The sequence below is a fragment of the Massilia luteola genome (genome assembly GCF_034420155.1).
In the GTDB taxonomy this organism is placed as follows: Bacteria; Pseudomonadota; Gammaproteobacteria; order Burkholderiales; family Burkholderiaceae_D; genus Telluria; species Telluria luteola.
Genome location: NZ_JAXOFN010000001.1, coordinates 565,747 through 623,417 on the forward strand (window position 1 = coordinate 565,747; position 57,671 = coordinate 623,417).

The window sequence follows — 57,671 nt, forward strand, 5'->3', positions numbered from 1 at the left end:
GCCGCGACCGGCCAGAGCGCGTTCGAGTTTTCGCTGGGGGTGGGCGGTACGCTCGCACTGCTCGGCAGCGATGCCGAGACCCGCATGGCCGGCCTGCTGTTCGAGCTGGCCATCGTGGAGCCGGGCGTGGCCGAGGCGCTCGAGGAGCGCTTCGGCAAGGAAGTGGCGGACATGGTGCGCGGCGTGCACCAGCTGATCCGCCTGCGCGACCTGACGGCGGCCCAGGCCCCCGTCGGGCGCGGCAAGAATGCGGCGCAGGAGGCGATGGCCCAGGTCGAGACCCTGCGCAAGATGCTGCTGGCGATGGCCAGCGACATGCGCGTGGTGCTGATCCGCCTCGCGTCGTGCGTGATCGCGCTGCGATTCTTCGCGGAGCACAAGCGCTTCGACGACGTCACGCGCAACTACGGCCGCGAAGTGCTGGACCTGTACGCGCCGCTCGCCAACCGGCTCGGCATCTTCCAGCTGAAATGGGAACTGGAAGACCTGTCGTTCCGGATGATGGAGCCGGACACCTATAAACGCATCGCCAAGATGCTCGAAGAGAAGCGCATGCTGCGCGAGAGCTTCGTGCAGTCGTCCATCGGGCGCCTGCAGAAGGAGCTCGCGGCCGCCGGCATCAAGGCCGAGGTCTTCGGCCGGCCCAAGCACATCTACAGCATCTGGAAGAAGATGCGCGGCAAGGAGCTCGACTTCTCCGAGCTGTACGACGTGCGCGCGTTCCGCGTGATCGTCGACGACATCAAGACCTGCTACACGGTGCTGGGCGTCGTCCACAACATCTGGACGCCGATCCCGAAAGAGTTCGACGACTACATCTCGCGCCCGAAGGCGAACGGCTACCAGTCGCTGCACACGGTCGTCACCGCCGAGGACGGGCGCCCGCTGGAAGTGCAGATCCGCACCCATGAGATGCACAACTTCGCCGAATACGGCGTGGCCGCGCACTGGCGCTACAAGGAAGAAGGCGGCTCCAATTTCAAGAGCCAGGAATACGACGCGAAGATCGCCTGGCTGCGCCAGCTGCTGGCGTGGAAGACGGAGGTCGCGAGCGCCGTCACGGGCCAGGAAGAGCTGCAGCGCGAGTGGGTCGAGAAACTGAAATCCACGACGCTGGACGACCGCATCTTCGTGCTGACGCCGCAGGCGCGCGTGCTCGAGCTGCCGGTCGGCGCGACCCCGATCGACTTCGCCTACCACCTGCACAGCGAGGTGGGACACCGCTGCCGCGGCGCCAAGGTCGACGGCGTGATGGTCCCGCTGAACACGCCGCTGAAGAACGGCCAGACGTGCGAAGTCATCACGGCGAAAGGCCCGGCCGGCAGCCAGGGACCGTCGCGCGACTGGCTCAGCCCCGGCTATACCGTCAGCAGCCGCACGCGCTCGAAGATCCGCGCCTGGTTCCACGCGCTGGAACTGGCCGAGACGCTCGGCCACGGCCGCGCGCTCGTCGAGAAATCGCTGCAGCGCGAAGGCAAGACGGCGGTCAACCTGGACGCGCTGGCGCACAAGCTGGGGTTCGCGAAGGTCGACGACCTGTTCATCGCCGTCGGCAAGGAAAAATTCAGCCTGCGCCACGTGGAAGCGGCGCTGCACGACACCGGCGCGCCGGCGGCGCCCCTCGCCGACGAGGCGGTCGTCAACAAGAGCCGCGCATCGAGCGTGGAGCAGGGCGCCAAGTCGGGCGTGCTGGTCGTCGGCACCGAAGGGCTGATGACGCAGCTGGCGCGCTGCTGCAAGCCGGCGCCGCCGGACCCGATCGTGGGCTTCGTCACGCGCGGCAAGGGCGTATCGATCCACCGCGCCAGCTGCAAGAACTTCGCCGAGATGGCGTCCCGCAACCCGGAACGCGTGCTCGAGACGGAATGGGGCGCGACCGGACAGGAGACGGTGTTCCCGGTCGATATCTTCATCCACGCGAGCGACCGCCAGGGCCTGTTGCGCGATATCTCGGAAGTGCTGGCCATCTCGAAGATCAACGTGATCGGCGTGAACACCCAGAGCAGCAAGGGGTTCGCGAAGATGGTGTTCACGGCGGAGATCAGCTCCACCGGCCAGTTGCAGAAAGCCCTCGCCGCGATCGGCGAGGTCAAGGGTGTGCACGAGGCCAGGAGGACGTAGGGTGGGCACCCCGTGCCCACGCGTGACGTATGGAATTCGTTCGCGTTGCGCGTGGGCGGAGGCCGCCCACCCAACAATGCAGACATGTCGATGACTTCGCTCTTGTACATCAAACCGCGCCTCTGGGGGCACCTCGCCGCGCGCTACGCCGCCAGCTGGTGGGCCATGCTGCACCTGGGCGCCGTGGCGCTCGTGATGGCGCTGACGCCATCCACCTACCACCGCGCGAACCGCCTGGCCACGTCGCGCTACATCCATGCGAGCACGTGGCAGGTGCTGCCCTGGTTCACGCTGCTGACGGCGCTCGTGAGCCTCGTCATCATCCGCATCGTGCTCGTCACGGCGCAGAGCTACGGCCTGTCGCGCTACGCGCTGGAGATGGTCGTGCGGGTGCTGGTGCTCGAACTGCTCCCGCTGTCGGCCGCGATGTTCGCCGCGCTGCGCGCCGGCATGGCGTTCGACGCCGGCGCCATGGGCCTCGCGCGCAGCGGCGTGCCGGCCGGCGAGGCGACGGCCGAGACGCTGCGCCGCCTGCGCCGCGACCTCGTGCCGCAGGTGATCGCCAATGCGTTTTCCGTGCTGAGCCTCGCGATGGTGTCGAGCACCATCGTCCTCGTGCTGGCCTACCTGAATGTGTACGGCCTGTCGCCGTGGGGCTTGCCGGACTATACGCGCACGGTCGGCCGCGTGTTCGACCCGACCGTGACCCTCGGCTTCGTGTTCAAGACGGTGCTGTTCGGGCTCGCGGTGGCCGTGATCCCGAGCGCCGCCATCCTGGAACTGCTGCGCCGCCCGCGGCGGCTGCGCACGAACGTGCAGCCGGGCGCGCTGCGGCTGCTGTTCGTGCTGCTGCTGATCGAGGCCAGTTCGCTGGCCGTGAAATACATCTGATGACGACCCATGACCGATAACGACAAGAACCGCATGGCGGATGGCCCGCCGGACGAACCGAAGCACGTGGAAGCCAAGGCCGTGATCCTGCTCGTCGTGATCGGCGCGCTGATCGCCGCCTTCTTCCTGTACGTGATGTACGCGCGCGGCGTGTTCGAACAGACGCAGGAACTGGTGCTGGTGGCCGACGATTCCGAGGGCGTGATCCCGGGCATGGACATGAGCTTCGCCGGCTTTCCGATCGGGCGCGTGCGCCAGGTCCGGCTGGGCCAGGACGGCAAGGTCGACGTCATCGTCGACATCCCGAAGGACGATGCGAAATGGCTGCGCACGACCAGCGTGTTCACGCTCGAGCGCAGCGTCGTCGGCGAGACCCGGCTGCGCGCCTACAGCGGCGTGCTGACCGATCCGCCGCTGCCCGACCACGCCCGCCGTCCCGTGCTGCGGGGCGACGCCGCGGCCGAGATCCCGCGCCTGCTGGCGACCGCGCGCACGCTGCTGGAAAACCTGGAGGCCATGACGCGCTCCGATTCCCACATCGGCAATGCGCTCGCCAACGTCGACGCGCTCTCCGGCCGCCTGACGGGCCGCTACGGCGTGCTGGGCACGGCGCTGGGCGGCGACGCCGAGGCGGAAAAATTGCTGCAGACCCTGCACCGCGTGGACACGCTGCTGGCCAAGACCGACCAGCGCGTGTTCGGCAAGAACGGCGTGATGGACGATACGCAGGGCGCCATCCGCGAACTGAACGGCCTGCTGGCGGACGCGCGCGGCACCTTGCAGAAGGCCGATGCCGTGCTGGCCGAGGCCCAGGCCGTCGGCAAGAACGCGCACGCCGCCACCGAGGACCTGGGCCGGCTGCGCGGCGAAGTCGATGCGAGCCTGCGCAAGGTGAACCGCCTCGTCGACGAGATCAACCGCAAATGGCCGTTCAAGCACGACACGGAGATCAAGCTGCCATGACCGCCAAGCCGCTCATCATGATGATCGCCGCCGCCGCGCTGGCCGGCTGCGCCAGCCAGCCGCAGCCGCCCGCGTGGCAAGGCGATGCCAGGAGTTCTCTCGACGGCTACACGGACGACTGGCTGCGCGGCGATTCGCAGGCGGCCGACGCCGAGTTCGCGCGCGCGCGCCGCGCGAGCGCCAGCACGGGGCGGTTCGACGTCGTCGCCCAGGCCGAGCTGGTGCGCTGCGGCGTGCGGGCCGCGGCGCTGGCCTACGATTGCTCGGGTTTCGCGGCGCTGGCGTCCGACGCCACGCCGGCCCAGCGCGCATATGCCGCCTACCTGGACGGCCGCTGGCAAGGCCTCGACGCGGCCCTGCTGCCGGAGCAGCACCGCGGCGTCGTGGCGAGCGGCTCGCTGGCCGGCGTCGCCGATCCGCTCGCGCGCCTCGTCGCGGCGGGCGCGCTGCTGAAGGCGGGCCGCATCACGCCGGCCGACATCGGGACGGCCGTGGACACGGCGTCGGGCCAGGGCTGGCGCCGGCCGCTGCTGGCCTGGCTGGGCGTGCAGGAACAGCGTGCCCGCGCGGCCGGCGACGCGGCCGCGGTGGAACGCATCCGGCGCCGCATCGAACTGGCGGGGCAGGGCTGATTCGCTGACGCGGACGACACGGGCCGCGTCGTCGTGCGACCCCGATATCGGGCGCGCGAGGGCGGGGTCTATCCGAGCGGTACGCGGTAACAAGCGCGATGTCGGCTCCATTTGGCGGGAACCGGATTTTGCGCGGGCGGGCTCTCGAACTTGGGTTCCCGCCTGCGCGGAAACGACGTAAAAACTCGATGCCGCTGGCCTTTGGTCGGTCATGGACCCTAGGCGCTGGTGCCCGGTGCCGCTTCCAGGTGGGGCCGGGGCGGCCGCAGCGCGGGCGGCAGCTGGTTGTGGATGCGCACGGCCGCGCGCGCGGCCTGGCCGGTCGCGACCGCGATCTGGTTCAGGCCCACGACCACGTCGCCGATCGCGTACAGGCCGGGCACCGTCGTTTCCTGGTGCTCGCCCACGACGATCTCGTCGCATTGCGCCGTGCGCGCGCCTAGCGTCGCGGCGAGGCCCGAGCGCGCCGTCTCGCCCAGCATCGGATAGAACACGTCGGCCTCGTGGGCCCGGCCGTCGCCGGTGTGCAGCACGGGCTTCATCGATGCGTCGAGCGTGACGGACAACAGCGGGGAATCGACGTAGCGCACGCCGGCAGCAACGAGGCGGCGGCGGTCGTCGTCGCCCAGCATCGACGGCGAACCGCGTTCGAACAAGGTCACGTCCGCGCTGAACGTGCGCATGAACAGCGCGTGGCCGACCGGATTCACGGCGGCCGTCGCGACGGCGATGTGCTTGTCGATCACGTCGAAGCCGTCGCACACGGGGCACAGGCGCACGGACCCGAACGCGACGGCCTCGCGCCAGTTCTCGATCGGCAGGCCGCCATCGGTGACGCCCGTCGCCAGCACCACCGTGTGGGCACGGATCGTGACGGCGTCTTGCGCGCCATCGGGCACGTAGTCCGCGGCGAACAGGCCGTCCTCGATGCGCAGGTCGTTCACCTCGCCCGGCATCACGCTGCCGCCGTAGCGTGCAAGCTGCGTCGTGAGGTTGGCGAGCAGGATGTGGCCGGGCACGCCGTCGGGAAAGCCGGGGTAGTTGTGCGAGACGGGGATCAGCCGCAGCCGGCTGTTGCCCTTGTCGACGAGCGCGACGTTGCGCGTGAAGCGGCGCAGGTAGATGGCGGCGGTGAGGCCGCCCGGGCCGCCGCCGACGATCAGGGTGTCGTACACGTGGGCGGTGGCGAGATCGGATGGGGTAGGCATGGACCGATTATCCGCAGGGTGAGCGCGGCTGGGCTATCGGCGTGTGCCCCGAGGCCGGGTCGGAAGTGGCTTACAGCATGTCGGATCAGTGTCGGGTTTCCGGTTGCAGCGTCACGTGGTCGATGCCATGCTTGTCGAGCAGCATCTCCTTCACGGCGTGCAGGACGTCGGGCCAGGCGTTCAGGTCGTCGATTTCCAGGTGGCCGATGAGCGCGGGCTCGCCGGGCGACATGTCCCACACGTGCAGGTCGTGCACGGAGCGCACGCCGGCAATGGCGGCCAGGTCGGCGCCGATCTGCAGGTAGTCGATGTGGTGCGGCACGCCCTCCATCAGGAAGTGGTAGGACTCGCGCAGGATGCCGACCGTCGACTTGAGGATCAGCAGCGACACGAAGATCGACAGGATCGGGTCGATGCGCACCCAGCCCGTGAAGTGGATGACGGCGCCGGCCGCGATGGCGGCGATGGAGCCCAGCAGGTCGCCCAGCACGTTGACGAGGGCGGCGCGGGTGTTGATGCTCTGCTCGTCGCGCGACAGCACCCACGCGACGGCCATATTGATGCAGGCGCCGATGCTGGCCACGATCAGCACGGTCTTGCCGGCGACGTATTCCGGATGCGCGAGGCGCTGCGCGGCCTCGTACACGATCCAGCCCACGAGCAGCAGCATGGCGAGGCTGTTGACGAAGGCGGCCAGCGCTTCCGCGCGCACGAAGCCGAACGAGTGGCGCGCGGACGGCGGCCGCCGCGCGATCACCTGGGCCAGCAGCGCGAGGCCGAGGGCGGCGGCGTCCGTCACCATGTGGCCGGCGTCCGAGATCAGCGCGAGCGAGTTCGACAGGAAACCGCTGACGACCTCGACCGCCGCATACAGCAAGGTCAGCCCGAGCGCGACGGCCATCGCTTTCTGGCTGCGGCCCTCGATCGTGTGGGCATGGCGGGCGTCGCCGTCGAGGTGGGCGTGGAGGTGGGCGGAGGAGCCGGACTGGTCGGACATGTAGGATGGAATAAAAAGAAACAGGCGAGAGTATACCGGCACGGCGCCCGCGCCGTCCCACCTTGCGTATATCCGGCCGACTCCTTATAATGGCGGCATACGGGCGGTTAGTTCAGCTGGTTAGAATACTTGGTCGACATCCAAGGGGTCGCAGATTCGAATTCTGCACCGCCCACCAGAACACAAAAGACAGTGCGGGGAACTTCGGTTTTCCGCTCTTGTCGTCAGTAAGAGCGAGAAAGGCACAAACGGTTATGACACCGCGAACTACAACGACGTTGTGGGGGAATCGCTAGACGCGGTAGGGTGTGCTTTTGTCCGGAAATCGACCGGAGCTCGACGACACTGAAAAAACGCGCCTGGTGCGCGTTTTTTTTCGTCCAGAATTTTCCAGTATCAAACTTAATAAACGCAACGGGCGCATGGCGCCGATGGAGCTCACAATGTTGAATGTTCGCCTCCCGGACGGCTCGAGCCGTCAATTCGAAGGTCCGGTGACGGTCGCCCAGGTGGCGTCCAGCATCGCCCCGAGCCTGGCCAAGGCCGCGCTGGCCGGCAAGGTCGACGGCAAGGTCGTCGACACCTCGTTCCTGATCGAGAACGATGCCGACCTGGCCATCGTCACGGACAAGGACCCGGAAGGCCTGGACGTCATCCGCCATTCGACCGCCCACCTGCTGGCCTATGCCGTCAAGGAGCTGTTTCCGGAAGCGCAGGTGACGATCGGCCCCGTGATCGACAACGGCTTCTACTACGACTTCGCGTACAAGCGCCCGTTCACCCCGGACGACCTGCAGGCCATCGAGAAGAAGATGGCCGAGCTCGCCAAGAAGGATGAGCCGGTGACGCGCAAGGTGCTGCCGCGCGACGAAGCCGTCGCCTATTTCAAATCGATCGGCGAGGACTACAAGGCCGAGATCATCGCGTCGATCCCGGCGAACGAGGACGTGTCGCTGTACACCGAAGGCAAGTTCACCGACCTGTGCCGCGGCCCGCACGTGCCGTCGACCGGCAAGCTGAAAGTCTTCAAGCTCATGAAGCTGGCCGGCGCGTACTGGCGCGGCGATTCGAAGAACGAGATGCTGCAGCGCGTCTACGGCACCGCCTGGACGAAGAAGGAAGACCAGGAGCAATACCTGCACATGCTGGAAGAGGCCGAGAAGCGCGATCACCGCAAGCTGGGCAAGCAGCTGGACTTCTTTCACTTCCAGGACGAGGCGCCGGGCCTGATCTTCTGGCACCCGAAAGGCTGGACCATCTGGCAGCAGATCGAGCAGTACATGCGCAAGACCTACCAAGTCACCGGCTACAACGAAGTCAAGGCGCCGCAGATCATCGACGTCACCCTGTGGCAGAAGACCGGTCACTGGGACAATTATCGTGAAAACATGTTCACGACCGAGTCGGAAAACCGCACCTATGCGCTGAAACCGATGAACTGCCCCGGCCACGTGCAGATCTACAACGCCGGCCTGCGTTCCTACCGCGACCTGCCGCTGCGCTACGGCGAGTTCGGCCAGTGCCACCGCAACGAATCGTCGGGCGCGCTGCACGGCCTGATGCGCGTGCGCGGCTTTACCCAGGACGACGGCCACGTATTCTGCACGGAAGAGCAGATTGCCCCGGAAGTGGTGGCCTTCCACGCCCAGGCGATGAAGGTGTACGAGGACTTCGGCTTCGCGAACATCGACGTCAAGATCGCGCTGCGTCCGGATAACCGCATCGGTTCCGACGAGGTGTGGGACCAGGCCGAAGCAGCGCTGCGTTCCGCCCTGCGCGGCTGCGGCGTGAGCTGGACCGAGCTGCCGGGCGAGGGTGCGTTCTACGGTCCCAAGATCGAATACCACCTGAAGGACAGCCTGGGCCGCCCGTGGCAGGTCGGCACGATGCAGGTCGACTTCTCGATGCCGGGCCGCCTCGGCGCCGAATATGTCGCGGAAGACAATTCCCGCAAGGTGCCCGTGATGCTGCACCGCGCGATCGTCGGCTCGATGGAGCGCTTCATCGGCATCCTGATCGAGAACTACGCGGGCGCGCTGCCGCTGTGGCTGGCGCCGGTCCAGGTTGCCATCCTGAACATCTCGGATGCGCAGGCCGACTACGTCAAACAGGTCGAGGCAAAGCTGAAGGCGGCCGGCCTGCGTGTTCACGCTGATTTGCGGAACGAGAAGATTACCTATAAAATTCGGGAGCATTCCGTCCAAAAACTGCCGTACATCCTAGTTGTCGGCGATAAAGAGCGGGATGCCAACACTGTGGCCGTTCGCGCTCGCGGCAATGTCGACCTTGGCGTCATGTCGGTCGATGCGCTGCTGGAACGCCTCCAAGGCGAGGTAGCATCCAAGGTGAAGTCATCCAGCTGACGCCTTGAGACGGCACTATCCATCTTACTTTCAAAGGAAACAACATAGCTACTGACAAGTCGGGACATCGCATCAATGGCGAAATCAACTATCCTGAAATGCGCTTGAACGGGATAGACAACGAACCGCTGGGCATCGTGAGCCTGGCCGACGCGTTTCGTCTGGCTGAAGAGGCGAACGTGGATCTGGTGGAAATCGCGCCGAACGCGGTTCCCCCGGTCTGCCGCCTGATGGACTATGGCAAGTTCAAGTATTCGGAGCAGAAGAAGGCGCACGAAGCGAAGCTGAAGCAGAAAATCATCCAGGTCAAGGAAATCAAGTTCCGTCCGGGTACGGACGAGGGTGACTACAGCATCAAGCTGCGTAACCTGATCAAGTTCCTGGAAGAAGGCGACAAGACCAAGATCACGCTGCGCTTCCGCGGCCGCGAGATGGCTCACCAGGATATCGGTGCGCGCATGCTGGAACGCCTGCGCGGCGACCTCGAGCCGTATGGCCAGATCGAACAGTTTCCGAAACTGGAAGGCCGCCAGATGATCATGGTGGTTGCGCCGAAGAAGAAGAAATAATTCTTCGCCGCTTCGCCGCGGGTTCGCTCTCGCCGTGACAGTCAAGACGGGCCAGGCCCGGGCCCCGGGTTCGCCCGCGGCCCGGGCCTGGCCTATTCCGTTTACGGTGCGGCCTGAAAAATGGTGGGCACGCGATGGGGCGGGCTCCCTGCGCCCGCCAAACTATTCCATTTTGACGTCGCCGCGGCATTGAAATTGCCGTAGGGTGGGCTCCCCGAGCCCACCAAGCCAATAAAACTGTGCTAGAATCTGCGGTTCCCATGCTCAACGGCACGGGAGGCAACACTGTAGTGGACCCGCTTCCGCTGCAGAGACAAGTGAAAGTAGGCATCCAAGAGCAGCGTTGCTGCCACCTGCAATCCTGTCACATATGAGGCTGCCTGTAAGAGGGCAGAAGACTATGCCGAAAATGAAAACCAAAAGCTCCGCGAAAAAGCGTTTTCGCGTGCGCCCGGGTGGTACCGTCAAATCGGGTATGGCGTTCAAGCGTCACATCCTGACCAAGAAGACCACCAAGAACAAGCGCCAGCTGCGTGGCACCCGCAACATCAATGCGTCCGACGTCCAGAGCGTCTACCGCATGATGCCGTCTGCTTAATCTCACATCACACTAAGGAGCTAATATGCCTCGAGTAAAACGTGGGGTTACTGCACGTGCCCGTCACAAGAAGGTTCTTGCGCTTGCCAAAGGCTATCGTGGCCGCCGCAGCAAAGTATTCCGTATTGCCAAGCAAGCCGTCATGCGTGCTGGCCAGTACGCATACCGTGACCGCCGCAACAAGAAGCGCGTTTTCCGCGCCCTGTGGATCACCCGTATCAACGCAGCTTCGCGTTCGCACGGCATGACCTACAGCGCATTCATGAACGGCCTGAAGAAAGCCGCGATTGAACTGGACCGTAAAGTCCTGGCCGACATGGCTGTCAACGACAAGCCGGCTTTTGCCGCTATCGTGAACACCGTCAAGGCAAAGCTGGCTGCTTAATTCAGACAGCGAACGCAAGACCAGCATCGCGCCGCCCCAGGGTGGCCGATGCGCAAAGGACGGGGCAAAGGTTTCACGACCGATGCCCTGTTTTTGTTTCTGGCGCCTCCCGCCATCAATAGGAAAAGAACACGCATGGATCTCGCAAACCTCGCGCTGGAACAACTCGTTACGTCGGCCCAGTCCGACTTTGGCGCCGCACAAGACGCTGCCGCGCTGGAAAACGCAAAAGCGAAATACCTGGGCAAGACCGGCCAGGTGACCGAACTGATGAAGGGCCTCGGCAAGCTCGACCCCGATCAGCGCAAGGCGCAAGGTGCCCTGATCAACGCCGCCAAAGAAAAAATCGAACAGGCGTTGACGGCCCGCCGCGAGGATCTCGCCAACGCGCAATTGCTCACCCGCTTGAATGCGGAAGCCATCGACGTCACCCTGCCGGGCCGCGGGCGGTCGACGGGCGGTATCCACCCCGTCATGCGGACCTGGGAACGGGTCGAACAGATCTTCCGCTCGATCGGTTTCGACGTGGCCGACGGCCCCGAGATCGAAACGGACTGGACCAATTTCACGGCGCTGAACAGCCCGGAAAACCACCCGGCGCGCTCGATGCAGGACACGTTCTACATCGAAGGCAACGACAGCACGGGCAAGCCGCTGCTGCTGCGTACCCATACGAGCCCGATGCAGGTGCGCTACGCGCGCACGCACACGCCGCCGATCAAGGTGATCGCGCCGGGCCGCACCTACCGCGTCGACAGCGACGCCACGCACTCGCCGATGTTCCATCAGGTCGAAGGCCTGTGGATCGGCGAAGACATCAGCTTCGCCGACCTGAAAGGCGTGTACCTGAACTTCGTGAAGGCATTCTTCGAGACGGACGACCTGCAGGTGCGTTTCCGTCCGTCGTATTTCCCGTTCACGGAACCGTCGGCCGAGATCGACATCGCCTTCGGTTCCGGTCCGCTCAAGGGCCGCTGGCTGGAAGTGTCGGGCGCCGGCCAGGTGCATCCGACGGTCGTCCGCAATTTTGGCCTGGATCCGGAAAAATTCATCGGTTTCGCGTTCGGTTCGGGCCTGGAGCGCCTGACCATGCTGCGCTACGGGATCAACGATTTGCGCCTGTTCTACGAAGGCGACCTCCGATTCCTCAAGCAATTTAATTAAGTATCGATCGGGGCGGGGTGGACGCCCCGTGCCCACCAACCGTATGCGTCGCGGTAGCGCGTGGTGGGCACAGGGTGCCCACCCTACGGGATACGTTCGATAAAAATGAAGGCAAACGAATATGCAATTCTCTGAAAACTGGCTCCGTTCCATGGTCGATCCGAAGATGAATTCGGACGAACTCGCGCACCTGCTCACGATGTCCGGCCTGGAAGTGGAAGAGGTCGAACCGGTCGCGCCGCCGTTCTCCAACGTCGTCGTCGCGGAAGTCAAGGAAGTGGCCAAGCACCCGAACGCGGACCGCCTGAACGTATGCCAGGTCGACGTGGGCACCGGCACCCTGCTGAACATCGTCTGCGGCGCACCGAACGTGCGCGCCGGCATGAAGGCGATCTGCGCCAAGGCCGGCGCCGTGCTGCCGCCGGGGGCGGACGGCAAGCCGTTCGAGATCAAGGTCGGCAAGCTGCGCGGCGTGGAATCGCAGGGCATGATGTGCTCGGCGAAGGAACTGCAGATCGCGGAAGAGAGCAGCGGCCTGATGGAGCTGCCGGAAGACGCGCCCGTCGGCCAGAACATCCGCGACTACCTCAGCCTGAACGACCTGAAATTCACGATCAAGCTCACGCCGAACAAGGCCGACTGCCTGTCCGTGCTGGGCGTGGCGCGCGAAGTGTCGGCCCTGACCGGCGTGCCGATGGTGCTGCCGCAATTCCGTCCCGCGCAAGTGAACACGGACGAAGTCCTGCCCGTGAAAATTTCCGCGCCGGACTTGTGCGGCCGATTCTCGGGCCGCGTCATCCGCGGCCTGAATGCGCGGGCGGCGACGCCCGAATGGATGAAGCGCCGCCTCGAGCGCAGCGGCCAGCGTTCGGTGTCGGCCCTCGTCGACATCTCGAACTATGTGATGCTGGAAGTCGGCCGTCCGTCGCACGTGTTTGACCTGGACAAGATCCACGGCGGCATGGACGTGCGCTGGGGCCGCAAGGGTGAATCCCTGAAGCTCTTGAACGGCAACACGGTCGACGTCGACGACTGGGTCGGCGTCATCTCGGACGACAAGGAAATCGAGTCGCTGGCCGGCATCATGGGCGGCGATTCGACGGCCGTTTCCCTCGACACGACGAACATCTACCTGGAAGCCGCATTCTGGTGGCCGAACGCCATCCAGGGCCGCGCCCGCCGCTACAACTTTTCGACGGATGCCGCGCACCGCTTCGAGCGCGGCGTCGATTATGCGACGACGGTCGAGCACATCGAACGCATCACGTCGCTGATCGTCGAGATCTGCGGCACGCCCGAAACGAAGGTCGGTCCGGTCGACGACCAGGCGCCGAACCTGCCGCAGCGCAAGCCGGTCACCCTGCGCACGGCGCGCGCCGCGAAAGTCATCGGCGTGCCCGTTACGGACGAGATGGTGGCCGACATCTTCACGCGCCTGCACCTGCCGTTCGAACGAGAGGACGGCCTGTTCCACGTGACGGCGCCGTCGTACCGCTTCGACATCGAGATCGAGGAAGACCTGATCGAGGAAGTGGCCCGCGTGTACGGCTTCGAAAACATCCCGACGCTGCCGCCCGTCGCGCCATCGGCGATGCTGATCGAGCCGGAAAACACCCGTTCGCTGTTCGCCATCCGCCACCAGCTGGCCGACCTCGGCTACCAGGAAGTGGTGAACATGAGTTTCGTCGAGCAGCAGTGGGAGACGGATTTCGCCAGCAACACCGATCCGATCCGCCTGCAGAACCCGATCGCGAGCCAGCTGAGCGTGATGCGCTCGACGCTGATCGGCAGCCTCGTCGCCAACGTGCGCTACAACCTGAACCGCAAGGCAGGCCGCGTGCGCGTGTTCGAAGTGGGCGGCGTATTCCTGCGCAACCCGCAGGCGCAGGACGGCCCGCTGGCCGTCGCCGGTTTCGACCAGCCCAAGCGCGTCGCCGCCATCGCCTACGGCCCGGCCGCGGACGAGCAGTGGGGGCAGGCGACCCGCGCCGTCGACTTCTTCGACGTCAAGGCCGACGTGGAAGCGCTGTTCGCGCCGCGCGCCGTGCGCTTCAGCAAGGCCGAGCACCCGGCCCTGCATCCGGGCCGCTGCGCGTCGGTCGCGGTGGACGGCAAGATCGTCGGCGTCGTCGGCGAGCTGCATCCGCGCTGGCTGCAGAAGTACGACCTGCCGCAGGCGCCCGTGCTGTTCGAGGTGGATGCCGACGCCTTGCGCGCGCGCGACGTGCCGCGCTATGCCGAAATCTCGAAGTTCCCGGGCGCCACGCGCGACCTGGCGCTGGTCGTCAGACAGGACGTGCCGGCCCAGGCGCTGCTCGATGCTTTCCAATCGGAACTGGCGTCGAACCCGCTCGGCAAACTCGTGCAAGCCGTTGTTTTATTTGATGAATACCGCGGCAAGGGTCTGGAACAAGATGAAAAAAGCCTTGCTTTCCGCTTTGGCTTGCAAGATACTCAATCGACGCTGCAGGACGATGCGGTCGAGGCCATCATGGCCGCGCTCGCAGCTGCGGCGCAACAAAAACACGGCGCAAAATTGCGTTCGTAATAAGGGCGACATGCCTGACAGGGGCATCGGGAAACCGCCTCGGCTTCCCGAGCCCCCATCACAAATCCAGAACAAGGTAGGGCTTAAAATTAACAACAACGACGTTGATTCCGCCGTGCTCCAGGAAGCGCTGGCCGCCGATCTGCATCGTGCGATGCAGGTGGCCCGGGTACGGCAGGAAGCGGAAAAGGCGTTGCCGACCCTGACCAAGGCGGAGCTGGCTGAACTGCTGTTCGAGCAGGTCGGCCTGAACAAGCGCGAGGCCAAGGACATGGTCGAGACGTTCTTTGACGAAATCCGCAATGCGCTCGAGCGCGGCGAGGCGGTCAAGCTGTCCGGTTTCGGCAACTTCCAGTTGCGCGACAAGCCGCAGCGCCCCGGCCGCAATCCGAAAACCGGGGAAGAAATCCCCATCACGGCGCGCCGCGTCGTGACGTTCCACGCCAGTCAGAAACTCAAGGGCATGGTCGAAGAGGCGAATCCGGGCAATCCGGGGAGCCCGGGTCGTCCTTCCCTGGCGCGGGCCGCCTGATAAAGCCGTCAAGGCTTGTGAGTCATGAACGACCGACCGAACAAGATGGACCCGACCGTGCTGCCGCCGATCCCGGCCAAGCGCTATTTCACGATTGGTGAAGTCAGCGAATTGTGCGGGGTCAAGCCGCACGTGCTCCGCTACTGGGAGCAGGAATTCACCCAGCTAAAACCGGTCAAACGCCGTGGAAACCGCCGCTATTACCAGCACCACGAAGTGCTGCTGATCCGGCGCATCCGCGAATTGCTGTACGAGCAGGGCTTCACCATCAGCGGTGCGCGCAATCGCCTGGACGGGCGGAGCCAGCACGACGCCGAAGCATTGCCGGAACCACCACCACCGGCCGTGCCGACCATCGAGCCGGAAGCGTTGCGTGCCGAGCTGCACGCGATTCTCTCCCTGCTCAAGCACGGTTCGCCGGCAGCCTGACCGACTCGCAGACGCGCAGCGGTCGACGCAGCCAGCTCAGGCGTGCGCTCCTATTGTTCTGCACCCCGGAGGTGCTAAAATGTCACTTGCGGTTTGCTGACTCAAACGCATGACCTGACCGGAGGCGTGAGGTGTCAGCCTCGGCTCTTTCCTGTATCGGGAAAACTTAAGGGAAGACAATGATACGCGTTGCCATTTGTGACGATCACCAGATAGTTCGAGCAGGTTTCAAACAGATTTTTTCGTCGTCGGGCGAGTTCGAAGTCGTTGCCGAAGGCGCGACGGGACGCGAAGCCCTCGATATCGCACGCCGCGAGATTTGCGACGTCCTCCTGCTGGATATCGCCATGCCCGACCAGAGCGGCATCGATATCCTGCGCACCATTCGCCAGGGCCAGCCCAATCTGCCGGTCCTGATCCTGTCCGGCTATCCAGCCCAGCAATATGCGCTGAACCTGTTCAAGATGGGGGCCAACGGCTACCTGAACAAGGAATGCGACGCCGACGAGCTCAAGACGGCCGTCCGTACCGTGTACCAGGGCCGCCGTTACGTCAGCTCGCAGGTCGGCGAACTGCTGGCCCAGAGTTTCGATCGCGATCCGAACACCGCGCTGCACACGGAATTGTCGGACCGCGAATTCCAGGTGTTCCTGCGCCTGGCGAAGGGGGCGACCGTGTCCGACATCGGCAATGCCCTGTCGCTGTCGATCAAGACGGTCTCGACTTACCGTACTCGCATCATGGAAAAGATGGGGCTGCAGTCGAACAGCGACCTGACGTACTACGCCATGAAAAACAACCTGCTCGACTGAGCAGGGCAGGCAGGCGGCCGCCGCGCGCCAACGCGTTGGCGTGGCTACCCATGCGCCTGCAACTGTATTAGCAGTTTGTCATTTGCTGTGCAGAATTGTTAATTGCGCGTCGTCATCCTGCCACATTTTCTCGTCCGCACGCCTAATCGAACTCCATGGCAACTTTTCCCGGTCTATAATGACTCGGACAGGCCAAGCTGCGCGAAAGGAACGACCGAGGATGTTTTTTACCACCGACCCCAAGTTCAGGCCGGTTCGCAGCCTTCCGTTGTACCAGACCCTGCTGTGTGTCGTGTGCGTCCTGATCCTGGTCCTCAACGGCGTCAGCCTGGTCCGCAACCTGGACGGGCTGAAGACTGCCAACGCGCGCCAGGCGCAGGCCGATCGCGTGACGGCCAAGCTGCAATACCTGAACCTGCTCGTGACCGATGCGGAAAGCGGTCTGCGCGGCTATTATCTTTCGGGGTCGGAAACCTATCTCGGTCCGCTGCGCACGGCCGAACGTGAGCTGGACGGCCAGTTCGACAGCCTCAAGGCCCAGTTGGCCGACAGCCCTTCGCAGCTGAAGAACCTGGCCCAGCTGCAAACACTCGTCATCCGCCGCATCAACCTGATGAACCAGGGCCTGGACGTGTATCGCCACGGCGGCCTGGGCGACATCGTCGCCATCGCCCAGACCCAGGAAGACAAGACCCACATGGACGAGATCCGCCTGCAGGTGGTGATCATGACGGGCGAACAGAATGAATTGCTGGCGGCCCGCAGCGCCGTGTTCTACGACCGCTACCGCCTGGCCGCGCTGCGGGGGCTCGGCATCAATGTGGCGGCGCTGGTCGTGCTCGTGCTCTTCTATAACCTGATCCGGCGCGGCTTCCGCGCACGCCTGAACGCCGAACGCGCCCTGCAGCAGACCAATGACCACCTCGAATCGCTGGTGGCGGAGCGCACGGAGCAGCTGTCCGTGCTGTCGCGCCACCTGATCCGCGTATCGGAAGAAGAAAAGGCGAAACTGGCGCGCGAACTGCACGACGAGATGGGCGCCAACCTGACGGCCATCGGCCTGCACCTGGCGACGGTGGGTGACCAGTTGAAGAGCACGCATCCGGAGCAGGCCGCGACGCTGGTCCGCGCCCGCGCCACGCTGATCGAGACGGTGGAGCTGAAACGCCGTATCGTCGAAGACCTGCGCCCGAGCCTGCTCGACAACCTCGGCCTTTCGGCCGCGCTGCAAAGTTATTGCGAGGATTTCGGCCGCACGACGGGTGTCGATTGCGAGGCGCTCATCGAGGGCGACGTCGACGGCGCCGGTCCCACGCAGGCGATCGCGCTGTTCCGCATCACGCAGGAATCGCTGAACAATGTCGCCAAATATGCGCAGGCCCGCCACGTCGTGGTGCACCTTGCGCGCGAAGGCGAGGCGTTCACGCTGGAGGTCAGCGACGATGGCGTCGGCATCCCGCCGGACGCGATGCGCCGTCCCAAGTCGCATGGTCTGCTGGGGATGCGTGAACGGGCGCTGCTGTTGGGAGGGACGCTGCGGGTGGATCGCGGCGTGAACGGGATCGGAACCGCTGTCCACGCTTGCGTTCCGGTGGTCGCGCCGGGTTTCGACGCCGGTGGGTCCGCGTCAGGCGGTGCCCTGGATATTTCGGCGTTGTCCGTCGCTCGATCGGAGGCGCCGGCAAGCGATACCGGGCCGGAACATACCGACGTGATCGACCATCAATTACATCAACACTTGCGGGCTGCCCAGGCCCATTCGCCGCTGGCGACGGCGGGCAGGGATGCCGCGACGCTCATGCGCGCGATACATCCATCAGCAGACGGTCGTACTCGCTTTTAGCGACCTTGTAGCACTCGCCCGCGTAGTCTTCCAGGCCCTGGCGGTTCAGCACGGTGATATTGCCGCGGCGGTACTGGATCAGGCCTTCGTCCTGCAGCTTGCCGGCAGCGGCCGTGATGCTTTCGCGGCGCACGCCCAGCATGATCGAGATGAGTTCCTGCGTGACCTTCAGTTCATTGCTCGGCGAGCGGTCTAGGCGGTCCAGCAGCCAGCGGCACAGTTTCTGTTCGATCGAGCTGTGGCGGCCGCCGACGGCGTTCTGGGCCATCTGGGCGAACAGGGCGTTCGTGTAGCGCATCAGGAGCTGGGGCAGGGCGCCGCCCTTGTTGAAGGCGTCGCGCAGGAATTGCGTTTTCAGGCGGTAGCCGTAGCCGGCGCTCTGGACGACGGCGCTGCACGTGGCGCGTTCGCCCATGAACAGCGACACGCCGACGGCGCCTTCATGGCCGACCACGGCGATTTCCGTCGTCGCGCCGTCTTCCATCACGTACAGCAGGGAGACGATGGCGGTGGTGGGGAAGTAGACGTATTCCAGCTTGCTGCCGTATTCGAACAGTTCCTTGCCGAAGGGCAGGGGAACGAGTTCCAGGTGCTCAAACAGGCTTTCCAGGTCTTGGCGCGGCAGGGCCGCGAGCAACTCGTTTTGTTGGGTGCCGCTGTAGCTCACAACCGGTCGGGCGGCCAGTTTGATTTCTTCGCTGGTCGAGGGGATCTGATTCACCGATTGCGCTTTCTTCTGAGCGGCGTTACCGAGTTGGGCGTTATTCATATTTTCCTCGTTATCTCTGACATACATCACTGGGGCGATTGCTTGGATGGGTTTCCTCATCGCGATGTGTGTACATTAATGCCATAGTCTCTTGCCGAACATAAGACTAGCTGTCGCCCCCATGTAGGTTCCATGCATGATGTTTTGTCAGTCCAGTCCTACTAGAGAGAAACTTTCGGTTGAGGCCTTTTTTTGTCACTTCACTAATGGTTTGGCGGCACTAAAACGTTTGACGGCCCGGCCGTATCGGCCATTTCGGCCACATGCCTACGTTTGACGAGGCCGTTGCGATTGCCTCCCATCCCGCCGAACTTGCCCAGCCGCACAATCCGCGCCCGAATGCTCCTACACGAAGGCCGCTCCGGTGCGCCGGGAATTGGTTCACACAAGGTACGCTGGACCCGGTAAAATCGAGAGTTTTGCAAGCGCCCCACGGCGAGACCATGTCCAACGAAATCGACGCAACCACCACCGACCTCCAGGACGGCCAAGACGCTGTTGCCACCAGCAAGCCGGCCGCCACGATCGCGCGCGAAGTCGCGCGCCGCCGCACCTTCGGCATCATTTCCCACCCCGACGCCGGCAAGACGACGCTGACCGAAAAGCTGCTGCTGTTCTCCGGCGCGATCCAGCTCGCCGGCACCGTCAAGGGCCGCAAGAGCGGCCGCCATGCGACATCGGACTGGATGGACATCGAAAAGCAGCGCGGCATCTCGGTGGCGTCGTCGGTGATGCAGTTCGAGTTCCGCGACCACGTGATCAACCTGCTCGACACCCCGGGCCACCAGGACTTTTCGGAAGACACGTACCGCGTGCTGACGGCCGTCGACTCCGCGCTGATGGTGATCGACGCGGCCAAGGGCGTGGAAGAACAGACGATCAAGCTGCTGGACGTCTGCCGCATGCGCGACACGCCGATCGTCACCTTCATGAACAAGCTCGACCGCGAAACCCGCGACCCGCTCGAACTGCTCGACGAGGTGGAATCCGTGCTCAAGATCGAGTGCGCGCCCGTCACGTGGCCGATCGGCATGGGCAAGAACTTCCGCGGCGTGTACCACCTGCTGAACGATGAAGTCATGCTGTTCAAGGCCGGCGAGGAAAAGGCCGACGGCGCCTACGAGATCATCAAGGGCATAGCCAATCCGCGCCTGGCCGAGATGTTCCCGCTCGAGATGGACCAGCTCAAGATGGAAGTGGAGCTGGTGCACGGCGCGTCGCATCCGTTCGACCTGGAGCGCTTCCTGGCGGGCGTGCAGACCCCCGTGTTCTTCGGCTCCGCCATCAACAACTTCGGCGTGCGCGAGATCCTGTCGGCGCTGATCGACTGGGCGCCGGCCCCGCGCGAGCGCGACGCCACCGTGCGCGCCGTGCGCCCGGACGAGCAGCCGTTCTCCGGCTTCGTCTTCAAGATCCAGGCCAATATGGACCCGGCCCACCGCGACCGCATCGCCTTCCTGCGCGTGTGCTCGGGCCGTTTCGAAAAGGGCATGAAGGTCAAGCACCTGCGCCTGGGCCGCGACGTCAAGCTGTCGTCCGTCGTGACGTTCATGGCATCGAGCCGCGAGCAGGTCGAAGAGGCCTATGCTGGCGACATCATCGGCCTGCCGAACCACGGCAACATGCAGATCGGCGACAGCTTCTCGGAAGGCGAGATGCTGACGTTCACCGGCATCCCGTACTTCGCGCCGGAGCTGTTCCGCACGGTGCGCATCCGCAATCCGCTGAAGACCAAGCAGCTCCACAAGGGCCTGCAGCAGCTGGGCGAAGAGGGCGCCGTGCAGGTGTTCAAGCCCGTGATGGGCAGCGACCTGATTCTCGGTGCCGTCGGCGTGCTGCAGTTCGAAGTCGTGGCGAGCCGCCTGCTCAACGAATACGGCGTCGATGCCGTGTTCGAGGGCACGAACACCAGCAGCGCGCGCTGGGTGTCGAGCGACGACAAGAAGGCATTGTCCGACTTCGAGACGCAGCTGGCGCACAACGTCGCCTACGATGCGGCCGGCAATCTGGCCTATCTCGCCACGTCGGGCGTCAACCTGCGCCTCACGCAGGAACGGTGGCCGAAGCTGCAGTTCCATGCGACGCGCGAGCACGCGGCGAAGCTGGATTAACGCTGTCGACCTGCCTGGTGGGCTCGGGGAGCCCACCCTACGCAAACCTCGGCCGTAGGGTGGGCACCCCGTGCCCGCCGCGCGTGCGCGCTGTCGTCATTCCCGCGGCTTGACGACCAGCGCCTCCGCGATACTCCCCACATAACACAGCACGAACACGATTTCCGCCAGCGTGACGCCGATCGGTGTCGGCGCGCTCGCCAACTGCGCCTCGATCGCGGCCGGATCGGCCGCCATCTTGCCGCTCAATAGCTGGTCCGCCACCGTGTTCGCCTCGTCGAGCGCGAAATTGAAATACAGGATCGCGGCCACGACGGCCGGCGCCAGGAACAGCAGGGCGCGCGTGCGCCGTCCCAGGTAGTACTGACCCGCGCCAGGAAATACCAGGGCCGACAGCAATGCGCCCACGCTCTTACGTCTCATCCAATCTCCTTGTCACGATTACAGGCTTGACCCATCACAAGGGACAACCTGCGAGGCGGCGTACATTCACTTAATGCACGCCGGAAATATAGCTCAGCCAGGAGGAGACCATGACGCCAGCATTCTCCCTCGACCCACGCCACCGGACCGCGTCCTAGCATGCTGGCCCGCCTGCGCATCGGTCCCAAACTGCTGCTGGCGCCCGGCGTCGTGCTGGTGCTGCTCGTGCTGCTGTCCGCCTGCAGCTACTATGCGATGGTACGCCAGAACGACTCGCTCGACAGCATCGTGGAGCGCCGCGCCGCCAATATGCGCGCCGCGGCCGACCTGTCGGCGTCGGCCCGCACGGCCCACGCCCAGGCCTATCAGGTCCTGACCTGGATCAGCGGCAGTTTCCCCCGCTTCCGCATCGACCCCCTCGCGCAGGACTTGCAGGCCCGGCAGGTCGCCGTCGATGGCGGCCTCGCCCGGTTGGCGCGCCAGACGGCCGACAGCCCGGACGAGCAGCGCTACGTCGACCAGGCGCGCGCGGCCTGGGCGCAATACGTGCCGGCCGTGCGCGATGTTATCGAGATCGCCCGCATCGACCAGTCGATCAGCGCCAACGCCATGGTCAAGGCGGAGCGCGCGTTCGCCGTCGTCGCCCAGCGCCTGGCGGAACTGGCGCGGCGCGAGCAGGCGCTGTCCGAGCAGGCCTCCGCGGAGGCGGACGACGATTTCCGCCTGATCGCGATCCTGATGCCGGTGGTGATCGCGCTGTCGATAGCGGCCGCGCTGGTCATCACGATGGCGGTGCGGCGCGCGCTACTGGCCGAGATCGGCGCGATCGGCGCGGCCGCCAACGGCCTGGCCAGCGGCGACCTGACGATCCGCGCGCGCGCCTACGGCGACGATGAAATCGCCCAGACCGCGCGGCTGCTCGACGCCGGCATCCGCGGCCTGAACGGCCAGCTGCGCACCGTCCTGGACTCGGCCCGGTCGATCGGCGCGGCATCGCGCGAGATCACGCTGGGCCGGGCCGGCATGCCGCCGCGCGCGCACGTGCGCGAGGCGATGGAACGCGCGACGGCGTCGATGCAGGCGCTGGCGGACGCTCTCGGCGACAGCGCGGCCAGCGGGAGCAGGGCCGACGCCCTGGCCGCGCGCGCGGGCCAGGTGGCGGAAGAGGGCAACGGCATGGTGCATCGCGTCGTGGCGACGATGGGGCAGGTGCGCCGCGCGGCCGTGCGCATGGAGCGCATCGGCGCCGCGATCGAGGGCACGCTGGCGCGGGCCGGCAGCGTCGCGGGGAATGCGGACGGCGGCGCACGCGAAGCGCGCGCGCTGGCCCGGCGCGCGTATCACGCCGCGCGCGAGGCGCGCACGCTCGCGCGCGCGACCGTGGCCGCGATCGACGACGGCGGCGCCTGCGCACTCGACGCCGGCGCCTCGATGGCCGGCCTGGCGGGCGCGGTGGAAGACATGGCCCATATCGTCGACGGCATGGGCAGCGAAGGCAGCAAACGGGCGCACGAGCTGGCCGATGCCACGCAGGCGATCGTGCGCATGGACGAACTCACGCAGCAGGGTTCGCGCATGGTCGAAGAGGCGGCGCTGGCCGCGCGCGTGCTGCAGCAGCAGGCGCTCGGCCTGGCACGCACGGTGGCCGCGTTCCGGCTCGACGAAGCCGTGCAGGGCGCAAACGAAACGGCCCCGCCGGGGACGCATGCGCTGCGTCCGGGCAGGGCCGGGCGTCCCTACCTCCGGCTGGCCAGCAGCCGGGGCAAGAGCCGGTGATTTCTCGTGGCGTCGCGCGTGGGCACGGGGTGCCACTGGACGGGTAGGGTGGGCGGCCTCCGCCCACGCGCAACGCCGGCGCTGCGCGAACGCTGTTACTCGTAATCCTCGATCGGGGCGCAGCCGCAGAACAGGTTGCGGTCGCCATACGCGTTGTCGGCGCGGCCGACCGGTGGCCAGTACTTCTTCTTGCGCAGCGACGGCACCGGGAAGGCGGCCACTTCGCGCGAATAGGTGTGCTGCCAGTCGTCCGCCGTGACCACTTCCGCCGTGTGCGGCGCGCCCTTCAGCGGGTTGTCCATGCGGTCGTACTCGCCGCGCTCCACCTTCACGATCTCGGCGTGGATGCAGATCATCGCCTCGATGAAGCGGTCCAGCTCCGCCTTCGATTCCGACTCGGTCGGCTCGATCATCAAGGTGCCCGGCACCGGGAAGCTCATCGTCGGGGCATGGAAGCCGAAGTCCATCAGGCGTTTGGCCACGTCCTCGTTGCTGATGCCGGTGGCGTCCTGCAGCGGGCGCAGGTCGATGATGCACTCGTGCGCGACGAGGCCGTCGTGGCCCGTGTACAGCACCGGGTAGTGCGGGGCCAGGCGGCGCGCGATGTAGTTGGCGTTCAGGATCGCGGTTTCCGTCGCGGCGGTCAGGCCGTCCGCGCCCATCATCGCGATGTACATCCACGAGATCGGCAGGATCGACGCCGAGCCGTAGGCCGCGGAGCTGACCGCGCCGATGCCCTGCTCGCCGCGCCGGTAGCCGGTCGACGCCTGGTTCGGCAGGAAGGGGACGAGGTGCGCGGCCACGCCCACCGGACCGACGCCCGGGCCGCCGCCGCCGTGCGGGATGCAGAAGGTCTTGTGCAGGTTCAGGTGGCTGACGTCGCCGCCGAACAGGCCAGGGCCCGCGACGCCGACCAGCGCGTTCATGTTGGCGCCGTCGACATACACCTGGCCGCCGTGCCCATGCACGATCTCGCACAATTCCTTGATGCCTTCCTCGAACACGCCGTGCGTGGACGGGTAGGTGACCATCACGCAGGCCAGGTTGGCGCTGTGCTCTTCGGCCTTCTTCTTGAGGTCCGCGAGGTCCACGTTGCCGTTGGCGTCGCACGCCGTCACGACGACCTTCATGCCGACCATGTTCGCGGACGCCGGGTTCGTGCCGTGCGCCGACGATGGAATCAGGCAGATGTTGCGGTGGCCTTCGCCGCGCGACTGGTGATACTTCTGGATGATCAGCAGGCCCGCGTATTCGCCCTGCGAGCCGGCGTTCGGCTGCAGCGACACGCCCGCATAGCCCGTCACGGCGCACAGCATCGCTTCCAGCTGGCCGATCATTTCGCGGTAGCCGACGGTCTGCTCGTCGGGCGCGAACGGGTGGATGTTCGAGAACTCGGGCCAGGTCACCGGGATCATCTCGGACGTCGCGTTCAGCTTCATCGTGCACGAACCGAGCGGGATCATCGTGCGGTCGAGGGCCAGGTCCTTGTCGGCCAGCGCGCGCAGGTAGCGCAGCATCTCGTGTTCGGCGTGGTAGCGGTTGAACGTCGGGTGCGTCAGGTAGGCGCTCGTGCGGGCCAGGGCGGACGGCCAGGCATCGGCGGCGTCCTTATCCAGCGTGTCGACGTCGACGCCGGCGCCGCCGAAGATGTTGACCAGCAGCGCGATGTCGTCGCGGGTGATGGTCTCGTCCAGCGAGATGCCCACGTGGCGCGCGTCGATGCGGCGCAGGTTGACGCCGTTGTCGTTGGCCGCGCGGTGGATGTCGTCGGCGTTGTCGGCGATGACGGTGATGGTGTCGAAGTAGGTGTCGTTGGCCAGCTGGAAGCCCAGCTGCTTGAGCGCGGCGGCCAGGATGCCCGTGTAGCGGTGCACGCGGCGCGCGATTCTAGCGAGACCCTGCGGGCCGTGGTAGACGGCGTACATCGACGCCATCACGGCCAGCAGCACCTGCGCCGTGCAGATGTTGGACGTGGCCTTTTCGCGGCGGATGTGCTGTTCGCGCGTCTGCAGCGCGAGGCGGAAGGCCGGGTTGCCCTGGGCGTCGATCGTGACGCCGGCCAGGCGGCCCGCCATGCTGCGCTTGTACTCGTCGCGCGTCGCCAGGTAGCCCGCGTGCGGACCGCCGAAGCCGAGCGGCACGCCGAAGCGCTGGCTGTTGCCGACGACGACGTCCGCACCCCATTCGCCCGGCGGCGTGAGCACGGCCAGCGACAGCAGGTCGGCCGCGACGACGACCATGGCGCCCGCCGCATGCAGCTTCTCGACGGCGGCGCGGTAGTCGCGCACGTCGCCGTTCACGCCCGGGTATTGCAGCAGCACGCCGAAGCACGATTCCGCCAGTTTGTCGATGTCGGATGCGGCGACGGTGCGCACTTCCACGCCGATCGGCAGGGCGCGGGTCTGGATGACTTCCAGCGTCTGCGGCAGCACGTCGTCGGCCACGTAGAACACTTTCGACGACGATTTGCCGACGCGTTGGATCAAGGTCATCGCTTCCGCGGCGGCCGTGCCCTCGTCCAGCATCGATGCGTTGGCGATGCCCATGCCGGTCAGGTCGGTGATGACCTGCTGGAAGTTCAGGATGGCTTCCAGGCGGCCCTGCGAAATCTCCGGCTGGTAGGGCGTGTACGCCGTGTACCAGGCCGGGTTTTCGAAGATGTTGCGCAGGATGACGGGCGGCGTGTGCGTGCCGTAGTAGCCCTGGCCGATCAGCGACTTCATGACCTTGTTCTGCGCCGCGATGCCTTGCAGCTTCGCGAGCGCGGCCTGCTCGGGCAGCGGCTCGAAGAACTGGCCCAGGTCCAGCTTGTCCTTGCGGCGGATGTTGGCGGGAACGACGGCGTCGATCAGCTCGGCGCGCGTGGCGTAGCCGAGGGCGGACAGCATGGCCGCCTGTTCGGATGCGGACGGGCCGATGTGGCGCGGGATGAAGCCATCGCGTGCTTCGAGTTGGGTCAGGCTGGTGCGGGTCATGGTAGAAGCCAAAAAAGAGAGTCAGCGTGAAGAGCTACTGATAAGCGTTACTTACCGTCGCCCCCGCGCAGGCGGGGGCCCAGGTTCAGCGTGCGTGGCAGCTCGAAACTGGATTCCCGGGAAGGCGGACGGCCTGTCCGGGAACGACGGCCATTCAAATCAGCCTTCGGTAGCCTTGCCGTACGCGGCCGCGTCGAGCAGGTTGTTGAAGGCGGCCGGATCGGCGGGCTGCAGCTTGAACAGCCAGGCGGCATACGCGTCCGCGTTGATCGAATCCGGCGCGTCGGCGGTCGCCTGGTTCACGGCGGTCACGGTGCCGGACACCGGCGCATAGATGTCGCTGGCGGCCTTGACGGATTCGACGACGGCGGCGTCATCGCCGGCGGTAAAGGCCTTGCCGACCTGCGGCAGTTCGACGAACACGATATCGCCGAGGGCGTCCTGCGCATATTCGGTGATGCCCACGGTCAGGGTGCCGTCGGCCTCCTGGCGGATCCACTCGTGGGACTCGGTGTACTTCAGGTCGGCTGGGATATTCATGTGCGTAACTCCGTAGTGATGGATGGTGCGGTAAGTATAGTGTTGTTCGATCAGGATGCCAGGATCTTGCCGTTACGCACGAACGGCAGTTTGACGACGGAGGCGGCCAGTTTCTTGTCGCGGATCTCGACGTGGACGGTGTCGCCGACGGCCACGTCCAGCGGCACGCGCGCCAGCGCGATCGCCTGCTGCATCGACGGGCTGAAGGTGCCGCTGGTGATCTCGCCGGCATGGCCGGACGCGGCCACGACCTTCTGGTGGGCGCGCAGGATGCCGCCTTTTTCGCGCAGGATCAGGCCGACGAACTGCTGCGTCTGGCCGGCTCGCCGCAGGGCCGCCTTGCCAATAAAGTCGCGCTCGGACACGAGGTCGACGGTCCAGGCGAGGCCGGCGTCCAGCGGCGAGACATTGTCGTCCATGTCCTGGCCGTACAGGTTCATGCCCGCTTCCAGGCGCAGCGTGTCGCGCGCGCCGAGGCCGGCCGGCTTGACGCCGGCGGCGGCGAGGGCGTTCCACAGTGCCGCGACCTGGCTGGCCGGCACGCCGATCTCGAAGCCGTCTTCGCCCGTGTAGCCGGTGCGCGCGACCATCAGTTCGCCGAACGGGGTGTCCGCCACGATCGCGGCGTTGAAGGGTTTCAGGCCTTCCGACGGGCCTTGCGTCTGCGGCACGACCTGCCAGACCTTCGCGCGGGCGTTCGGGCCCTGCACGGCGACGAGGGCGATGCCGTCGTCGCTCAGGTCGGCGCGGCGCGGGGTGATCGTGAGGCCGCTGGACGTGGCGTCGTTCTGCTGGCGGATCCAGGCGATGTCCTTCTCGGCCGTGCCGGCGTTGACGACGAGGCGGAACCAGTCTTCGGCAAAATAGTAGACGATCAGGTCGTCGATGACGCCGCCCTGCGGGTTGAGCATGCACGAGTACAGGGCCTTGCCCGGCGCCTGCAGCTTGTCGACGTTGTTCGCGAGCAGGCCGCGCAGGAAGGCACGCACGTTGGCGCCTTTCAGGTCGACGACGCACATGTGGGACACGTCGAACATGCCGGCGTCGCCGCGCACGGCATTGTGTTCTTCGATCTGGGAGCCGTAGTTGACGGGCATGTCCCAGCCGCCGAAGTCGACCATCTTGGCCCCGAGGGCACGGTGTACGGAATTGAGCGGGGTCGCTTTGAGCGTCATGGGTGGATCCTCGGCAGAAAATGGGGTCGCGCACGCGGATGCCCGCATGCTCTCACACCCCTCTGTCCTCGGTACCTGAGAGATAGCGGCGCATTCTGGTTGCGTTCCGCCTGCCCCTTCGGTGGGCCAAATGGCCGCTCTCCAGAGTTGGTCCGCCGCGCCATGCGCGGCAGCCCCCGACCGGTCCGGTTGCCTGAGAGTTTTTGGGTGATGCCCCTTCGGCGGCAGCCTGTGCTGCGCTCTCCCGATCAAGAGTGCGAAGTCTATGTCAGTGGTGACGGGAAGTCAATCCGACGGCCCCGGTCCGGGTGCGGCAGAGGGTGCGCACTATTGCAGCAAGGCTACACGGCCGAGCGGACGGGTTTTGTTACACTTGCTTCACGACCCTTGTGACAGAAGAGACCCACTATGAGCGAAGATCAAGCAAAACAGAAGGAAGGGTACTTCACCCTGTCCGGCGACGTGAACAGCGACATGGTGCACCGCGTCTTCGAGGCGGTGGCAGGCATGAACGACGACGGGATCGAGACGGCGCACATCCTCCTGCAGTCGAACGGCGGCTACGTGAGCGACGGCCTGTGCCTCTACAACTTCCTGGCCAACGCCCCCGTCAACTGCATCATGTACAACGGCGGCGCCGTCGCGTCGATCGCGGTGATCCTGTTCTTGTCGGGCAAGCAGCGTTATGCGAGCGAGACGGCGCGCTTCATGATCCACAAATCGCATGCGACGGCGTCGCCGGGCTCGCGTCCGGATGCGCTCAACATCATCGTCGAAGGCTTGCGCGCCGACGATGCGCGCACGGAGTCGATCCTGCGCAAGCACATCGAACTGAGCCCGGAACAGTGGGGCATCCACCAGTACGGCGACCTGCACCTGAACGCGCGCGACGCCAAGGCGGCAGGCATGATCGACGACGTCGTCGATTTCGCGCCGCCCAAGGGCTCGTACCTGCGCAACATCTGAGCCGTCGCGCGCGCCCGTAAAAACGGACAGAGCCTGCAGCGGTCGTCCCGCCCCAGGCTCTGTTCGTACTTCCTGTGTCGCTACCGTTCGTGGCCGCGCCCGGAAATCGGCGCCGCCCGGCGTGCGCCGCGATCAGCGCTTGTTGTCGTTCTTGTGGCTTTGACGCCCAGCCTCGGCATGCTGCTCCGGCGTGCCGCCGCGGGTGCTGCCCGAACCGCCCGAGCGCGAGCCGGACTGCGAGCCCGACTGCTGATTGCCGGACGACTGCGACGACTGCTGGTTGCCGTCGTTCTTGTGGCTTTGCTGGCCAGCCTTGACGTGTTGTTCGTGGGTGCCGCCCTGCTTGCCCGAGCGCGATTTTTTGTTCGAAGCCATGATCATTCCTTTCGATAGTGGAGATGTCTTGCCTGCCGAAAGTCGCATCCAGACATTGACATTTGGTAGCGATTTCGGTATCGCAATGATGCGAGCCCGGCAATTGAACGGGTATCGGATCACCCCTTGAGCGCTTGTAGGACTAGAGGCATTTCGAGAGCAATAATCTTCTCCGCTGACGCAGGATTCGCATATTCTTATTCGCCAGCAACCCGCATCTCGCGACGCGGCATAGCGTTTTACGCGGTCGGCATGGCGCTTCAATAGCATAAGCATTTTCCCTTCGCCGGACCCGGCGACGGCGCATCCATGTGGCGAATCGGAGGAGGGCGTCGATTTTCATTGCCAGTTGGAAATTATGTGCCACAATACGTGGCATTCGCTATCCATCACCACCATGTCCTCCAGCCAAGTCCAGATGCCGGCCGCCAGCAAGGCCGCGTCGCCGCAGCAGGCGACGCTGGATGCGCTCGCCGGTATCGCCGGCGACTACGTCAAGGAGCAGCTCACTGCGATGACGGCGCGCATGGCCGCGGCGCTGGGCGACGTCGGGCAGCAGCAGGGCGATCCGCAGGACATCTACCGGCGCGTGAAGGCGGCCCGGCTGTTGAAGGACAACGCCTATGCCTTCTTCCACGTCGCATCGGGGGCGATCGACCTGGCGCTGCGCCGCGAACTCGGGCGCCTGGCGCCGGAGGCCGCGGCGCAACGCACGCCGGCCGCCGCGCTGAGCCTCGTCCCGCTCGAGGAAATGGACAGCCGGCTCGCCGTAGGCGCGCTGGCCCGCCCCTTCGACATCGCCCATTCCGACGCCCTCGCGACCCTGGCCGTGCGCCTCGGCATGCTGGTCGGGCGCGGCGTGCTGCGCGCCGACAGCAATCCCTTCCGCCCCGACGTCTTCCTCGGCGCGATCGAAGCGGCGTGGCGCGAATTCGAGCCGGAAGCCGATGCCCACGGCCTCGTCCTGCCTCTGCTGCGCCTGGACGTCGTGTTCGATTTCGCGCCCCTGTTCGACGCGCTCATCGCCGCGCTGCGCAAGGGCGGCCAGCCCGGCTCCGTCGACGCCTACCGCATCCAGAAGACGGACGACGTGGCCGCCGCGAAGGCGGCCCGCGCCGGCCAGCGCGCGGCCCTCGCCGACCAGTTGCGCAAGCTGTTCGGCGACGACGGCGGCGACGATGGCGTACCGCTGATTCCCGATCTGCCCGACCTGCCGTCCAGCGGCGGCGGCTGGCGGCCCAGCGGTGCGGGCGCGTTTGCGGCGCCGCCCGGTGCTGTGGTGGCGCCGGCGGCGCAGGGAGCGCCGGCATCTGCCGTCCATGGCGCGCCGATATTCGCCGTCCAGGGAGCGCCGGCATCCGTCGTCCATGGCGCGCCGATATCCGCCTTCCACGGCGTGCCGGTATCCTCCGTGCAAGGAGCGTCGGCATCCGCCTTCCACGGCGTGCCGGTATCCGCCGTCCACGGCGCTGCCGTCGGCGCGGCAGCGCAACCGGTAGCGGGCGTGGCGACGGCCGCCGCCGGCTTCGCGCCGTCCGCAGGCCAGGCCGGGCAGGGCGTGCCGATGGCGTCCGCCGACCCCGCGCCGGCCGGCTGGTCGGCCGCCCTGCACGGCACCTTGGCGCAGTACGGCGGCGCGGCGCCGCTGCTGGATCTGCTGGCGCGCATCGAACCGGCGCTGGCGCAGGCGCCGCACACGGGCGCGCCCGGCACCCAGCCCCACAACGTGTTCTACCTGCCGCGCCTGAAGCAGAGCCTGCCCCAGGGCAGCCTGCCGCGCGGCGACGAGCACACGCTGGACCTGCTGTCGCGCGTGTTCGAGACCGTGCTGCTGGACGACAGCATCCCGCCGCGCACGCGCGAACTGCTGCAGCTGCTGCAGGTCCCGGTGCTCAAGGCGGCGCTGCTCGACAAGAATTTCTTCTTCGAGGAGGCGCACCCGGCGCGCCGCCTCGTCGACCTCGTATCGCGCGTCGGCTGGGAGCAGCGCCAGAACGCGAACGACCCGCTGTTCCAGGCCATGCAGCGCAGCGTCGCGCGCGCGGGCGAAGCCAAGCCGGATGCCTTCGCCAGCGCCGTCGCCGAGCTGGAGGCCGGCATCGCGGCCGACGAGTCCGCGCAGCAAGCGGCGCTGGCCGCTCCCGTCGCCACCGCCATCAAGCAGGAAAAACACGAGGTCGCGGCACGCCACGCGCGCGACGCCGTCGCGCTGCGCGTGCAGGCCGGCGACGTCATCGACGTCGTCGGCGGTTTCTTGGAGCAGCGCTGGACGACCGTGCTGACCTTCGCGCACACGATCGAGGATGCGCGCCCGGGCGCCATCGGCAACGCCACCCGCGCCATGGACGACCTGATCTGGAGCATCAAGCCCAAGGCCACGCCGGAGCAGCGCAAGGCCTTGATCGCCCGCCTGCCGCGCCTGCTCGCGACGCTGAACAAATGGCTCGACGCCATCAAATGGCAGGACGCGGAGCGCCTGCAATTCTTCGCGCGCCTGGCCGAATACCACGCGTCCATCGTGCGCGCGCCCATCGAGCTGGCGCCCGAGCGTCAACTCGAGCTGGCGGTGGAGGCGGCCCAGCAGGATGCGCTGCGCCGCGTCGAGCTGGAAAACGCGGCTGCCGCGCAGGCCGCGGAGCGCGCGGCCGCGGTGTCCGCCGTCGACGGCCTGGAGCGCGGCATGTGGCTGGAATTCCGCCTGGGCGAGGGCGTGCGCAAGGTCAAGCTGGCATGGGTAAGTCCGCTGCGGACCTTGTTCATTTTCTCGGGCGCGGGCCGGCGCGAAGCGTTCTCGCTGGCGGCCGACAAGCTGGCCGCCGCGCTCGACGACGGCACCGCGCGGGTGCTGGCAATCGACGGGGTCGTGGGGCAGGTGCTGTCCGACGCGATGGCGCAAGGGGCCGTCAACGATTCGACGATCTCGACCGCCGTCCGGATGTAGGGCGCCCGCGCGCCAAATCCTGTCCGACGATGTGTCGTGTCCGTGCCGGCGTCCGTCGAACGCGCGGGCACCCGTGCTCCCGCGTGTTGGTATCCGTCATCCGGTCGCGGTATAGTCGAGCCGTCGCCATCCCCGCACTTCACGCATCATGCTCTGGTGGTTCCATCTTTCCGCGCTGGGCGGACTCAACGTCACGTCACTGCTCGCCGTGGGCGTGACGGCCTGGCTCGTCGCCGCGCGCTGCTGGCGCCTGGCGCTCGCCTGGTGCCTCGTGTTCGCAAGCGCCATGCTCGTGGCGGCCGCGAGCCAGATGGCGTTCATCGGCTGGGGCATCGGCATCCGCGCGCTCTCGTTCACCGGCTTTTCCGGCCACGCGGCGCGGGCCGGCGCCGTGTTTCCTGTCGCGCTGTTCCTGCTCGTCGAGCGCCAGCCGCGGCCGATGCGCGCGGCGGCCGTCGCCGTGGGCGGGTTGCTGGCGGCGGCCGTCGCGCTGGCGCGCGTCCGGGTGGGCGCCCATGCGCCCAGCGAGGCGCTGTCCGGCTGCATGCTCGGGTTGGGCGCGGCCGCGTTGTTCCTCGCGCGCGCCCGCGCCGCGCGGGACTGCTCGCCCAAGCCGCTGCTGCTGGGGCTGCTCGCGGCGACGATCCTGCTGCCGCGCGCCGATCCCGCCTATTCCCACCAATGGCTGACGGCCGCCGCGCTGGCGCTGTCCGGGCGCGACCGGGTGTACCTGCGCAACGACTGGCAGCCCGCGCAGGGGCCGTATGTGCCGCCGTGCGCGCCGGACCGGGTGCGCTTCGCCGTCCTGTGTACCTGAACCCGCGCGCGCGACGGCCAAAACTTGGCCGAAAAGCAAGGCGCAGATGGTATGATGCAGCCTTTATCGACTTCCCCTTACCGTAAGCGAACGTGCGTCTATCCTCCATCAAATTGTCGGGATTTAAGTCTTTCGTTGATCCCACCAATTTCCAGGTGCCGGGGCAGCTGGTCGGCGTGGTCGGCCCGAACGGATGCGGCAAATCGAACATCATCGATGCCGTACGCTGGGTGCTGGGCGAATCGAAAGCGTCGGAGCTGCGCGGCGAGTCGATGCAGGACGTGATCTTCAACGGCTCCACCAACCGCAAGCCGGCCGGCCGCGCGTCCGTCGAACTCGTGTTCGACAACAGCGCCGGCAAGGCGGCCGGCCAGTGGAGCCAGTACGCCGAGATCGCCGTCAAGCGCACCTTGACCCGCGACGGCACGTCGACGTATTACATCAACGGCCAGCCCGTGCGCCGGCGCGACATCCAGGACATCTTCCTCGGCACGGGCCTGGGGCCGCGCGCCTACGCCATCATCGGCCAGGGGATGATCTCGCGCATCATCGAATCGCGTCCGGAAGAGCTGCGCGTGTTCCTCGAGGAAGCCGCGGGCGTGTCGAAATACAAGGAGCGCCGGCGCGAGACCGAGAACCGCCTGTCCGACACGCGCGAGAACCTGCTGCGCGTCGAAGACATCCTGCGCGAGCTGAACGCCAACCTGGACAAGCTGGAAGCGCAGGCGGCCGTCGCCAACCGCTTCCACCAGCTGCAGGCCGACCAGGAAGAAAAGCAGAAACTGCTGTGGCTCCTGCGCCGCAACGAGGCGAAGGCCGAGCAGACGCGCTGGTTCCTCGAAATGGAGCAGGCACAGACCGGGCTGGAAGAGCAGAACGCGAAGATGCGCAGCCTGGAGCTGGACCTCGAGCGCATGCGCCAGGCGCACTTCGACACGGGCGACCGCCTGCACGTGGCGCAGGGCGCGCTGTACCAGACCAATTCCGAGATCGGCAGCCTGGAAGCGCAGATCAAGTTCGTCGTCGAGTCGCGCACGCGCCTGCAGAACCAGATCGGCACCTTGACCGCCCAGCGCGAGCAGTGGCTGAACCAGGCCAACGAAACGCAGGAACAGATCGAGGAGGCCGAATTCCGCCTCGAGGAACTGGCCGCGCGCGTGGAAGGCGCGCAGATCGCGTCGGAGACGCAGAACGAACGCCTGCCCGACCTGGAAGCCGCGTGGCGCGAGGCGCAGAACAAGTCGACCGAGTCGCGCGCCCGCATCATGCAGATCCAGCAGCGCATCGAGCTGTCGTCCGCGCACCAGCGCAACGCGTCGAACATCCTCGCGAACCTCGCCACCCGGCGCGAGCGCCTGCAGCAGGAGCGCGGCGGCCTGAATCTGCCGGACGCCGGCCACCTGGACAACCTGCGCCTGCAGCTCGAAGAAAAGCAGCTGGCGCTGGAAGAGCAGAACCTGATGCTGGAAGAGGCGGCGAGCCGCCAGGAAGCCGTCGAGCAGGAGCGGCGCGACGCGCATGCGCAGGTCCAGCAGGAGTCGGCATCGAACGCGAAGCTGGAAGCACGGCTGTCCGCGCTGCGCCAGCTGCAGGAACGCGTGCAGACGCAGGGCAAGGTCCAGCCGTGGCTGCAGAAGCACGAACTGGATACGCTGCCGCGCCTGTGGCAGAAGCTCGACGTCGAGACGGGCTGGGAGACCGCGCTGGAATCCGTGCTGCGCGAGCGCACGGGCGCGCTGGAAGTGTCGAACCTCGACTGGGCGCGCGGCTTCTTCGGCGATGCGCCGCCGGCCCGCCTCGCGCTGTATTCGCCGGCCGCGGGTGCGGGCGTGGCGGTCGACCATCATGGCCTGAAGCCGTTCGCGAGCCTGCTGAAGCTGAACGACCCGGGCCTGCGCGGCCTGCTGGACGACTGGCTGTTCGGCGTCTACGCGGCCGACGATCCCGGCACGGCGCTCGCCCAGCGCGGCAAGCTGCCGGCGGGCGGGTGCTTCGTCACGCCGCAAGGCCATATGGTCGCAGGCAGCAGCGTGCGCTTCTACGCGGCCGACGCCGAGCAGGACGGCGTGCTCGCGCGCCAGCACGAGATCGACAACATCGCCAAGCAGCTGCGCGCGCAGGTGCTGCTGCTGGACGAGGCCCGCACCCGCGCCACCCGCGCCGACTCCACCGTGAGCGACCTGCAGCGCCGCCTGCAGGACGGGCGCCAGAAGGTCGCGACGTTGCAGCGCGAAGTGCATGCGCTGCAGATCGATGTCGTGAAACAGGCCGAGGTCGAGGCGCGCTTCAACCAGCGCAGCGGCCAGATCGCGGCGGACCTCGACGAGATCGCCGCGCAGGAAGCGGAGCAGCGCCAGGCCAAGGCCGAGGCGGAAGCGCAGTTCGAAGAGCTGGACATGGAACTGGCCGAGCTGCAGGGCGCCCACGAGGATGGGCAGGTCGAGTTCCAGGAACAGGAGCGCGTGCTGGCCGAGGCGCGCCAGCGCCTGCGCGACCTGGAGCGCGCGGCGCAGGAAGCCGTGTTCGCGGAAAAGACGCAGCGCACGCGCATCGACGAACTGCGTCGCACGATCGCCACCGCGCAGCAGCAGGCCGCGCAGGTCCTGGAAAGCATCGCCGCCGGCAAGCTGGAACTGGAAGCGCTGGAATCCGGCGCCGCCGCCGAGGGCCTGCAGGACCTGCTGGCGCGCCGCACCGAACAAGAGAAGGCGCTGGCCGATGCGCGCCACGAACTGGACCAGCTGACGCAGCAGCTGCGCGCGGCGGAAGAAGCCCGCATGCAGGCGGAGCGCGGCCTGCAGCCGCAGCGCGAGCGCATCACCGAGATGCAGCTCAAGGAGCAGGCCGCGCGCCTGAACCAGGAACAGTTCGCGGAAGCGCTGGCCGCCACGGGCGCCGACGAAGCGGTCCTGGCGGACAAGCTCGATCCCGAGATGAAGCCGTCGTACCTGCAGGGCGAGGTGACGCGCCTGACGAACGCCATCGCGGCGCTGGGCGCCGTCAACCTGGCCGCGGTCGAGGAACTGGCGCAGGCGACGGAGCGAAAACGCTTCCTCGACGCCCAGAACAACGACCTGCAGGAGGCGATCGCCACGCTGGAAGGCGCGATCGGCCGCATCGACCGCGAATCGCGCGACCTGTTGCAGGACACGTTCGACCGCGTCAACGCGAACTTCTCGGAACTGTTCCCGATCCTGTTCGGCGGCGGCACGGCGAAGCTCGTGATGACGGGCGAGGAGATCCTCGACGCCGGCGTGCAGGTGATGGCCCAGCCGCCCGGCAAGAAGAACGCGACGATCCACCTGCTGTCCGGCGGCGAGAAGGCGCTGACGGCGACCGCGCTCGTGTTTTCGATGTTCCGCCTGAACCCGGCGCCGTTCTGCCTCCTCGACGAGGTCGACGCGCCGCTGGACGACGCCAATACCGAGCGCTTCTGCCGCATGGTCAAGCGCATGTCGGACCATACCCAATTCCTCTTCATCTCGCACAACAAGATCGCGATGGAGATGGCCAACCAACTGATCGGTGTGACGATGCAGGAGCAGGGCGTGTCGCGCATCGTGGCGGTGGACATGGAGTCCGCCGCGAATTTCGCTACTGAGGCACAAGCAGCATGACAGACTTTCAAATGAGCCTGATCGCGGCCGGCGGCGTCTTCGTCGTCGGCGTCATTAGTTACAACAAGTGGCAGGAGTACAAGGCCCGCAAGAGCGTCGAACGCGCGTTCGCGCACGACCACGACGACGTGCTGATGCAAGGCGGCGCGGCGCCCGAACGCGATTTCGCGACGGACGCCCTGCGCCAGGAGCCCGTGCTGGACGGCGCGCCTGAACCGAGCCACGACGTGCTGACCGAACCGGCGATTTTCGCGGAGCCGCTGCAGCATGCGGCGCCGGGCCCCGCACCGGCCGCCGCGCCGGTGCCCGCGGCTGCCGCCGCGCTCGACCCCGTCGCCGAGCTGCCGGCCGTGAAGCCGGACACGCCGCCCGCGCAACTGGCCGAGAACCTCGTCGATCCGCTGATCGATTGCCTCATCCCGCTGAATTCGGAAGGCCCGCTGCGCGGCGACCGTATCCTGCCGGCGCTGCTGAAACTGCGCCGCGTGGGCAACAAGCCGGTGCACTTCGTCGGCCTGGCCGTGAACGGCGACTGGGAACCGATCGTGCACGGCGGCGTGTACACGAAGCTGCAGGCCGGCGTCCAGCTGGCCACGCGCACGACGGCCCTGAACGAACTGGAATATTCGGAAATGGTCACGCGCCTGCGCGCCGTCGCCGACGAGATTGGCGCCGAGCCGGAAGTGCCGGACATGATCGAAGTGATGAGCGAGGCGAGGACGCTGCACCGCTTCGTCGCCGGCCACGACGCCCAGCTGGGCGTGAACCTCGCGTCGAAAGGCGCGCCGTGGGCGATGGCGACCCTCATCGGCGCGCTGGAAAACGCGGGCTTCGACGTGCGCCCGGACGGCAAGTTCGTCATGGCGGACAAGGAGGAGGGCGGCGGCACCTTGTTCACGCTGTCGACCAACGTCACCCTCGGCGCCGACACGACCGCGCGCCTCACCCTGCTGCTGGACGTGCCCTGCGTGGCCCCGGCCCGCGACGGCTTCGGCAAGATGGTCGCCTGTGCGAAGGACCTCGTGCAGCGCCTAGACGCCGCCGTCGTCGACGACTTCGACCAGCCGCTGACGGACGAGGCGCTGGAAGAGATCGCGGGCCAGGTGCGCGAGTTCTACCAGGAGATGGACGCGGCCGACATCGCGGCCGGTTCGACGCGCGCGCTGCGCCTGTTCAGCTGAGGTGACGATGACCGACCTGGAACGGATGGCGTGGCTGGTCACGGAACTGAACCACCACATCTACAACTACCACGTGCTGGACGCGCCGACGATTCCGGATGCCGAGTACGACCGCCTGTTCCGCGAGCTGCAGGACCTGGAAGCGCGGCATCCGCAGGCCGTATCCGTGGACTCGCCGACGTCGCGCGTGGGCGCCGCGCCGATCCCGGAATTCAAGCAGGTCACGCACGCCGTGCCGATGCTCTCGCTGAACAACGGCTTTTCCGATGAAGACATCGACAACTTCGACCGCCGCGTGCGCGATGGCCTCGGGCACGCGCACGTCGCCTATGCGGCCGAGCTGAAATTCGACGGCCTGGCGATGAGCCTGCGCTACGAGAACGGCGTGTTCGTGCAGGCCGCCACGCGCGGCGACGGCTACACCGGCGAGGACGTCACGGCGAACATCCGCACCGTGCGCGTGATCCCGCTGCGGCTGCGTGGCGACGAGGTGCCGGACGTGCTGGAAGTGCGCGGCGAGGTCCTGATGTTCAAGGAAGACTTCGAACGCCTGAACCAGCGCCAGCGCGACGCCGGCCAGAAGGAATTCGCGAACCCGCGCAACGCGGCCGCGGGCAGCCTGCGCCAGCTCGACGCGCGCATCACGGCGCAGCGCCGGCTGCGCTTCTTCGCCTACGGCATCGGCCTGCTGGAAGGCGCGGCGCTGCCCGCGTCGCATTCGGCGGCGCTGGACTGGCTGGACAAGCTCGGCCTGCCCGTGTCGAAGGAACGGGCCGTGGTGACCGGATGCGACGGCATGCTGGGCTATTTCCGCGACATCGGCGCGCGCCGCAAATCGCTGCCGTACGAGATCGACGGCGTCGTCTACAAGGTCGACCGCCTCGCCGACCAGCGCGAACTGGGTTTCGTGTCGCGCGCCCCGCGCTTCGCGCTCGCGCATAAATTCCCGGCCGAGGAAGCGCTGACGACGGTGTCCGCCATCGACGTGCAGGTCGGCCGCACGGGGGCGATCACGCCGGTGGCGCGGCTCGTGCCCGTGTCCGTCGGCGGCGTCACCGTCACGAACGCGACCCTGCACAACGAGGACGAAGTGCGCCGCAAGGACGTGCGCGTGGGCGACACGGTGGTCGTGCGCCGCGCGGGCGACGTGATCCCGGAGGTGCTGTCCGTCGTGCTGGAACGCCGTCCGGCACCGGAACCTGCCGTCTACGTGCTGCCGAAGACGTGCCCCGTGTGCGGCTCGCACGTCGTGCGCGAAGAGGGCGAGGCCATCGCGCGCTGCTCCGGCGGCCTGACGTGCGCCGCGCAGCGCAAGGAGGCGATCCGCCACTTCGCGGGCCGGCGCATGATGGACATCGAAGGCCTGGGCGACCGCTACATCGACAGCCTCGTCGAATGCGACCTGATTCACGGCGTGGCCGACCTGTACCGCCTCACGCTGGACGACCTTCTCAAGATGAAACGCCTGGCCGATGAACGCGACGGCACGACGCCGGAGACGGTCAAGCAGGGCAAGGTCGCGACCAAGTGGGCCGACAACCTGCTCGAGGCCATCGCCGCGAGCAAGAACCCGCCGCTGGAACGCCTGCTGTTCGCGCTGGGCATCCGCCATGTGGGCGAGTCGACGGCGAAGACGCTGGCCGACTGGCTCGGCAGCCTGGCGCTGGTGCGCCGCGCGCCGGCCGCGCTGCTGCGCGTGCTGCCCGACATCGGCGGCACGGTCGCGGAAGCGATCGCCGATTTCTTCGCGGAGCCCAGGAACCAGCAGGCGTTGAACGACCTGCTGGCTGCCGGCGTGGCGCCGCAGGGCGAACATGCGCCGCGCGCGCAGCTGCGCGAAAAACTCGACGACGTGGGCCTGTTGACGGCACTCGCGATCCCGAAACTGACGGAGCCGCGCGCGCGCCAGCTGCTGGCCGACGGCCGCACGCTGGACGACCTCGCGCACCTGAAGATCTTCAGCGTGTTCGGCCTGCCGGAGACGGTCGTCACGGCGCTCGAACAATGGATGGCCGTGCCGGACAACCGCGACCTGCTGGCCGCGATAGCCAGCCTGCGCACCGAGCTGCTTGCGCAGCTGCCGCAGGACGCGCTTGACGCCGCCGGTCCGCTGGCGGGAAAGACGTTCGTGCTGACGGGAACGTTGCCGACGATGTCGCGCGACGCGGCGGGCGCCCTGATCGAACAGGCGGGCGGCAAGGTGTCCGGCTCCGTGTCGAAGAAGACGTCGTACGTCGTCGCGGGCGCGGAGGCGGGCAGCAAGCTGGAAAAGGCCGAGGCGCTGGGAGTGACCGTGCTGGACGAAGCCGGATTGCTCGCGCTGCTGGGCGGCGCACAGAATTCAACCCAATCAATTTGACGGAGCACGAATGACCGCAATCAAGAAAGCCGTATTCCCGGTCGCAGGCCTCGGCAGCCGCTTCCTGCCGGCCACCAAGGCGCAGCCGAAGGAAATGCTGCCCATCGTCGACAAGCCGCTGATCCAGTACGCGGTCGAGGAGGCGGTCGCCGCCGGTATCACGGAACTGGTGTTCATCACGGGCCGGAACAAGCGCGCCATCGAAGACCATTTCGACAAGGCCTACGAACTGGAATCGGAGCTGGAAGCGGCCGGGAAGACCGAGTTGCTGAAGCTGGTGCAGCAGGTGATCCCGAAGAACGTCAACTGCATCTACATCCGCCAGCCGGCCGCGCTGGGCCTGGGCCACGCCGTGCTGTGCGCGCGTCCCGTGATCGGCAACGAGCCGTTCGCCGTGCTGCTGGCCGACGACTTCATGGACACGGCCGAGGGCCACAAGCCGGTGCTGGCGCAGATGACGGACCTGTACGGCTACGAAAAGTGCAGCGTGCTCGCCGTGCAGGACGTCCCGCGCGCGAACACGCGCCAGTACGGCGTCGTCAGCGCGCGCGCCTACCGGCCGGACCTGGAGCTCGTCTCCGGCATCGTCGAGAAGCCGAAGCCCGAGGACGCGCCGTCGACCCTGGCCGTCGTGGGCCGCTACGTGCTGTCGGGCGCGATCTTCGACCACCTGGAAAACCTGGGCACGGGCGCCGGCGGCGAGATCCAGCTGACCGACGGCATCGCGTCCCTGATGACGCGCGAACGCGTACTCGCGTACCGCTATGCCGGCACCCGCTACGACTGCGGCTCCAAGCTCGGCTACCTGAAGGCCACGGCTGCCATCGGCATGAAGCACCCGGAGACGGCCGAAGGCTATCGCGAATTCCTGACGCAGTTGTGCGCGGGCCTGCCGACATGACGATCCGCGACATCCTCAAGATGGGCGACCCGCGCCTGCTGCGCGTGGCCGAACCCGTGCGCGACTTCGACACGCCCGAGCTGCACGCGCTCGTTGCCGACATGTTCGAGACGATGCACGCCGTGAACGGCGCGGGCCTCGCCGCGCCGCAGATCGGCGTCAACCTGCAGCTCGTGATCTTCGGCTTCGGCAAGAACCAGCGCTATCCGGACGCGCCGGCCGTGCCGGAGACGGTGCTGATCAACCCTGTGCTGAAGCCCTTGTCGGACGAGATGGAAGAGGGCTTCGAAGGCTGCCTGTCGGTGCCGGGCCTGCGCGGCAGCGTGCCGCGCTACACGCGCCTGCACTACGAGGGCGTCGACCAGTACGGCCGGCCGATCAGCCGCGACGTCGACGGTTTCCATGCGCGCGTCGTGCAGCACGAGGTCGATCACCTGCTCGGCATCCTGTACCCCATGCGCATCCGCGACTTCACCCGCTTCGGCTTCACCGACGTGATGTTTCCCGATCTCGACCCGAAGGCCGACGATTGAAGCCGCGTCACCTTGTCGCCGCGCTGACGCTGGCTTGCGCCGGGGCGGGCGTGCATGCCGACGACCTGTTCGCGAAGGTCGCCGCCGACCCGCGGAGCGAACTGTGGATCGACAGCGGCTTCGCCACGTATCACTTCGACCGGGACAAGAACCTCAACGGCGGCAACCGCGGCATCGGCGTCGAATACCGGTTCTCCGGCACGATGGCGGCGGCCGCCGGGCGCTTCGTCAACAGCGACCGCTTTTACTCGAACTACGCGGGCGTGTTGTGGCAGCCGTACGCGCTGGGGCCCGTCCGCCTGGGCGCGGCCATCGCGGCGTTCGACGGCTATCCGAAGATGCGCGACCGCGGCTGGTTTCCGGCCGTGGTGCCCACGTTCACGTACGAGTACCGGCGCGTGGGCGTCAACGTGGGCGTGGTCCCCAGCTACAAGGACCGCCTGTACGGCGGCATCTCCGTGCAGCTGAAGGTCAAATTGTATTGACCGTCACGCGTCGAATGGCGGGCTCCCGGGGCCCGCCAGCATGTCCGCGAACCGATCACTGATGCGCCGGATACGGCGACTTGCCGCCTTCCGCAATGAATGTGTCGATCCGCGCCTGCAACACCGGCAACGGCACGGACCCCAGCTGCAGCACCGTGTCGTGGAAGGCGCGGATGTCGAATTTCTCGCCCAGCGCCGCCTCGGCTTTCCTGCGCGCTTCCATGATCGCCATCTCCCCCAGGTAGTACGACAGCGCCTGTCCCGGCCAGGAGATGTAGCGGTCCACCTCCGTCTCGATCTCGTGGTCGGACAGCGCCGTGTTGTCGTGCATATAGGCCTGCGCCTGCGCGCGCGTCCAGCCCATCGCGTGGATGCCCGTGTCGACGACGAGGCGGGCGGCGCGCCAGGCCTGGTAGCTCAGCATGCCGAACGTTTCGTACGGCGTTTCATACATCCCCATCTCGCTGCCCAGGCGTTCGCAGTACAGGGCCCAGCCTTCGCCGTACGCCGAGATGTACGCGCGGCGGAACGGTGGCACGCCGTGCTGTTCCAGCGCCACCGGCATCTGGAACGCGTGGCCCGGCGCCGATTCGTGCAGCGTCAGCGCGGGAAGGCTGTACAGCGCGCGCGCCGGCAGGTCGTACGTGTTGACGAGGTAGATGCCCGGCCCGCCGCGCGCCGACGTGTAATAGGGCGCCTGGTCCGGCGGCACGGGCACGATGGAAAAGCGCCGGCGCGGCAGGTAGCCGAAGTACTGGTCGGCCTTGCCGTCGAACTTCTTGGCGATCCAGGCGGCGCGCATCAGCAATTCCTGCGGCGTCTTCGCGTAGAACTGCGGATCGCTGCGCAGGAAAGCGAGGAAGGCGGGCAGGTCGCCCTTGAAGCCGGCTTGCGCCATCGTCTGCTGCATCTCGGCGCGGATCTTCGCCACTTCGCTCAGGCCGATGGCGTGGATCTGCTGCGCGTTCAGCGACGTCGTCGTGTACTCGACGATCTTCGACTGGTAATACGCTTTCCCGTCCGGCAGGCTCTCGGCCGCGAGGGTCGTGCGCGCCTTGGGGACGTATTCGTCGCGGAAGAATGCGAGGGCCCGCGCATAGGCCGGTTTGACGGCGCTCTCGATCAGCGCGACGCCCTGCGCGCGCAGGCGCGCCTGTTCGTCCGCGGGGATCGTCGCGGGCATCGCCTTGAATGGCGTGTACCACACCGTGTCCTCCGGGGTCTTCGCGTTCACGATGTTCAGCAGCGGCGCATCGCGGCCGGCCAGGGTGACCTGCGGCGGCGTGAAGCCGCGCGCGAGGCCGGCCCGCATATTGTCCAGTTCCTCGCCGAAGTAGCGGGGCAGGTCGCCCAACTGGCCCAGATAGGCGCGGTATTCCTCCGCCGTCTTGAGCGGGCGGCGCGCGATATAGGTGATGTCGGACCAGAACGCGCTGTCCGCGTTCACGGGCTGCTCGAATTCGCGGAAGCGCTGGGCCGCCACGAACGCGGCGATCTGCGCGCGGTACACGGCGTAATTGATGCGTTCAGGCCGCGACAGGTCGGCCGCGCGGATGCCGTCCAGCCGGTGCAGCACATCTTGCCACTGCGCCAGCCGCGCGGCCTGCGTGCGCGCGTCGACCCTGGGCAGTCCGGCACCGGCGTCGCGCGGCTCGTCCTCGTCCCACGCGAGCCGCTGCTTGACGCGCCATTGCCACTCGGCCTGGTAGATGGCCTGGAACTGCTTGTCGGCCCGGGCCGCCGCTTTCGCGGAAGCGGGCGCCGGAGATGCGAGTGCCGGCGGCGCGATCGGGGTCGAGAGGGCGAGCAAAAGGGCGGCGGCAAGCAAGGTCTGCTTCATGGAGGTCCTGTGGTCGAGGTGGTGTGCGAGGCACGGTATTGCCTCATCGCACGATATTACCCGGGCGCCTCGGCCGCCGCCAGTCTTGCGCATCGCTTGGGGCACTGCGGACGCCACGGCACCGCGGACAACGTGCTCGTGCCGGACATCCGGCTCGCCATGGCGCCCGCCGCGATGGCGTCGTGGGACCGGATCTCGTCCAGCCTGCGCGCGCGGCCGGGGGCACGGCCGCGCCGGCGTCAGCGTTTGACCTTGCCGTACGCCTCGCCTGCCTTCCATGCCGGCATCGCCGGCGCATTGGCCACCGCATAGCCGAGGTTCAGCGTGAATTGCGCCTGCTGCACCATGCCCGACAAGTCCCACGCCGGGTCGTACTGGTCGCTGACCTGGTGGTAGTCCTTCGTGAAGGCGCGCATCTGCGCGCTTTTCGCGGCCTGGTCGTGCTCGAACTCGAAACGGCCGTCGCCCGAAAACACGGCCGAACCGACGTTGAAGGCGGGCACGCCGGCCCTGGCGAAGCTGAAGTGGTCGGCGCGGAAATAGGCGCCGCCGAGGTCCGGCACGGGCGCGGCCAGGTGCAGGCCCATCGCCCTGGCCACCCGTTCCGATGTCGCATACAGCGAGCTGCGCTCGGCGCCGGCCACGCCCATGTCGCGCGTGCGGCCGACGAAGTTCATGCTGTCCAGGTTCAGGTCGGCGGCCGTCCGGGCCAGGGCCCACACCGGATTGCGGACGTAGGCGAGGCTGCCCAGCAGGCCTTGCTCTTCCGCGCACGGCCACAGGAAGATCTGCGTGCGCTTCGCCGGATGCTTCACCGCGGCCTGCGCCATCGCGAGCAGGGCGGCCGTGCCGGAGCCGTTGTCGATGGCGCCGTTCCAGATGTGATCCGGCTTGCCGTTGTCCGGGTCGATGCCCAGGTGGTCCCAGTGCGCGGAATAGATGACGGCCTGGTCGCGCAGCGTCGGATCGCGGCCGGGCACGATGCCGGCCACGTTGTACTCGACGATCGACCGCACGGCGCTTTGCACGTCGGCGTCGATGCGGGCGTCGAGCGCCACCGGCCGGAAGCCGCGCACCTCGGCGCGGGCGCGCAGCGTGTCGAGGTCCTGGCCGGACTGCGCGAACAGCGTGCGCGCCATGTCTTCGCTGATCCAGCCCTGCAGCGCGTTGCCGGGGCCCGCCAGGTGGAATTGCTCGTGCGAGAAGCTGTTCACCGGCACGCTCCACGGGTAGGACGCGGAGGCCGTCGTGTGGATCAGCAGGATGCCCGCCGCGCCCCGGCGCACGGCTTCCTCGAATTTATACGTCCAGCGCCCGTACCACGTGAGCGACTTGGCGCCGAAGCGGTCCGGTTCCGCGGCCGTGGGCTGCGGATCGTTGACCATCGCCACCAGCACCTTGCCCTTCACGTCGGCGCCGTCGAAATCGTTCCAGCGCTCGCCGGGGGCGTCGATGCCGTAGCCGACGAAGACGAGGGGCGCCGTCACGTGCGTGGCCGTGGTCCCGGCGGCGTTGGCGTACACGACGTCCTTGCCGAAGGTCGCGGGCAGGACCTTGCCGCCGGCCTCGAAGCGCAGCGTGCTGGCGGGCAGGGTCTTCTGGCCGACCAGTTCGACCTTCTGGCGGTAGCCGCCGTCGGCCAGCGGGGTCAAGCCCAGCACGGCGGCCTGGGTCTCGAGGTAGCGCACGGTGAGCGCGCCGCCGCGCTGGCCCGTGCCGCGGCCTTCGAGCAGGTCGTCGGCGAGGAAGGACAGGTGGGCGCGCAGCGGGGCCTCGGCCACGGCCGGCGCGGACTGGGCCAGGGCACCCGCGCTCGCGGCGCCCAGCAGGAGCGCGGCGGCAAGGGGGGCGGCGCAGGTACGGAAGAGGGAAGCGGGCATCGTGGACGGCTCCTGAGTGGTACGAGGCTGCGATGGTAGCACCGGCCACGGCGCGGCGGAAAGCGGGCGTAATGACGGGCGGCGCCGCCAATGGTGACATCATTTTAAAAAATGTAACGTTGCGTCTCACGTTATATAATCCGGGCACGCGCGTGGCAGCCGAGGCCACGCCGCATGGCATGACAACCCCGACACCACTCCTGCATGGATAAAGACGAAAACAGAGCGCACCCGGTTGCCGCCGACACGACGTCCGGCAGGAAGACGGACATCGCCGGTCCCGGCCATGCCCAGGCGCTCATCCGACCCTGGTCGAGGCTGGGCCGGCAGCTGGTGCCGCTGATCGGCGAAGGCGGGTTCGTCGCCTTGTTCACGCGTTCGACGCGGCTGCTGGCGCCGCCGCGGCCCTGGCTCAGCGTCGACCTCGCGCGCCGGACGAGCACCTTGCTGCTGACCGCCCTCGAGAACGACCTGGCGGGCGCCGACCCTGCCGAGGCGGCCGCGACACACGAGGAATTGATGGGCATTTTCGTGCGCCAGCTGGGAGCTCTCATCGGCCCGGCATTGACGACACGGCTGCTGACCGAAACCGGGGCGGGCGGCGCGCCGCAGAAGAATCAAGAGGAGCACAAGCAATGAGCGGAAAAGTAACCCTGGAGAAATTGTGCACAGGTGTGCCAGGGCTCGATGTTCTTCTCGGTGGCGGCCTGACCGAGTTTTCGTTCACCCTGATCGCCGGCGCACCCGGCAGCGGCAAGACGACGCTCGCGCACCAGATCATGTTTTCGCTCGCGACCCCGGAGCGGCGCGCCCTGTTCTTCACCGTGCTGGGCGAACCGCCGCTGAAGATGCTGCGCTACCAGCAGCAGTTCTCGTTCTTCGACATGGACAAGGTCGGCCCCGCCATCCGCTACGTCAACCTGGCGGACGACCTGCGCGCGGGCGACTTCAGCGGCGTGCTGGAACGCATCATGCGCGAAGTGGAGGATTTCGCGCCGAGCCTCGTGTTCGTCGATTCGTTCCGTTCCGTCGTGCAGACCGCCCGCAGCGGCAACGAAGGCCTGTGGGACCTGCAGCACTTCGTGCAGGAACTGGGTTCGCGCATGGCGACGTGGCAGGCGACGACGTTCCTGATCGGCGAATACACGCAGGCGGACGTCGAGGCCAACCCGATCATCACCGTCGCCGACGGCATGATCGCGCTGTCGCACAACCTGGACGAGGATTCGGTGGTGCGCAAGATCCGCATCATCAAGATGCGCGGCCAGGCCCACATGTCCGGCGCGCACACGCTGCGCATCACGGACGACGGCATCCGCGTATATCCGCGCCTGCTGACGCCCGCGGGCGACGCCTACCGGACCGTCGCCACCTCGGCGCGCCACGTCCCGACCGGCGTGGCGGGGCTGGACGACATGCTCCACGGCGGCCTGCCGCAGGGCCACACGATGCTCGTGTCGGGGCCCACCGGGATCGGCAAGACGATCCTCGGCACGCGCTTCCTGCAGGCCGGCGCGGCCCAGGGCGAGAAGGGCGTCGCCGTGTTCTTCGAAAAGCATACGGCGCGCCTGCACAACGCGGCCCTCATCAAGCTGGTGCAGGACGGCCAGGTGACGGTGCTGGAATCGCTGTCGCTGTCGCTCACCGTCGAAGAACTGCTCGACCAGTTGACGGAGGCGATCGAGCGCACGGGCGCGACGCGCGTCGTGATCGACTCGCTGTCCGAGATCGGCCTGTACCTCGCGCCGGAATTCCGCTACGACCTGCGCCTGGCCGTGTTCCGCACGCTGTCGCTGCTGTCGCGGCGCGGCGTGACCGCCCTCGTCACGGTCGGCTACGAAGACAACGCGCCGAACTGGCGCTTCTCCATCGACAACCTGTGCTTCCTGGCGGACGCCGTGCTGTCGATGCGCTTCGCCGAAGTGGAAGGGCATGTCTGCAAGTTCATGACCGTCATTAAGGTGCGCGGCACCGGCCACAGCAACGAGCTGCGCGAATACCGCATCACCGACGCGGGCATCGAGGTCTCGCCGCACGTGACGAACCTCGATGCCCTGATGACGGGCTACCCCACCCGGCGCGAGCCGCACAAGTAAAGGACGACGATGGGAACGTACCGACAAGAGCCGCCCGCCGCGGCACCACGTTCCCGGGAGGATGTCGTGCGCGACGGCCTGGACGACGCGCTGTCCGATCCGCACCTGCTGCGCCGCATCCGCGCGCTGGAGGCCGAGCTGGACGCCGCGCAGCTGCACGCGCGGCGCCAGGCCGAGGAGCGGCTGGCGCTGGAAGGCGCCCTGGCCCGGCTGCGCGAGGCCAACGAACATCTGGTCCTCGCCACCGTCAACGCCGAATACCAGCGCGAGGATGCCGAAGCCGTCAACCGGCGCCAGAACGAATTCCTCGCCATGCTGGCGCACGAACTGCGCAACCCGCTGTCGCCGCTGGCGATGGCGGCGTCGCTGCTGGAGCGCGACCCGGGCGCCGCGCCGCAGCAGCTCAAGCTGGCGCGCGTGATCGGACGCCAGGTCGACCACATGGCGCGCCTGCTCGACGACCTGCTCGACGCGGCCCGCATCAGCAGCGGCAAGATCACGCTGGACGTCGAATCGCTGGCCCTCGCCGACGTGCTGCGCCACGCCGTCGAGACGGTGCAGCCGCGCATCGCGGAGCGCGGCCAGGCGCTCGACGTCGACCTGCCGTCCGCGGACGTCGCGGTGGCGGGCGACAAGGTCCGCCTCGCCCAGGTGTTCACGAATTTGCTCGGCAACGCCTCCAAGTACACGGGCGACGGCGGGCGCCTGCGGCTCGCCGCGCAGGCCGGCGCCGACGAGGTCGTGGTGACGATCGCCGACAACGGCACCGGCATCGCGCCCGAGGTGCTGCCGTATATCTTCGACCTGTTCACGCAGGGCCCGCGCTCGCTGGCGCGCTCGGAGGGCGGGCTCGGCGTGGGCCTGAACGTCGTGCGCAACCTCGTCGGCATGCATCGCGGGGTCGTGGAGGCGCACAGCGACGGTCCCGGATGCGGCAGCCGCTTCACGGTGCGCCTGCCGCGCGCTGCCGGCCTGCCCGCGGCGCCGGTGCAATCCGAACCGGCCCAGGCCACGCGGCGCCGCCGCATCCTGCTCGTGGAAGACAATGCGGACGCCTGCGCCACCCTGGCCGACATCCTGGCCGTGGAAGGCCATGACGTGGTGTGCGCGGCGGACGGCCGCGCGGGCCTGGCGCACGCGCTCGGCGAGCGCTGGGACGTGATCGTGTGCGACATCGGCCTGCCCGGACTCGACGGCCTCGCGCTGATGCAGGCGCTGCGCGCGCAGCAGGACGGCGCGCGTCCGTACGCCATCGCGCTGACGGGCTACGGCCAGCCGGACGACGCGGCGCGCGGACTGGCGGCCGGCTTCGACCGCTATCTCGTCAAGCCGGTCGGCGCCGGCGCGCTGCTGGCCGTCGTCGCGGACGCGCCGGCGCCCGACGCGACCTTCAGCGCCTGAGCAGGCGCGCCAGGCGGTCGACCGCCTGTTCGATCCGTTCGTACTTCGTCGCGTAGGAAAAGCGCACGTGCCGCTTCGGCGCGGCGAAGCCGAAGTCGTCGCCCGGCACGATCGCCACCAGCGCATCGCGCAGCACGGCCATGCCGAACGCGCTGCTGTCGTGCGCGTCGCGGTGGCCGACCTGCGCGATGTCGGCGTACACGTAGAACGCGCCGTCCGGCAGCACGGGCACCTGGAAACCGAGGTCGCGCAGCGCGGGCACGAGGAAATCGCGGCGGCGCCGGAATTCCTGACGGCGCTCCTCGAACACGCCGATGGCGTCGGCGTGGAACGCGGCCAGCGCCGCATGCTGGGCGATCGCGGGCGCGCAGATGAACAGGTTCTGCGCCAGCTTTTCGATGGCCGGCACGAGCGTCTCCGGGAGCACGAGCCAGCCCAGGCGCCAGCCGGTCATGCTGAAGTACTTCGAGAAGCTGTTGACGGTGATGACGTCGTCGCCGAAGGACAGGGCGCTGGTCGCGCGGTCGCCCGGCCGCTCGCCGTAGTAGAGGCCCTGGTAGATCTCGTCGACGATGGCAAAGCCGCCGCGCGCGCGCACGGCCGCGACGAGGTCGCGCGTCTGGTCCGGCGTCATCGAGGTGCCGGTCGGGTTCGACGGCGACGCGACGATCACGCCGCGCGTGCGTTCGGTCCAGCGCGCCGCCACCTGGGCGGCCGTCAGCTGGTAGCGTTCGGCCGGACCGGACGGCACGAGGACGGCCCGGCCGCCGAACGCGCTGACGAAATGGCGGTTGCACGGGTAGCTCGGGTCGGGCATCAAGACCTCGTCGCCGTCGGCCACGAGCGCCGCGCAGGCCAGCAGCAGGCCGGCCGACGCGCCGGCCGTCACGACGATGCGCCGCGGGGACACATCGAGGCCATGGGCGTCGGCATAGTGGGCGGAGATGGCGTCGCGCAGGGCCGGGAGACCGAGCGATTCGGTGTATTGCGTGGCGCCGCGCTGGATGGCGTCGATGGCGGCGCGCGCGACGATGTCGGGCGCCGTGAAGTCGGGTTCGCCGACGCTCATGCTGATGACGTCCTGGCCGGCGCGCGCCATCGCGGCTGCGGCCTTGACCATTTCCATCACGCGGAAGGGTTCGATGGCGTCGACGCGGCGCGCCACCTGGATTCGATTTTCTGGCATGCCGCTATCTTAGCCGATTCACGCCGCGGCCACCGCCGTCCCGGCCAGCAGCGCCGCGCAACTCTCGGCCGGCAGCGGGCGGCTGACGTAGTAACCCTGGATCTGGTCGCAACCGTATTGCTCCAGTGCGCGCAGCTGCGCCACGTTCTCGACGCCTTCGGCCACGACCTTCAGGCTCAGGCTGTGCGCCAGCCGGATCACCGCATTCGTGATCGCCGCATCGTCCGGATCGTCCGGCAGGTCGCGCACGAAGGTGCGGTCGATCTTGAGCGCATCCAGCGGGAAGCGCTTCAGGTAGGCCAGGCTCGAATAGCCGGTGCCGAAATCGTCCACCGACAGGCGGATGCCGAGCGTCTTGATGCGCGTGAGGATCTCGACGGCCGCTTCCGGGTTCGCCATCAGCATCGACTCGGTCAGCTCGAATTCCAGCAGCGCGGGGTCGACGCCGGCGCGGACGACGATGCGCTCGACGGCGCCGGCCAGGTCGGCCTGCTGCAGCTGGCGCGCGGACAGGTTGATCGCCACCGGCCGCACCGCCATGCCCTGCGCCTGCCACGCCTTGAGTTGGCGGCAGGCCTCGTCGATCACCCATTCGCCGACCGGCAGGATCAGGCCCGTGTCTTCGAGGATGGCGATGAATTCCAGCGGCGGCACGAGGCCGCGCTGCGGGTGGTTCCAGCGCAGCAGCGCCTCGAACCCGCTGATGGTGCCGGTCGCCAGGTCGAGCTTGGGCTGGTAGTGCAGCAGGAATTCGCCGCGCTCCAGCGCCTGGCGCAGCTGGGCTTCGGTCTGCAGGCGCTGGGTGGCGTTCTCGTGCATCTCGGCGACGTAGAACTGGTAGTTGTTGCGGCCGCCGTTCTTGGCGCCGTACATGGCCGTGTCGGCGTTCTTGAGCAGGCATTCGGCGTCGCGGCCGTTCTCGGGATACGTGGCGATGCCCACGCTGGCCGACACGAACAGCGGCTGCCCCTCGAGATAGAAGGGCTGCGCCAGCGCCTCGGTGACGCGGGCGGCGACGGCCGCGGCGTCGGCGTCGCCGGCCAGCGCGGGCAGCACGAGCGCGAACTCGTCGCCGCCCAGCCGCGCCACGACGTCGGCGTCGCGCGCGCAGCCCAGGAGGCGCTTCGCGGCCTGCACGAGCAACTGGTCGCCCACGCCGTGCCCGAGCATGTCGTTGACGTTCTTGAAGCGGTCCAGGTCGATGAACATGACGGCCGCGCGGCCGCCGTCGTGGCCGGCCCGGGCGATGGCTTCCTCGAGGCACTGGGCGAGGCGGCGCCGGTTCGGCAGGTTCGTCAGGGGATCGTACTGGGCCAGCCAGGTCAGGCGGTTGCGCGCCTCGTGGCGTTCCACGGCGGTCGCCAGGATATTCGCGACGCCGTGCAGGAAGTTGGCGTCGTCGGTGCCGAAGCGGCGCGTGCCGTCGGCATAGACGCCGAGCACGCCGAACATCCGTTCGCCGCACACGATCGCGGTGTCGATGCCGGCCGCGATGTTGTGCACGGCCGCCAGCGGCGCGAACCACTTGCGGCGCGCGGCGCGCTCGCCCGCGGCGAGCGGCTCGCCGGGCACGTCGCCCAGTTGCAGGCCGGCGGCCCGCGCCAGCCAGCCCGCGCCGGCGCGCAGCAGCATCCCGTTCGCCGTGATCTCGAACAGGCCGGCGCAGGGCGCGCACAGGCCGCGCGCGGCGGCGTCGGCCGCGTCCGCGAACAGTTCCTCGAGGCCGTTCGCGGCCAGCGCCTTGCGCCCGAGTTCGGCGATCAGGGTCTGGCGCTGCGCGTTCTCGACGATCGTGCGCTCGAATTCCTTGCGCTCCGTGATGTCGATGTCGATGCAGATGTAGCGCTCGACGCCGCCGGCCGCGTCGAACATCGGCACGATGGTGCGGTACCAGTGGCGCCGGCCATGGCGCCCGGCGATCACGACTTCGCCGTTCCAGACGCGGTCCGAGGGCTGCCACGGCAGGCGCGCGCCGGCGGGGCGGCCGACGTCGGCCAGGCGCTGGCCCACGACCTCGGGCCGGGTGAAGCCGCTGCTCGTCACGAACAGCTCGTTCACGCCGTTGATGACGCCGGCCGCGTCGGCCTCGCACACGATCGCGGCCTGGTCCATCGCGCTCTTGTGCTGCATGAGGGAGTTCATCAGCGAGTCGATGCGCTGGCCGAACTGGTCGCGCAGGCTGGCGGCGCCGCGGTTGACGGCGCGGATCGCTTCCTGGATCTCCGTCGGCGCGTCGGCCAGCAGCGCGGCTTCGGCGGTGACCCTGCCGGCCGCCACGTCGTTCTCGAACGAGCGCAGGCGGCCCAGGTTGTCGAGCCAGTTGCGCACGAGCGTCCGCATCAGCGCCAGGCTGGCCATGAACACGACGAGCGCCACGCCCGCCGTGTCCAGCACGAGGCTCCACAGCTGCGCCGCCAGCTTGTCCTCGTCGAACTGCAGGCGCACGACCCCGTAATCCTTGCCGCCCACGTTGGCGATCCGGTTGACGTCGTACAGCTTGTCGGCGATGAGGGCCGCCAGCCAGCGCGGGGCCAGGGCGCGCGTCACGCGCGGCGCGTCGACGCGGATCGTGCTGCCGGCGACGTCGATGAATTCGGCGCGCTTGAACGGCGACTGGAACAGCATCTTGCCGAGCGTGCGCTTGACCGTGTCGTAGTCGCCGATGACGACGCTGTCCTCGATCGTCTGCGTGGCCACCTCGACGAGGGTCAGCGCGGTGTCCTGCGTCTCTTCGACGTGCTGCAGGAACTGGTAGCGGTAGAACAGGCCCAGGCCCGTGCCCATCGACAGCAGCAACGTGAGGCTGAAGACGGTGAACACGCGGCCGACGAGGGAGCGCGGCAGCAGGGATGGACGGGGCAGGTTCATTGTACGTCGAGCGGCGCGCTCGCGTAGAACGCGCGGTAGCCGGCATAGTCGGCGTCGCCGGCGGCGACGAACGAGAGGGGTGTCTGCGCGTGCACGAGCCCGGTCGCGGCCGCGAGGATGCGGCGGCCTTCCGGATCCTTGTCCATGCCGAAAAAGGCCTGGGCGACGGCGCGTACCTGGTCGGCCGGCACCCGTGGCGAGGCCATCAGCGCCAGGTCGTCGAACGGCTCGGAACTCCACAGCACGCGGAACGATTTGTGCTCGCGGCCGTAGTAATTCTGCACGAGCTGGGAATTCGCGCCGGCGGCCCGCGCCTTGCCCGCGATCAGCTGGGCGAAGGCGGCGTCCATATTGCCGGCGAAGACGACGTCGACGCCGATGTGCCGGCGCAGCAGCTGGGCATACGTCACGCGGTACGCGAGCAGCGCTTCCGGACCCGGAAAGGCGACGGCGGTGCCGGCCAGCTCGTCCAGGCGCGTGATGGGCGAATCGGCGGGCACGACGATCTGCGCCCGCACGGACGGCGCGTTGCGGCGGCCGAACACGGTCCACCCCATCCGGACGCGTTCCGGGCTGAACAGGTGGTTCGTGAACGCGAAGTCGACCTCGCGCGCCAGCACATAACTCGTCGTGTCGGCCGACGTGCGCCCCAGCTTGAGGTTCAGGTGCACGCCGCTTTTCTGCGACACGTAGCGGACGATCGGATTCCAGAAACGGGCCGACACCTGCAGGTTGTACTGATTTACGGGCGAAAAGTTATAGGCCGGCGCTTGCGCGCGCGCGGCGCCGGCGGCGAGCAGGGCGGCCACGACGGCCAGAACGGGACGGATGGACAAAAGTCGGTGCATGGGTCGTTGACGGAGCGCCGGCGGGACGTCCGGCAGGACCTGTGGACTATAACATATTACTGGTTTGCAATAATGCGAAACTTTTTGCCAATGTTGTTGGTACATTGTTGGCGCGGCGCGCAAGGCGCGAAAATCCGGTAACGCGACGCGGGCGGGCATGCTGCCGTGCCCGCCGTGCCCGCCGTGCCGCTCAGGCCGCCATGCGGCCCGCCGGCCGGGTACGCTTCAGCACGCCGACCAGACCCAGGCCGAGGGCGAGCATGGCCCACCTGCCGGGTTCCGGCACGGCCGCGACGAGGTCGAGGCGCACGGCGCGGCAGTCGCCGAAGACGCCGCCGTAGCAGGCCGTCGCCGCGATCTGCTGGGCGTCGTTGATGCCGTTGGCGCTCGTGACGACCCAGCCCGACGCCGGATCGATCAGCGTGTTCAGGTCGACGAGGCCGGCGCCCGTCCACAGGAACCCGTGGTAGCCGTAGTGGTCGGGGTCGATCGTCACGGCGGCGGTGCCGACGACCTGCTTGAGGTTGTTGATGTCCCAGGCGATGCTGTCGTCCTGCGTCGGCTCGAGGATGCCGAGGTCGGTGATCGTGCCGTGGTCGTACAGGAAGGCGTGCGACGCGTGGATCATCGTGGACATCGGGATGCCGCCGACGGCCAGGCCGTCGTCGTTCAGGCCGTAGATCGCGCTGTCGCCGAGGTCCGACGCGCCGATCGGGTGGGCGGTACCGCCGCTGAACGTGACGGCGTGAAACGGATATTCCGGCACGGTGAACGGCCCCTCGAACGACGCGCCGCCGGTCATGCCCTTGTCGTTGACGGCATAGGCAGTGCTGCCCAGGCCGCCGGGGAGGGTGCCGAGGCCGGTCATGGTGCCGCCCGCGTAGCTGAACGCCTGCGCGAAGCCCATGGTGGCCGGGCCGCCGTTCAGGGCGTCGCCGACGATCACGCCGTGGTTGTTGACGTCGAATGCCTGGCTGCGGTCGCCGCCCAGCGTGCCGAGGTCGCTCATCTTGCCGCCGGCGTAAGAGAAGGCGTGGAACTGGCCGGCGCCGTTGTCGGCGCCGCCGACGATCTGGCCGTAGTCGTTGATGGCGTTCGCGTTGCTGTTGGCGCCGCCCAGCGTGCCGAGGTCGGTGTACGTGCCGCCGGCATTGACGAAGCCGTGGGTGACGCCGGCGCTGGTGACGTTGCCGACGACGTCGCCCCAGCGGTTGATGTCGCTGGCGGAACTGCCCGTGCCGCCCAGCAGGGTGACGGTGTACAGCGGGTCTGCCACGGCCGCCGCGCCGGGCAGTGCCAGGGCGGCGGACAGGATCAGTCGGGAAATGTGCGATGACGCGCGCATGCTAGCCTCCGGGATGGGTTGGTGGATTCCGAGGCCAGCTTAGGGGAGTCGCCGCATCGCTCCCTGATGAGAATCAGAGGTATGCGAGATGGATATGTGGCGTGCGCCCCACGGGATGCGTCACGCGCGCGCGGCGCGCTAGTCCGCGCGCGCCAGTTCGTGCACGGGGACCCGTGCCCCGTCCCATTCTTCGATGCAGGTAAAACGCATGCCCAGCTTGTCCATCACGCGCAGCGAGGCCGTGTTGTCCGGGTGGCGCACGGCGCACAGGCGGGGCGCGTCCAGCGCCGTGAAGGCGTGATCGGCCAGCGTGCGCGCCGCTTCCGTCGCCAGGCCCAGCCCCCAGCTCGCGCGGCGCAGCCGCCAGCCGATCTCGTGCGGGTTGGCGCGGTCGCGGCCCAGGTGCTGGATGCCGCCGGCGCCGACCAGCTCGCCGCTCGCGGCGTCGATCAGCGCCCACCACGAATATCCCCACTCGGCCCAGCGCGTGCGCACGCGGGCGATCATGGCGCGCGTCTCGTCCGGCGTTTCCGGCCGGCCGAGGAGATAGCGCATCACGTCGGGGTCGCGGTTCATCGCGTGCAGTCCGTCGAAGTGGCGGTCAGCGATGGGTTCGTAGCGCAGGCGGCCGCTGGTGAGGATGGTCACGGCGGCCGGCGCTCATTTGTGCGCGTGGTGCGTCGCCGAGAGGCGGCGCATCAGCGGCAGCACGGCCAGCGCGATGGCAGTGCACACCAGCGCGCCGACGCCCAGCTTGTTGAACAGGCTCGTGTAGATCGGCATGGTCTGCAGCGGGTTCGTCACGTCGCTGGGCACGCTCGCCAGGTTGGCGACGACGCCGCCCAGGTATTGCGAGATGCCCGTGGCGACGTAGTAGGCGCCCATCATGAAGCCGCTCATGCGCACGGGCACGTAGCGCGCCACCATCGCCAGGCCGAGGCCCGAGACGAGCAGTTCGCCCAGCGAATACAGGCCGTAGCCGGCGACCATCACCCACGACGAGGTCTTGCCGCCGACGGCGAACATGCCGGCCACGCCGTAGGCGAAGAAGCCCAGCGCCACGGCGAAGAAGCCGAGCGCGAACTTGCCGGCGATCGACAGGTCCTTGCCGCTGCGGCCGGCGGCCGAATACGTCCACGCGAGCACGGGCGACAGCACCATGATCCAGATGGCGTTCAGCGCCTGGAACTGGGCCGGCGCCCAGTCGAACAGGTGCGCGCCGAACAGCGAGAATTCGAGGTCGACGTTGCGCAGCGCGAACAGCGACAGCGACGTCGACATCTGCTGGTAGAAGATGAAGAAGAACACCGACTGCAACGTCAGCACGAGGGCCGCCGTCAGGCCGGCGCGCTCGTTCGGCGCGCTCTTGCGGATCAGGTGGATGAAGATGCCCAGCACGACGAAGCCGGCCAGGTAGACGAAGATGCGGGCCAGGGTCTGGTACTCCAGGATCACGGCCGACATGCCGACCATGACGACGCCGCCCGCCAGCACGGCGCCGAGCTTGCCGACGTCGAGCGGACGCTCGTCCGGCAGCGAGCCTACGTGGGCGATGGTGGTGCGCATGATGAAGACGTTGAACAGGCCGACGACGAGGCCCACGCTGCAGGCGCCGAACGCGATGTGCCAGCCGAGCTCGCCGCCGTAGGTGGCGTTCACGTAGTCCTTGATCCAGGGCGTGGCCAGCATCGAGATCGTCGAGCCGACGTTGACGGCCATGTAGTACAGGGTGAAGGCGCTGTCGATCTTGGAATCGTCGCCCTCGTAGATCCGGCGCACGAGGTTAGCGGTGTTCGGCTTGAACAGGCCGTTGCCGACCACGACCACGCCGAGGGCGCAGAACAGGAACCAGGTGTTTTCGGTCGGCACGGCCATCAGCGCGTAGCCGACGGTCAGCACGAGGGCGCCCAGCACCATCGAGCGCTTGGTGCCCAGGACCTTGTCGCCGATCCAGCCGCCGATCGCGGGCGACACGTAGATCAGCGCCGCCGCGGCGCTCCAGACGAGGTTGGCGCGGCTGTCGTCGAAGCCGAGGCGCTGGACCATGAAATACACGATCAGCGCCTGCATGCCGTAGTAGCCGAAGCGTTCCCACATCTCGATCAGAGCGATGGTGAGGAACGAACGGGATTGGGTGGGAAGGGGTGGGATTTCGGGTTTCATGACTTTCCTGATGGGCTGCCGACGGCCTCGTGAGCCCGGCAAAGC

At 67.6% G+C, this 57,671-nt stretch carries 44 protein-coding genes, 1 tRNA gene and 2 riboswitches (1 of these 47 running past the window's edge); of the genes, 29 read left to right on the top strand and 16 right to left on the bottom strand.

Annotated elements, in window-relative coordinates:
• The 4 genes from U9J41_RS02590 to U9J41_RS02605 all read left to right on the top strand — a co-directional run.
• On the top strand, positions 1–2,121 hold the 3' portion of the coding sequence (locus tag U9J41_RS02590; protein WP_322400023.1) for a RelA/SpoT family protein. The gene continues 123 nt to the left of window position 1, outside the view; 2,121 of the gene's 2,244 nt are visible here — the last part of the coding sequence; its start codon lies beyond the left edge, outside the window; it ends in the stop codon at positions 2,119–2,121.
• An 84-nt stretch (positions 2,122–2,205) separates the two neighbouring features.
• Positions 2,206–3,012, top strand: a complete 807-nt coding sequence (locus U9J41_RS02595) for an ABC transporter permease (protein ID WP_425259884.1) — start codon at positions 2,206–2,208, stop codon at positions 3,010–3,012.
• A gap of 9 nt (positions 3,013–3,021) precedes the next feature.
• Positions 3,022–3,975: an MlaD family protein gene (locus U9J41_RS02600; protein ID WP_322400025.1), complete on the top strand. Its 954-nt coding sequence runs from the start codon at positions 3,022–3,024 to the stop codon at positions 3,973–3,975.
• Positions 3,972–4,607, top strand: a complete 636-nt coding sequence (locus U9J41_RS02605; RefSeq protein WP_322400026.1) for a hypothetical protein — start codon at positions 3,972–3,974, stop codon at positions 4,605–4,607. The genes U9J41_RS02600 and U9J41_RS02605 overlap by 4 nt, the downstream gene beginning before the upstream one ends.
• Before the next feature lie 218 nt (positions 4,608–4,825).
• Here U9J41_RS02605 and U9J41_RS02610 read toward each other — a convergent pair whose 3' ends face one another.
• A complete protein-coding gene (locus tag U9J41_RS02610; RefSeq protein ID WP_322400027.1) occupies positions 4,826–5,815 on the bottom strand; it encodes an NAD(P)/FAD-dependent oxidoreductase in 990 nt (329 codons plus the stop codon).
• Between the two features lie 85 nt (positions 5,816–5,900).
• Complete coding sequence (locus U9J41_RS02615; protein WP_322400028.1) at positions 5,901–6,812, bottom strand: cation diffusion facilitator family transporter; 912 nt, start codon at positions 6,810–6,812, stop codon at positions 5,901–5,903.
• A 101-nt stretch (positions 6,813–6,913) separates the two neighbouring features.
• Between U9J41_RS02615 and U9J41_RS02620 the strand changes: the two genes are divergently transcribed.
• The 11 genes from U9J41_RS02620 (at position 6,914) to U9J41_RS02670 (ending at position 18,055) form a co-directional block, all read left to right on the top strand.
• Positions 6,914–6,990, top strand: a tRNA-Val gene (locus U9J41_RS02620).
• Positions 6,991–7,255: 265 nt separating this feature from the next.
• Entirely contained in the window at positions 7,256–9,175 is a 1,920-nt protein-coding gene (thrS, locus tag U9J41_RS02625; RefSeq protein ID WP_322400029.1) for a threonine--tRNA ligase, read from the top strand.
• Positions 9,176–9,192: 17 nt separating this feature from the next.
• Positions 9,193–9,744 (top strand): translation initiation factor IF-3, encoded by a 552-nt coding sequence (gene infC, locus U9J41_RS02630; protein WP_322400140.1) that lies wholly within the window; start codon positions 9,193–9,195, stop codon positions 9,742–9,744.
• 400 nt (positions 9,745–10,144) lie between these two features.
• Positions 10,145–10,342 (top strand): 50S ribosomal protein L35, encoded by a 198-nt coding sequence (rpmI, locus tag U9J41_RS02635; protein ID WP_056135342.1) that lies wholly within the window; start codon positions 10,145–10,147, stop codon positions 10,340–10,342.
• A 25-nt stretch (positions 10,343–10,367) separates the two neighbouring features.
• The gene (gene rplT / locus U9J41_RS02640) at positions 10,368–10,727 is read left to right on the top strand and encodes a 50S ribosomal protein L20 (RefSeq protein WP_056135339.1); all 360 of its coding nucleotides are present in this window, start codon (positions 10,368–10,370) and stop codon (positions 10,725–10,727) included.
• A 135-nt stretch (positions 10,728–10,862) separates the two neighbouring features.
• Positions 10,863–11,891 (top strand): phenylalanine--tRNA ligase subunit alpha, encoded by a 1,029-nt coding sequence (gene pheS, locus U9J41_RS02645; protein ID WP_322400030.1) that lies wholly within the window; start codon positions 10,863–10,865, stop codon positions 11,889–11,891.
• 121 nt (positions 11,892–12,012) lie between these two features.
• Positions 12,013–14,439, top strand: coding sequence for a phenylalanine--tRNA ligase subunit beta (gene pheT / locus U9J41_RS02650; RefSeq protein ID WP_322400031.1), 2,427 nt, complete (start codon positions 12,013–12,015; stop codon positions 14,437–14,439).
• A 154-nt stretch (positions 14,440–14,593) separates the two neighbouring features.
• Complete coding sequence (locus U9J41_RS02655; RefSeq protein ID WP_056435672.1) at positions 14,594–14,971, top strand: integration host factor subunit alpha; 378 nt, start codon at positions 14,594–14,596, stop codon at positions 14,969–14,971.
• A 24-nt stretch (positions 14,972–14,995) separates the two neighbouring features.
• Positions 14,996–15,400 carry a MerR family transcriptional regulator gene (locus U9J41_RS02660; RefSeq protein WP_322400032.1) on the top strand — a complete coding sequence of 135 codons (405 nt, stop codon included), beginning with the start codon at positions 14,996–14,998 and terminating at the stop codon, positions 15,398–15,400.
• A 179-nt stretch (positions 15,401–15,579) separates the two neighbouring features.
• Positions 15,580–16,212 (top strand): response regulator, encoded by a 633-nt coding sequence (locus tag U9J41_RS02665; protein WP_036228513.1) that lies wholly within the window; start codon positions 15,580–15,582, stop codon positions 16,210–16,212.
• Positions 16,213–16,432: 220 nt separating this feature from the next.
• Positions 16,433–18,055, top strand: a complete 1,623-nt coding sequence (locus U9J41_RS02670; RefSeq protein ID WP_322400033.1) for a CHASE3 domain-containing protein — start codon at positions 16,433–16,435, stop codon at positions 18,053–18,055.
• Here the strand turns inward: U9J41_RS02670 and U9J41_RS02675 are convergent.
• Positions 18,009–18,824, bottom strand: coding sequence for a Crp/Fnr family transcriptional regulator (locus tag U9J41_RS02675; RefSeq protein ID WP_322400034.1), 816 nt, complete (start codon positions 18,822–18,824; stop codon positions 18,009–18,011). The genes U9J41_RS02670 and U9J41_RS02675 overlap by 47 nt on opposite strands.
• Before the next feature lie 443 nt (positions 18,825–19,267).
• On the opposite strand from U9J41_RS02675, the gene U9J41_RS02680 reads away from it, so the two are divergent.
• Positions 19,268–20,935 (top strand): peptide chain release factor 3, encoded by a 1,668-nt coding sequence (locus U9J41_RS02680; protein ID WP_322400035.1) that lies wholly within the window; start codon positions 19,268–19,270, stop codon positions 20,933–20,935.
• Between the two features lie 96 nt (positions 20,936–21,031).
• Here the strand turns inward: U9J41_RS02680 and U9J41_RS02685 are convergent, their stop codons facing one another.
• Positions 21,032–21,358 (bottom strand): hypothetical protein, encoded by a 327-nt coding sequence (locus U9J41_RS02685; protein ID WP_322400036.1) that lies wholly within the window; start codon positions 21,356–21,358, stop codon positions 21,032–21,034.
• A gap of 159 nt (positions 21,359–21,517) precedes the next feature.
• Here U9J41_RS02685 and U9J41_RS02690 point away from each other — a divergent pair, with 159 nt between their 5' ends.
• Positions 21,518–23,134: an MCP four helix bundle domain-containing protein gene (locus U9J41_RS02690; RefSeq protein WP_322400037.1), complete on the top strand. Its 1,617-nt coding sequence runs from the start codon at positions 21,518–21,520 to the stop codon at positions 23,132–23,134.
• A gap of 95 nt (positions 23,135–23,229) precedes the next feature.
• Here the strand turns inward: U9J41_RS02690 and gcvP are convergent, their stop codons facing one another.
• From gcvP to gcvT, 3 genes are all read right to left on the bottom strand, one after another.
• Positions 23,230–26,109, bottom strand: a complete 2,880-nt coding sequence (gene gcvP / locus U9J41_RS02695; RefSeq protein WP_322400038.1) for an aminomethyl-transferring glycine dehydrogenase — start codon at positions 26,107–26,109, stop codon at positions 23,230–23,232.
• 159 nt (positions 26,110–26,268) lie between these two features.
• Complete coding sequence (gene gcvH, locus U9J41_RS02700; protein WP_322400039.1) at positions 26,269–26,649, bottom strand: glycine cleavage system protein GcvH; 381 nt, start codon at positions 26,647–26,649, stop codon at positions 26,269–26,271.
• Positions 26,650–26,699: 50 nt separating this feature from the next.
• Complete coding sequence (gene gcvT / locus U9J41_RS02705; RefSeq protein ID WP_322400040.1) at positions 26,700–27,824, bottom strand: glycine cleavage system aminomethyltransferase GcvT; 1,125 nt, start codon at positions 27,822–27,824, stop codon at positions 26,700–26,702.
• Positions 27,825–27,876: 52 nt separating this feature from the next.
• Positions 27,877–27,979: riboswitch (glycine riboswitch) on the bottom strand.
• Between the two features lie 16 nt (positions 27,980–27,995).
• A riboswitch (glycine riboswitch) is annotated at positions 27,996–28,081 on the bottom strand.
• 151 nt (positions 28,082–28,232) lie between these two features.
• Here gcvT and U9J41_RS02710 point away from each other — a divergent pair.
• Positions 28,233–28,790 carry an ATP-dependent Clp protease proteolytic subunit gene (locus U9J41_RS02710; protein WP_322400041.1) on the top strand — a complete coding sequence of 186 codons (558 nt, stop codon included), beginning with the start codon at positions 28,233–28,235 and terminating at the stop codon, positions 28,788–28,790.
• Positions 28,791–28,922: 132 nt separating this feature from the next.
• On the opposite strand, the gene U9J41_RS02715 is transcribed toward U9J41_RS02710, so the two are convergent.
• Positions 28,923–29,165: a hypothetical protein gene (locus tag U9J41_RS02715; protein WP_322400042.1), complete on the bottom strand. Its 243-nt coding sequence runs from the start codon at positions 29,163–29,165 to the stop codon at positions 28,923–28,925.
• A 397-nt stretch (positions 29,166–29,562) separates the two neighbouring features.
• Here U9J41_RS02715 and U9J41_RS02720 point away from each other — a divergent pair, with 397 nt between their 5' ends.
• The 8 genes from U9J41_RS02720 to U9J41_RS02755 all read left to right on the top strand — a co-directional run bounded on the left by U9J41_RS02720 (position 29,563) and on the right by U9J41_RS02755 (position 41,999).
• The gene (locus U9J41_RS02720; RefSeq protein ID WP_322400043.1) at positions 29,563–32,106 is read left to right on the top strand and encodes a DUF1631 family protein; all 2,544 of its coding nucleotides are present in this window, start codon (positions 29,563–29,565) and stop codon (positions 32,104–32,106) included.
• A gap of 148 nt (positions 32,107–32,254) precedes the next feature.
• The gene (locus U9J41_RS02725) at positions 32,255–32,923 is read left to right on the top strand and encodes a phosphatase PAP2 family protein (RefSeq protein ID WP_322400044.1); all 669 of its coding nucleotides are present in this window, start codon (positions 32,255–32,257) and stop codon (positions 32,921–32,923) included.
• A 92-nt stretch (positions 32,924–33,015) separates the two neighbouring features.
• A complete protein-coding gene (smc, locus tag U9J41_RS02730) occupies positions 33,016–36,540 on the top strand; it encodes a chromosome segregation protein SMC (RefSeq protein ID WP_322400045.1) in 3,525 nt (1,174 codons plus the stop codon).
• Entirely contained in the window at positions 36,537–37,721 is a 1,185-nt protein-coding gene (locus tag U9J41_RS02735) for a cell division protein ZipA C-terminal FtsZ-binding domain-containing protein (RefSeq protein WP_322400046.1), read from the top strand. The genes smc and U9J41_RS02735 overlap by 4 nt, the downstream gene beginning before the upstream one ends.
• Before the next feature lie 7 nt (positions 37,722–37,728).
• A complete protein-coding gene (gene ligA / locus U9J41_RS02740; RefSeq protein WP_322400047.1) occupies positions 37,729–40,080 on the top strand; it encodes an NAD-dependent DNA ligase LigA in 2,352 nt (783 codons plus the stop codon).
• A 10-nt stretch (positions 40,081–40,090) separates the two neighbouring features.
• Entirely contained in the window at positions 40,091–40,981 is an 891-nt protein-coding gene (galU, locus tag U9J41_RS02745) for a UTP--glucose-1-phosphate uridylyltransferase GalU (RefSeq protein ID WP_322400048.1), read from the top strand.
• Positions 40,978–41,514 carry a peptide deformylase gene (gene def / locus U9J41_RS02750; protein WP_322400049.1) on the top strand — a complete coding sequence of 179 codons (537 nt, stop codon included), beginning with the start codon at positions 40,978–40,980 and terminating at the stop codon, positions 41,512–41,514. The genes galU and def overlap by 4 nt, the downstream gene beginning before the upstream one ends.
• Positions 41,511–41,999, top strand: a complete 489-nt coding sequence (locus U9J41_RS02755) for a hypothetical protein (RefSeq protein ID WP_425259892.1) — start codon at positions 41,511–41,513, stop codon at positions 41,997–41,999. Before def ends, U9J41_RS02755 begins: the two co-directional genes overlap by 4 nt.
• A gap of 55 nt (positions 42,000–42,054) precedes the next feature.
• Here the strand turns inward: U9J41_RS02755 and U9J41_RS02760 are convergent, their stop codons facing one another.
• Together U9J41_RS02760 and U9J41_RS02765 are read right to left on the bottom strand one after the other, a co-directional pair.
• On the bottom strand, positions 42,055–43,839 hold the full coding sequence (locus U9J41_RS02760) for a DUF885 domain-containing protein (protein ID WP_322400050.1): 1,785 nt from the start codon (positions 43,837–43,839) through the stop codon (positions 42,055–42,057).
• Between the two features lie 239 nt (positions 43,840–44,078).
• The gene (locus tag U9J41_RS02765; protein WP_322400051.1) at positions 44,079–45,719 is read right to left on the bottom strand and encodes a M28 family peptidase; all 1,641 of its coding nucleotides are present in this window, start codon (positions 45,717–45,719) and stop codon (positions 44,079–44,081) included.
• 204 nt (positions 45,720–45,923) lie between these two features.
• Between U9J41_RS02765 and U9J41_RS02770 the strand changes: the two genes are divergently transcribed.
• The 3 genes from U9J41_RS02770 (at position 45,924) to U9J41_RS02780 (ending at position 49,216) form a co-directional block, all read left to right on the top strand.
• Positions 45,924–46,358, top strand: coding sequence for a hypothetical protein (locus tag U9J41_RS02770; protein WP_322400052.1), 435 nt, complete (start codon positions 45,924–45,926; stop codon positions 46,356–46,358).
• Positions 46,355–47,815, top strand: coding sequence for an ATPase domain-containing protein (locus tag U9J41_RS02775; protein WP_322400053.1), 1,461 nt, complete (start codon positions 46,355–46,357; stop codon positions 47,813–47,815). Before U9J41_RS02770 ends, U9J41_RS02775 begins: the two co-directional genes overlap by 4 nt.
• 66 nt (positions 47,816–47,881) lie before the next feature.
• Entirely contained in the window at positions 47,882–49,216 is a 1,335-nt protein-coding gene (locus U9J41_RS02780; RefSeq protein ID WP_322400054.1) for a hybrid sensor histidine kinase/response regulator, read from the top strand.
• On the opposite strand, the gene U9J41_RS02785 is transcribed toward U9J41_RS02780, so the two are convergent.
• The 6 genes from U9J41_RS02785 to U9J41_RS02810 form a co-directional block, all read right to left on the bottom strand.
• Positions 49,206–50,402, bottom strand: coding sequence for a pyridoxal phosphate-dependent aminotransferase (locus tag U9J41_RS02785; protein WP_322400055.1), 1,197 nt, complete (start codon positions 50,400–50,402; stop codon positions 49,206–49,208). The two genes, U9J41_RS02780 and U9J41_RS02785, sit on opposite strands and share 11 nt — an antisense overlap.
• Positions 50,403–50,420: 18 nt before the next feature.
• Positions 50,421–53,270 (bottom strand): EAL domain-containing protein, encoded by a 2,850-nt coding sequence (locus tag U9J41_RS02790; RefSeq protein WP_322400056.1) that lies wholly within the window; start codon positions 53,268–53,270, stop codon positions 50,421–50,423.
• A complete protein-coding gene (locus U9J41_RS02795; protein WP_322400057.1) occupies positions 53,267–54,118 on the bottom strand; it encodes a phosphate/phosphite/phosphonate ABC transporter substrate-binding protein in 852 nt (283 codons plus the stop codon). The genes U9J41_RS02790 and U9J41_RS02795 overlap by 4 nt, the downstream gene beginning before the upstream one ends.
• Positions 54,119–54,308: 190 nt before the next feature.
• Positions 54,309–55,463 (bottom strand): PEP-CTERM sorting domain-containing protein, encoded by a 1,155-nt coding sequence (locus U9J41_RS02800; protein WP_322400058.1) that lies wholly within the window; start codon positions 55,461–55,463, stop codon positions 54,309–54,311.
• 138 nt (positions 55,464–55,601) lie between these two features.
• Positions 55,602–56,111 (bottom strand): GNAT family N-acetyltransferase, encoded by a 510-nt coding sequence (locus U9J41_RS02805; protein ID WP_322400059.1) that lies wholly within the window; start codon positions 56,109–56,111, stop codon positions 55,602–55,604.
• Positions 56,112–56,123: 12 nt separating this feature from the next.
• Positions 56,124–57,626: a peptide MFS transporter gene (locus U9J41_RS02810; RefSeq protein WP_322400060.1), complete on the bottom strand. Its 1,503-nt coding sequence runs from the start codon at positions 57,624–57,626 to the stop codon at positions 56,124–56,126.
• Between the last annotated feature and the right edge of the window lie 45 nt (positions 57,627–57,671).

What these genes read in the sequence shown, in the direction of transcription:
- U9J41_RS02595 (WP_425259884.1), top strand. Translation starts at nt 2,206, where the DNA reads ATGTCGATGACTTCGCTCTTGTACATCAAACCGCGCCTCTGGGGGCAC.
- U9J41_RS02600 (WP_322400025.1), top strand. Translation starts at nt 3,022, where the DNA reads ATGACCGATAACGACAAGAACCGCATGGCGGATGGCCCGCCGGACGAA.
- U9J41_RS02605 (WP_322400026.1), top strand. Translation starts at nt 3,972, where the DNA reads ATGACCGCCAAGCCGCTCATCATGATGATCGCCGCCGCCGCGCTGGCC.
- U9J41_RS02610 (WP_322400027.1), bottom strand. Translation starts at nt 5,815, where the DNA reads ATGCCTACCCCATCCGATCTCGCCACCGCCCACGTGTACGACACCCTG.
- U9J41_RS02615 (WP_322400028.1), bottom strand. Translation starts at nt 6,812, where the DNA reads ATGTCCGACCAGTCCGGCTCCTCCGCCCACCTCCACGCCCACCTCGAC.
- thrS (WP_322400029.1), top strand. Translation starts at nt 7,256, where the DNA reads ATGTTGAATGTTCGCCTCCCGGACGGCTCGAGCCGTCAATTCGAAGGT.
- rpmI (WP_056135342.1), top strand. Translation starts at nt 10,145, where the DNA reads ATGCCGAAAATGAAAACCAAAAGCTCCGCGAAAAAGCGTTTTCGCGTG.
- rplT (WP_056135339.1), top strand. Translation starts at nt 10,368, where the DNA reads ATGCCTCGAGTAAAACGTGGGGTTACTGCACGTGCCCGTCACAAGAAG.
- pheS (WP_322400030.1), top strand. Translation starts at nt 10,863, where the DNA reads ATGGATCTCGCAAACCTCGCGCTGGAACAACTCGTTACGTCGGCCCAG.
- pheT (WP_322400031.1), top strand. Translation starts at nt 12,013, where the DNA reads ATGCAATTCTCTGAAAACTGGCTCCGTTCCATGGTCGATCCGAAGATG.
- U9J41_RS02655 (WP_056435672.1), top strand. Translation starts at nt 14,594, where the DNA reads ATGCAGGTGGCCCGGGTACGGCAGGAAGCGGAAAAGGCGTTGCCGACC.
- U9J41_RS02660 (WP_322400032.1), top strand. Translation starts at nt 14,996, where the DNA reads ATGAACGACCGACCGAACAAGATGGACCCGACCGTGCTGCCGCCGATC.
- U9J41_RS02665 (WP_036228513.1), top strand. Translation starts at nt 15,580, where the DNA reads ATGATACGCGTTGCCATTTGTGACGATCACCAGATAGTTCGAGCAGGT.
- U9J41_RS02670 (WP_322400033.1), top strand. Translation starts at nt 16,433, where the DNA reads ATGTTTTTTACCACCGACCCCAAGTTCAGGCCGGTTCGCAGCCTTCCG.
- U9J41_RS02675 (WP_322400034.1), bottom strand. Translation starts at nt 18,824, where the DNA reads ATGAATAACGCCCAACTCGGTAACGCCGCTCAGAAGAAAGCGCAATCG.
- U9J41_RS02680 (WP_322400035.1), top strand. Translation starts at nt 19,268, where the DNA reads ATGTCCAACGAAATCGACGCAACCACCACCGACCTCCAGGACGGCCAA.
- U9J41_RS02685 (WP_322400036.1), bottom strand. Translation starts at nt 21,358, where the DNA reads ATGAGACGTAAGAGCGTGGGCGCATTGCTGTCGGCCCTGGTATTTCCT.
- U9J41_RS02690 (WP_322400037.1), top strand. Translation starts at nt 21,518, where the DNA reads ATGCTGGCCCGCCTGCGCATCGGTCCCAAACTGCTGCTGGCGCCCGGC.
- gcvP (WP_322400038.1), bottom strand. Translation starts at nt 26,109, where the DNA reads ATGACCCGCACCAGCCTGACCCAACTCGAAGCACGCGATGGCTTCATC.
- gcvH (WP_322400039.1), bottom strand. Translation starts at nt 26,649, where the DNA reads ATGAATATCCCAGCCGACCTGAAGTACACCGAGTCCCACGAGTGGATC.
- gcvT (WP_322400040.1), bottom strand. Translation starts at nt 27,824, where the DNA reads ATGACGCTCAAAGCGACCCCGCTCAATTCCGTACACCGTGCCCTCGGG.
- U9J41_RS02710 (WP_322400041.1), top strand. Translation starts at nt 28,233, where the DNA reads ATGAGCGAAGATCAAGCAAAACAGAAGGAAGGGTACTTCACCCTGTCC.
- U9J41_RS02715 (WP_322400042.1), bottom strand. Translation starts at nt 29,165, where the DNA reads ATGGCTTCGAACAAAAAATCGCGCTCGGGCAAGCAGGGCGGCACCCAC.
- U9J41_RS02720 (WP_322400043.1), top strand. Translation starts at nt 29,563, where the DNA reads ATGTCCTCCAGCCAAGTCCAGATGCCGGCCGCCAGCAAGGCCGCGTCG.
- U9J41_RS02725 (WP_322400044.1), top strand. Translation starts at nt 32,255, where the DNA reads ATGCTCTGGTGGTTCCATCTTTCCGCGCTGGGCGGACTCAACGTCACG.
- U9J41_RS02735 (WP_322400046.1), top strand. Translation starts at nt 36,537, where the DNA reads ATGACAGACTTTCAAATGAGCCTGATCGCGGCCGGCGGCGTCTTCGTC.
- ligA (WP_322400047.1), top strand. Translation starts at nt 37,729, where the DNA reads ATGACCGACCTGGAACGGATGGCGTGGCTGGTCACGGAACTGAACCAC.
- galU (WP_322400048.1), top strand. Translation starts at nt 40,091, where the DNA reads ATGACCGCAATCAAGAAAGCCGTATTCCCGGTCGCAGGCCTCGGCAGC.
- def (WP_322400049.1), top strand. Translation starts at nt 40,978, where the DNA reads ATGACGATCCGCGACATCCTCAAGATGGGCGACCCGCGCCTGCTGCGC.
- U9J41_RS02760 (WP_322400050.1), bottom strand. Translation starts at nt 43,839, where the DNA reads ATGAAGCAGACCTTGCTTGCCGCCGCCCTTTTGCTCGCCCTCTCGACC.
- U9J41_RS02765 (WP_322400051.1), bottom strand. Translation starts at nt 45,719, where the DNA reads ATGCCCGCTTCCCTCTTCCGTACCTGCGCCGCCCCCCTTGCCGCCGCG.
- U9J41_RS02770 (WP_322400052.1), top strand. Translation starts at nt 45,924, where the DNA reads ATGGATAAAGACGAAAACAGAGCGCACCCGGTTGCCGCCGACACGACG.
- U9J41_RS02775 (WP_322400053.1), top strand. Translation starts at nt 46,355, where the DNA reads ATGAGCGGAAAAGTAACCCTGGAGAAATTGTGCACAGGTGTGCCAGGG.
- U9J41_RS02785 (WP_322400055.1), bottom strand. Translation starts at nt 50,402, where the DNA reads ATGCCAGAAAATCGAATCCAGGTGGCGCGCCGCGTCGACGCCATCGAA.
- U9J41_RS02790 (WP_322400056.1), bottom strand. Translation starts at nt 53,270, where the DNA reads ATGAACCTGCCCCGTCCATCCCTGCTGCCGCGCTCCCTCGTCGGCCGC.
- U9J41_RS02795 (WP_322400057.1), bottom strand. Translation starts at nt 54,118, where the DNA reads ATGCACCGACTTTTGTCCATCCGTCCCGTTCTGGCCGTCGTGGCCGCC.
- U9J41_RS02800 (WP_322400058.1), bottom strand. Translation starts at nt 55,463, where the DNA reads ATGCGCGCGTCATCGCACATTTCCCGACTGATCCTGTCCGCCGCCCTG.
- U9J41_RS02810 (WP_322400060.1), bottom strand. Translation starts at nt 57,626, where the DNA reads ATGAAACCCGAAATCCCACCCCTTCCCACCCAATCCCGTTCGTTCCTC.